At 39.6% G+C, this 57,671-nt stretch carries 46 protein-coding genes (2 of these 46 only partly in view); 22 read left to right on the forward strand and 24 right to left on the reverse strand.

Annotated elements, in window-relative coordinates; all coding sequences use genetic code 11:
• Nucleotides 1–1,957 carry the 5' portion of a GTP diphosphokinase gene (relA, locus tag CWB62_RS01460; protein WP_138528808.1) on the reverse strand. It extends 200 nt beyond the left edge of the window, so only the first 1,957 of its 2,157 coding nucleotides appear in the window; it begins with the start codon at nucleotides 1,955–1,957; its stop codon lies beyond the left edge, outside the window.
• An 8-nt stretch (nucleotides 1,958–1,965) separates the two neighbouring features.
• On the reverse strand, nucleotides 1,966–3,291 hold the full coding sequence (gene rlmD, locus CWB62_RS01465; RefSeq protein WP_138528810.1) for a 23S rRNA (uracil(1939)-C(5))-methyltransferase RlmD: 1,326 nt from the start codon (nucleotides 3,289–3,291) through the stop codon (nucleotides 1,966–1,968).
• Between the two features lie 125 nt (nucleotides 3,292–3,416).
• On the opposite strand from rlmD, the gene barA reads away from it, so the two are divergent.
• Entirely contained in the window at nucleotides 3,417–6,203 is a 2,787-nt protein-coding gene (gene barA, locus CWB62_RS01470) for a two-component sensor histidine kinase BarA (protein ID WP_138528812.1), read from the forward strand.
• Between the two features lie 75 nt (nucleotides 6,204–6,278).
• Here barA and pdxJ read toward each other — a convergent pair whose 3' ends face one another.
• The 10 genes from pdxJ to rpoE all read right to left on the reverse strand — a co-directional run bounded on the left by pdxJ (nucleotide 6,279) and on the right by rpoE (nucleotide 14,958).
• On the reverse strand, nucleotides 6,279–7,010 hold the full coding sequence (gene pdxJ / locus CWB62_RS01475; protein ID WP_138528814.1) for a pyridoxine 5'-phosphate synthase: 732 nt from the start codon (nucleotides 7,008–7,010) through the stop codon (nucleotides 6,279–6,281).
• A 22-nt stretch (nucleotides 7,011–7,032) separates the two neighbouring features.
• Nucleotides 7,033–7,725: a DNA repair protein RecO gene (gene recO / locus CWB62_RS01480; RefSeq protein ID WP_058550913.1), complete on the reverse strand. Its 693-nt coding sequence runs from the start codon at nucleotides 7,723–7,725 to the stop codon at nucleotides 7,033–7,035.
• 20 nt (nucleotides 7,726–7,745) lie between these two features.
• The gene (gene era, locus CWB62_RS01485) at nucleotides 7,746–8,678 is read right to left on the reverse strand and encodes a GTPase Era (protein WP_058402986.1); all 933 of its coding nucleotides are present in this window, start codon (nucleotides 8,676–8,678) and stop codon (nucleotides 7,746–7,748) included.
• Complete coding sequence (gene rnc / locus CWB62_RS01490) at nucleotides 8,668–9,345, reverse strand: ribonuclease III (RefSeq protein ID WP_006794149.1); 678 nt, start codon at nucleotides 9,343–9,345, stop codon at nucleotides 8,668–8,670. Before rnc ends, era begins: the two co-directional genes overlap by 11 nt.
• Before the next feature lie 2 nt (nucleotides 9,346–9,347).
• A complete protein-coding gene (gene lepB / locus CWB62_RS01495) occupies nucleotides 9,348–10,283 on the reverse strand; it encodes a signal peptidase I (protein WP_138528816.1) in 936 nt (311 codons plus the stop codon).
• 16 nt (nucleotides 10,284–10,299) lie between these two features.
• On the reverse strand, nucleotides 10,300–12,090 hold the full coding sequence (lepA, locus tag CWB62_RS01500) for a translation elongation factor 4 (RefSeq protein WP_138528818.1): 1,791 nt from the start codon (nucleotides 12,088–12,090) through the stop codon (nucleotides 10,300–10,302).
• Between the two features lie 249 nt (nucleotides 12,091–12,339).
• Nucleotides 12,340–12,789 (reverse strand): SoxR reducing system RseC family protein, encoded by a 450-nt coding sequence (locus CWB62_RS01505; protein ID WP_138528820.1) that lies wholly within the window; start codon nucleotides 12,787–12,789, stop codon nucleotides 12,340–12,342.
• Between the two features lie 19 nt (nucleotides 12,790–12,808).
• Entirely contained in the window at nucleotides 12,809–13,759 is a 951-nt protein-coding gene (locus CWB62_RS01510; RefSeq protein ID WP_058402990.1) for a MucB/RseB C-terminal domain-containing protein, read from the reverse strand.
• Nucleotides 13,760–13,763: 4 nt separating this feature from the next.
• On the reverse strand, nucleotides 13,764–14,375 hold the full coding sequence (locus CWB62_RS01515; RefSeq protein WP_138528822.1) for a sigma-E factor negative regulatory protein: 612 nt from the start codon (nucleotides 14,373–14,375) through the stop codon (nucleotides 13,764–13,766).
• A gap of 1 nt (nucleotide 14,376) precedes the next feature.
• On the reverse strand, nucleotides 14,377–14,958 hold the full coding sequence (gene rpoE / locus CWB62_RS01520; protein WP_006794143.1) for an RNA polymerase sigma factor RpoE: 582 nt from the start codon (nucleotides 14,956–14,958) through the stop codon (nucleotides 14,377–14,379).
• A gap of 246 nt (nucleotides 14,959–15,204) precedes the next feature.
• Here rpoE and nadB point away from each other — a divergent pair, with 246 nt between their 5' ends.
• Nucleotides 15,205–16,815: an L-aspartate oxidase gene (nadB, locus tag CWB62_RS01525; protein ID WP_058402992.1), complete on the forward strand. Its 1,611-nt coding sequence runs from the start codon at nucleotides 15,205–15,207 to the stop codon at nucleotides 16,813–16,815.
• Here nadB and CWB62_RS01530 read toward each other — a convergent pair.
• Nucleotides 16,790–17,146 (reverse strand): hypothetical protein, encoded by a 357-nt coding sequence (locus CWB62_RS01530; RefSeq protein ID WP_138528824.1) that lies wholly within the window; start codon nucleotides 17,144–17,146, stop codon nucleotides 16,790–16,792. The two genes, nadB and CWB62_RS01530, sit on opposite strands and share 26 nt — an antisense overlap.
• A 55-nt stretch (nucleotides 17,147–17,201) precedes the next feature.
• The gene (locus CWB62_RS01535) at nucleotides 17,202–17,453 is read right to left on the reverse strand and encodes an FAD assembly factor SdhE (RefSeq protein ID WP_138528826.1); all 252 of its coding nucleotides are present in this window, start codon (nucleotides 17,451–17,453) and stop codon (nucleotides 17,202–17,204) included.
• Nucleotides 17,454–17,614: 161 nt separating this feature from the next.
• Between CWB62_RS01535 and ygfZ the strand changes: the two genes are divergently transcribed.
• Nucleotides 17,615–18,526, forward strand: coding sequence for a tRNA-modifying protein YgfZ (ygfZ, locus tag CWB62_RS01540; protein ID WP_138528828.1), 912 nt, complete (start codon nucleotides 17,615–17,617; stop codon nucleotides 18,524–18,526).
• A 12-nt stretch (nucleotides 18,527–18,538) separates the two neighbouring features.
• Nucleotides 18,539–19,024, forward strand: coding sequence for an FKBP-type peptidyl-prolyl cis-trans isomerase (locus CWB62_RS01545; RefSeq protein ID WP_008132774.1), 486 nt, complete (start codon nucleotides 18,539–18,541; stop codon nucleotides 19,022–19,024).
• Nucleotides 19,025–19,062: 38 nt separating this feature from the next.
• Here CWB62_RS01545 and CWB62_RS01550 read toward each other — a convergent pair whose 3' ends face one another.
• From CWB62_RS01550 to CWB62_RS01560, 3 genes are read right to left on the reverse strand one after another with little or no spacing between them, the layout of a single operon-like run.
• A complete protein-coding gene (locus CWB62_RS01550; RefSeq protein ID WP_138528830.1) occupies nucleotides 19,063–19,551 on the reverse strand; it encodes a hypothetical protein in 489 nt (162 codons plus the stop codon).
• A gap of 25 nt (nucleotides 19,552–19,576) precedes the next feature.
• A complete protein-coding gene (locus CWB62_RS01555; RefSeq protein ID WP_058403321.1) occupies nucleotides 19,577–20,389 on the reverse strand; it encodes a DUF481 domain-containing protein in 813 nt (270 codons plus the stop codon).
• Between the two features lie 44 nt (nucleotides 20,390–20,433).
• The gene (locus tag CWB62_RS01560) at nucleotides 20,434–20,754 is read right to left on the reverse strand and encodes an HI1450 family dsDNA-mimic protein (RefSeq protein WP_006794135.1); all 321 of its coding nucleotides are present in this window, start codon (nucleotides 20,752–20,754) and stop codon (nucleotides 20,434–20,436) included.
• A gap of 243 nt (nucleotides 20,755–20,997) precedes the next feature.
• On the opposite strand from CWB62_RS01560, the gene CWB62_RS01565 reads away from it, so the two are divergent.
• From CWB62_RS01565 to pelG, 14 genes are all read left to right on the forward strand, one after another.
• A complete protein-coding gene (locus tag CWB62_RS01565) occupies nucleotides 20,998–21,789 on the forward strand; it encodes a crotonase/enoyl-CoA hydratase family protein (protein ID WP_138528832.1) in 792 nt (263 codons plus the stop codon).
• Between the two features lie 86 nt (nucleotides 21,790–21,875).
• Nucleotides 21,876–22,229 carry a CidA/LrgA family protein gene (locus CWB62_RS01570; protein ID WP_138528911.1) on the forward strand — a complete coding sequence of 118 codons (354 nt, stop codon included), beginning with the start codon at nucleotides 21,876–21,878 and terminating at the stop codon, nucleotides 22,227–22,229.
• Complete coding sequence (locus CWB62_RS01575) at nucleotides 22,222–22,941, forward strand: LrgB family protein (RefSeq protein ID WP_138528834.1); 720 nt, start codon at nucleotides 22,222–22,224, stop codon at nucleotides 22,939–22,941. The genes CWB62_RS01570 and CWB62_RS01575 overlap by 8 nt, the downstream gene beginning before the upstream one ends.
• Before the next feature lie 37 nt (nucleotides 22,942–22,978).
• Nucleotides 22,979–23,809, forward strand: coding sequence for a mechanosensitive ion channel family protein (locus tag CWB62_RS01580; protein ID WP_058403000.1), 831 nt, complete (start codon nucleotides 22,979–22,981; stop codon nucleotides 23,807–23,809).
• A gap of 157 nt (nucleotides 23,810–23,966) precedes the next feature.
• Nucleotides 23,967–27,218: an nSTAND1 domain-containing NTPase gene (locus tag CWB62_RS01585; RefSeq protein WP_138528836.1), complete on the forward strand. Its 3,252-nt coding sequence runs from the start codon at nucleotides 23,967–23,969 to the stop codon at nucleotides 27,216–27,218.
• 22 nt (nucleotides 27,219–27,240) lie between these two features.
• Nucleotides 27,241–27,624, forward strand: coding sequence for a DP-EP family protein (locus tag CWB62_RS01590; protein WP_058403002.1), 384 nt, complete (start codon nucleotides 27,241–27,243; stop codon nucleotides 27,622–27,624).
• Between the two features lie 240 nt (nucleotides 27,625–27,864).
• Nucleotides 27,865–28,854 (forward strand): sensor domain-containing diguanylate cyclase, encoded by a 990-nt coding sequence (locus CWB62_RS01595; protein ID WP_138528838.1) that lies wholly within the window; start codon nucleotides 27,865–27,867, stop codon nucleotides 28,852–28,854.
• A 336-nt stretch (nucleotides 28,855–29,190) separates the two neighbouring features.
• The gene (locus CWB62_RS01600) at nucleotides 29,191–31,902 is read left to right on the forward strand and encodes a bifunctional glycoside hydrolase/polysaccharide deacetylase family protein (protein ID WP_138528840.1); all 2,712 of its coding nucleotides are present in this window, start codon (nucleotides 29,191–29,193) and stop codon (nucleotides 31,900–31,902) included.
• A complete protein-coding gene (locus CWB62_RS01605) occupies nucleotides 31,902–35,183 on the forward strand; it encodes a tetratricopeptide repeat protein (protein ID WP_058403004.1) in 3,282 nt (1,093 codons plus the stop codon). The genes CWB62_RS01600 and CWB62_RS01605 overlap by 1 nt, the downstream gene beginning before the upstream one ends.
• Nucleotides 35,184–35,197: 14 nt before the next feature.
• Nucleotides 35,198–35,713, forward strand: a complete 516-nt coding sequence (locus CWB62_RS01610; RefSeq protein WP_138528842.1) for a protein PelC — start codon at nucleotides 35,198–35,200, stop codon at nucleotides 35,711–35,713.
• Nucleotides 35,710–37,011: a PelD GGDEF domain-containing protein gene (locus CWB62_RS01615; RefSeq protein WP_138528844.1), complete on the forward strand. Its 1,302-nt coding sequence runs from the start codon at nucleotides 35,710–35,712 to the stop codon at nucleotides 37,009–37,011. The genes CWB62_RS01610 and CWB62_RS01615 overlap by 4 nt, the downstream gene beginning before the upstream one ends.
• Entirely contained in the window at nucleotides 37,004–37,987 is a 984-nt protein-coding gene (locus CWB62_RS01620) for a tetratricopeptide repeat protein (RefSeq protein WP_138528846.1), read from the forward strand. Before CWB62_RS01615 ends, CWB62_RS01620 begins: the two co-directional genes overlap by 8 nt.
• Entirely contained in the window at nucleotides 37,980–39,497 is a 1,518-nt protein-coding gene (pelF, locus tag CWB62_RS01625) for a GT4 family glycosyltransferase PelF (protein ID WP_138528848.1), read from the forward strand. The genes CWB62_RS01620 and pelF overlap by 8 nt, the downstream gene beginning before the upstream one ends.
• Nucleotides 39,485–40,849, forward strand: coding sequence for an exopolysaccharide Pel transporter PelG (pelG, locus tag CWB62_RS01630; RefSeq protein WP_058403009.1), 1,365 nt, complete (start codon nucleotides 39,485–39,487; stop codon nucleotides 40,847–40,849). Before pelF ends, pelG begins: the two co-directional genes overlap by 13 nt.
• A 58-nt stretch (nucleotides 40,850–40,907) precedes the next feature.
• On the opposite strand, the gene CWB62_RS01635 is transcribed toward pelG, so the two are convergent.
• The 3 genes from CWB62_RS01635 to CWB62_RS01645 all read right to left on the reverse strand — a co-directional run bounded on the left by CWB62_RS01635 (nucleotide 40,908) and on the right by CWB62_RS01645 (nucleotide 44,429).
• On the reverse strand, nucleotides 40,908–41,906 hold the full coding sequence (locus CWB62_RS01635; protein WP_138528850.1) for a D-Ala-D-Ala carboxypeptidase family metallohydrolase: 999 nt from the start codon (nucleotides 41,904–41,906) through the stop codon (nucleotides 40,908–40,910).
• A gap of 11 nt (nucleotides 41,907–41,917) precedes the next feature.
• The gene (locus CWB62_RS01640) at nucleotides 41,918–43,174 is read right to left on the reverse strand and encodes a L,D-transpeptidase family protein (protein WP_249310712.1); all 1,257 of its coding nucleotides are present in this window, start codon (nucleotides 43,172–43,174) and stop codon (nucleotides 41,918–41,920) included.
• Between the two features lie 277 nt (nucleotides 43,175–43,451).
• On the reverse strand, nucleotides 43,452–44,429 hold the full coding sequence (locus CWB62_RS01645; RefSeq protein ID WP_138528854.1) for a DNA topoisomerase IB: 978 nt from the start codon (nucleotides 44,427–44,429) through the stop codon (nucleotides 43,452–43,454).
• 187 nt (nucleotides 44,430–44,616) lie between these two features.
• Between CWB62_RS01645 and CWB62_RS01650 the strand changes: the two genes are divergently transcribed.
• Together CWB62_RS01650 and purU are read left to right on the forward strand one after the other, a co-directional pair.
• Nucleotides 44,617–46,503 (forward strand): hypothetical protein, encoded by a 1,887-nt coding sequence (locus CWB62_RS01650; protein ID WP_058403012.1) that lies wholly within the window; start codon nucleotides 44,617–44,619, stop codon nucleotides 46,501–46,503.
• 197 nt (nucleotides 46,504–46,700) lie between these two features.
• Nucleotides 46,701–47,531 (forward strand): formyltetrahydrofolate deformylase, encoded by an 831-nt coding sequence (gene purU / locus CWB62_RS01655; protein WP_138528856.1) that lies wholly within the window; start codon nucleotides 46,701–46,703, stop codon nucleotides 47,529–47,531.
• An 88-nt stretch (nucleotides 47,532–47,619) separates the two neighbouring features.
• Here the strand turns inward: purU and CWB62_RS01660 are convergent, their stop codons facing one another.
• The 3 genes from CWB62_RS01660 to acs all read right to left on the reverse strand — a co-directional run bounded on the left by CWB62_RS01660 (nucleotide 47,620) and on the right by acs (nucleotide 52,215).
• Nucleotides 47,620–49,209, reverse strand: a complete 1,590-nt coding sequence (locus CWB62_RS01660; protein WP_058403014.1) for an AbgT family transporter — start codon at nucleotides 49,207–49,209, stop codon at nucleotides 47,620–47,622.
• 316 nt (nucleotides 49,210–49,525) lie between these two features.
• Nucleotides 49,526–50,179, reverse strand: a complete 654-nt coding sequence (locus CWB62_RS01665) for a response regulator transcription factor (RefSeq protein WP_058403015.1) — start codon at nucleotides 50,177–50,179, stop codon at nucleotides 49,526–49,528.
• 95 nt (nucleotides 50,180–50,274) lie between these two features.
• Nucleotides 50,275–52,215 (reverse strand): acetate--CoA ligase, encoded by a 1,941-nt coding sequence (acs, locus tag CWB62_RS01670; RefSeq protein WP_058403016.1) that lies wholly within the window; start codon nucleotides 52,213–52,215, stop codon nucleotides 50,275–50,277.
• 435 nt (nucleotides 52,216–52,650) lie between these two features.
• Between acs and CWB62_RS01675 the strand changes: the two genes are divergently transcribed.
• On the forward strand, nucleotides 52,651–53,820 hold the full coding sequence (locus CWB62_RS01675; RefSeq protein ID WP_138528858.1) for a DcaP family trimeric outer membrane transporter: 1,170 nt from the start codon (nucleotides 52,651–52,653) through the stop codon (nucleotides 53,818–53,820).
• A gap of 527 nt (nucleotides 53,821–54,347) precedes the next feature.
• Nucleotides 54,348–56,471, forward strand: coding sequence for a TonB-dependent siderophore receptor (locus CWB62_RS01680; protein WP_138528859.1), 2,124 nt, complete (start codon nucleotides 54,348–54,350; stop codon nucleotides 56,469–56,471).
• Between the two features lie 264 nt (nucleotides 56,472–56,735).
• On the opposite strand, the gene recA is transcribed toward CWB62_RS01680, so the two are convergent.
• Nucleotides 56,736–57,671, reverse strand: the 3' portion of a protein-coding gene (gene recA, locus CWB62_RS01685) for a recombinase RecA (protein WP_058403019.1). 108 nt of this gene lie beyond the right edge of the window; only the last 936 of its 1,044 coding nucleotides appear in the window; its start codon lies beyond the right edge, outside the window; it ends in the stop codon at nucleotides 56,736–56,738.

Genomic DNA, 57,671 nt, shown 5'->3' on the forward strand with positions numbered 1-57,671 from the left:
ATCTGTCGCTTGCTTCAATTTTTATACTGAGCGCGTATGATCCATTTATATCTTCAGACCAGCTAACTTCTACAACACGCTCTGGATGCTGTTTTTTCAAGTTATTAAATGCATCACAATCATCACGGTGAACGCCGATACCACGGCCTTGCGTAATATAACCAATAATTTCATCGCCTGGCACTGGTCGGCAACATTTAGCTACATGACTCATTAAACTGCCCACGCCATCAACCACTATGCCGTTTTTATCGCCCGTTACTTTGCTTGGTGCTTTAAATCGAATAACGGGTTCGTCTTCTGTGCGGTCAGTAACAAAATTAAGCATTTGGTTAAGGCGCACATCCCCCGCCCCTATCGCGACCATTAAGTCATCAAGCTCTTTAAAGTTAAATCGCTTAATTGCTGGAGCTAAATCTTTGTATGTTAAATCAAGCTTTTGTAGCTCATTATCAAGAATTTCTTTACCCGCACTTAAATTTTTATCACGATCAAGTTGCTTGAACCAATGGTGTATTTTGGCCCGCGCACGAGACGATTTAATGTAGCCCAATGACGGATTTAACCAATCTCTACTCGGGTTAGCCTGCTTTTGTGTGAGAATTTCGACCTGATCGCCTGTCGTTAATTGATGCGTAAACGGCACTATTTTGCCAAATACTTTTGCGCCAATACAACGGTGTCCCACATTAGAATGGATGTAGTACGCAAAATCGAGCGGCGTGGCCCCTAATGGTAGGTCAAAAATATCGCCACGCGGGGTGAATACATACACTCTGTCTTCAACAACTTGGTTTTTTAGCTCTTCAGCTAAATCGCCGCCATCCACCACTTCTTCTTGCCATTGCAGTAATTTACGTAGCCAGCTAATTTTTTGCTCGTAACCCGAACCACGTCCGGGTAAGGCCCCTTCTTTGTACATCCAATGCGCAGCTACGCCTAGTTCTGCATCCTGATGCATGTCTTGTGTACGAATTTGTATTTCTACGGTTTTACCCTCAGGGCCAAAAACAACGGTATGAATTGACTGGTAACCATTTTGCTTAGGCGTTGCAACATAATCATCAAATTCTTTATTTAAATGGCGCCAGTTGGTATGCACTATACCCAGCGCACCGTAGCAATCTTGCAAGCGGTCAACCACAATACGCATGGCGCGAATATCAAAAAGTTGATCAAACTCATAGTTTTTTTGCGCCATTTTTTTGTAAATACTGTAAATATGCTTAGGCCGGCCATATACCTCAGCTTCTATACCTGCTTCACTTAAACGGCTTTTAACTTGCTCTACCATGTCTTCCATGTAGGCTTCGCGGGCAAGTCGTTTATCATCAAGCTGCTTGGCTATTTTTTTGTAAGTGTCTGGGCGTAAATACCTGAACGATAAATCTTCAAGCTCCCACTTTAATTGGCCAATTCCAAGTCGGTTTGCTAAAGGAGCAAAAATATCCGCGGTTTCTTTGGCGGCAATAACCCGCTCCTCTTCACCGGCGTCTTTCACGTTTCGTAAATGACAAACCTGCTCGGCAAGCTTTATTACCACAGCCCGCACATCTTCAACCATGGTTAATAACATTTTACGAATATTATCAACTTGAACAGTGCCTTTGCCTTGATGCGACAAAGTACTGATAGTCGCCATTTGAGAAACGCCCGTTAACAGCAGCGATATATTACTACCGAGCTGCTCTTGAACGGTTTCAAGGGAGACAACGTCATTTAAAAAATAAGGCGTTAAGTAGGCCGTGGCTAACGATTCGGCATCAAGGTTTAGCTCGACTAAAATTTCTACCATTTCGATAGCTGTATTTTGCCAAGCTTGGTTATCACTTTTAACACAAAGCGCTTGCGCCTTATTAAGCAACTGAATCTTTTCTGTAGACAGATCGAGTGCTTTTAACCGTGTAAAAAGATCACCCGTTTCATCTTGTTGATGTGATTGACGTGTCGCTACCATAATGCGCTTTACCTCCGTTGAAATAACGCCATAGTTTCAATATGCCCAGTATGAGGGAACATATTCATTAGCCCAATTTTGTTGAGCTCAAAGCCTGCTTGCAAAATAATAGCGCTGTCACGGGCTAAGGTAACAGGGTCACAAGAGACGTATAAAATTGTTTTAAATTGCTTTAAAGGTAATTGCTCTAATATAGCCATTGCACCAGTACGTGAAGGATCGAGTACCAACACATCTAGGTTTTTATTAAACCATTGCGCATTTTGTATTTTTTGCGTTAAATCGTAACAATGAAACTGCGCATTACTGATAGAGTTAGTTTGCGCATTTTGCGCGGCCATTGCAACCGCAGAAGCAACCCCTTCTATACCAATTACCGTTTTTGCTTGTTTTGCCAGCACGAGCGAAAAGTTACCAATACCACAAAATAAATCTAATATATTTTCATCGCCACTTAAACCAAGCCAATCTACCGATTGTTTTAACATAGCTTGATTAACTTGCGCATTAACTTGAATAAAATTACCTAAACCGAACTCAAATTTTAGTTTAAATTCATCCAAGTAATAATACGGCATAGTAATATTATCGTGGTCGATCACTTCGCTTTCGCTTTGCCAAATAACTGAGTATTTGTAAGGCATACAGGCTTTTTTAACCACTGCCTTTACTTCATCATTAATTGCTTTAGTGTGACGAATAACCACAAAGTTATGCGTTTCACTTTGGCATAATTGCAGGTGGCTTATACTGTGTAATGACTTATTGTGATTAATTAATTCATCAAAAAGTGTAAAAACAGCTTCATAGGCATCAGTCAAAACTGCACACTTATTGATACTAACAACATTTTTGGAACCGCTCGCTCTATAACCTATACGCATTTTTTTAGCCGCTTTATCAAACATAACCGCTATTCGTGCACTTCGCCTATAATGTGTTGGTTTACTTAATAATGGAGTTTGCCAGTTTAAATTTGCTTGCTTGGCAAATTTTTCAAAAAGCTGCTCAACCGCGGTTTGCTTTTCAACTACTTGTTGATTCACATCTAAGTGCTGTAATTGACAGCCACCACAGTGATTATAATGCTCACAAAAAGGCGCGACTCTTGCTTTACTTTCTTTAATCACTTTGTGTGTAACAGCATTACTGTAACGCGCTTTATCATCAACAAGCGTTGCTTTTACTTGCTCGCCTGGTAATGCACCTGCAACAAAGCATACTTTATTGTTATATTTTGCTATGCCACGGCCTTGGTGATCCATATTTGTTATATCGAGCACCACTGACTTTTGTTGAAGAGGTTTTTTTTTCGCTTTAAAAATTTGTGCCATGTGGCATTACCTTACATTTATTTAGGTTAAAACTCGTTACTAATCACACCTAGGGGAAGCTTTGAGAATAAGCATCGAAACGTATATACTCAAAACATACTAATAATGATAATAATGCTCCCACTATGACCAAATTAGGCTTACGTGATTCTGTTTTAACTTTGACCCTGATCCCTACGGTGATCATTGGATTGCTGCTTGGTGGTTATTTTACAGTAAATCGTTACATTGAGCTTGATGAAATTTTATATCAACAAGGTGCAACTATTTCAGAGCCCTTAGCTATTGCCCTAGAGCAGCCACTTCTTGATAAAAATAAAGTATTACTTAATCGTTTAATCAGTTTTACACATAATCGCCACTCACCGTCTATTAAATCAATTGCTATATTTGACACTAACAACGAGCTGTTGATGACGAGTAATTACCACCGCTCATTTGATGAATTAATTAATCAAACGTCTCTTGAATCACTTAAAGTCACTAAAATAGAGTCCTCAAAAGATATCATCACGTTTTATACCCCCATTATTGGGCACTCTTCCCCTAACACTCAGTGGGATTCTTCTGCTTTTCAAACAACATTGGGCACGGTTATTTTACAGCTAAACAAAGATAAAGCCGTGATTGGTCAACAACGCGCCTTACTCGTTAGTGGCATTGTTATTATTTTATCTTTGGTATTGGCGGCAATTATGGCATTTAAACTTAGCCGTATGTTTATGACCCCTTTGAATAAGTTAGTACTTGCAACCGACAAGCTCGTTGAAGGAAAAAGAAGTACAGGCCTTACCGATACCATGTTAGGTGAATTTGATATTCTTCGTGAAGGGCTAAACACGATAGCCGATACCATGGTGATGCAAAAAGACGAAATGCAAAAAAATATTGACCAAGCAACCAGTGATTACCGTGAAACGCTTGAACAGTATGAAACGCAGAATATTCAGCTCACAATGGCAAAAAAAGAAGCGCAGGATGCTAACCGTGTTAAGTCTGACTTTTTAGCAAAAATGAGTCACGAGTTACGTACGCCACTCAATGGTGTAATGGGGTTTACTCGCCAGCTTTATAAAACACCACTGAACAAGCACCAAAAAGATTACCTCGATACAATCATGTTGTCGGCTAATAGCTTAATGACCATTATCAGCGATATTTTAGATTTTTCTAAACTAGAAGCTGGTGCGATGGAACTTGAGTCTATTCAATTTCAATTGCGCGATGCTGTAAACGAAGTCATGACACTGCTTGCTCCAAGCGCCCATGAAAAACAGCTTGAGCTCTCTATTTATATAAACCCGCAAGTCCCTGACGATTTAACCGGGGATCCCACTCGCTTTAAACAAGTACTTATTAATTTACTAAGTAACGCAATTAAATTTACCGAACAAGGTTCTATAAAAGTAGATATTAGCTACCGCTTACTTGATGAAGAAAGTGCCTCTGTTTTAGTGTCGGTAACAGACACTGGTGTGGGTATACCAATGGATAAACAAGATTCATTGTTTACCCCTTTTGGCCAAGCAGATTCGAGCATTACGCGTAAATTTGGGGGTACCGGCCTCGGCCTGATTATCACCAAACATATTGTTGAAGCGATGAATGGTCGAATATCGTTAAACTCAGCGCCTGGTAACGGAACATGTTTTACATTTAATAGCGTTTTTAGACTCCCTAATCACGTATTTACCAACGATCTGCCAAGTAAATCACTCATTGGTAAACGTATTTTATACTTAGAGCCACACGAGCATACTCATCATGCAGTACTGTCGTTGTTGACAGAGTGGCAAGCAAACGTAACGCCATGCTTTAACGAAGCCAGCTTTTTGTCAGCCATAGAAAATACCCAAACTAAATTTGATATTTGTTTAATAGGTCACATGGCATCGGTTGATCATATGCAACTATTAAAAGGCTATGTAAAAACAGTAAGAGACTCGACCGATTATTTATATTTAATGCTTAATACCGTTTCACATAATATGCGTGAGGCGTTTATTGGCAGCGGTGCAGATGCCTGTTTAAGTAAGCCGCTTAATCATCGTAAGCTATGCGAGGTGCTTGCTGCGCCATATAGGCTCGATCACCCTGTCCATAATATAGAGCAAAGCGAACAAAAGTTATTGCCACTCAAAGTGTTAGTTGTTGATGATAACGACGCTAATTTAAAACTGATATGTACACTGCTTGATGAGCAAGTTGAGGTCATTGATACCGCTCATAATGGTTCACAGGCTTATAGTTTAAGTAAAAGCCATAAGTACGATGTTATTTTTATGGACATTCAAATGCCAATAATGGACGGCATAACCGCGTGTAAACTTATTCAAGAGTCGTCGCTTAATGAAGACACGCCTATTATTGCGGTAACCGCACATGCATTGCATAGCGAAAAAGAACAACTACTGAAAGATGGCTTTAAAGGGTATTTAACCAAACCTATTGACGAAGATACGCTTAAACAAATTATTAGCGACCACAGCCCGCAAACGCCAATAAACCGTGACAAAAGCAAAAATGAAATACCCCAAAGCCCAGCGCCTTTTGAGAGTAGCCGAATAGATTGGCCGCTCGCATTACAACGGGCTGGTGGAAAAAACGAATTGGCGCTTGAGATGCTCAATATGCTGCTTTTAAGCGTACCAGAAACGCTGAATTTACTTACTAAAGCTATTGATGATGAAGATTGTGAACAAGTACTCAGCATTGTGCATAAATTCCATGGTGCGTGCTGCTACACTGGTGTACCAAAATTAAAATCGTTAGCTGAAACTATTGAAACTTCACTTAAAAATGAGTGCGTGCTCGAAAATATAGAGCCTGAACTTTTTGAGCTACAAGATGAGCTTGAAAACCTATTGGTTGACGCAAAAATGAATGGTAAAAATAAAAAAGACGCATTGTAATCGCGTCTTTTTTATTTTTGAATACTGACTCAAAATCAGCTAGTGTCAGCTTCGTCTTAAAAGTAAAGTTTGCTATTAAACACGCGCTTCAAGCATCAAGCGCTTCATATCTCGTACTGCTTTATCTAAGCCGTCAATGGCGGCACGCGCAATAATAGCGTGGCCTATATTTAACTCATAAATTTCTGGCATTGCGGCTATTGGTTTTACATTATGGTAGTTTAAACCATGCCCTGCGTTCACAATTAGACCTAAACTTGCTGCGTATTGTACACCTTGACGAATGTGCTCAAGCTCTTTGCTTAAGTCACTATCGTTTGTAGCATCTGCGTAAGCACCGGTGTGTATTTCTACATAAGGTGCGCCACAGGCTTTTGCAGCATCTAATTGTGCAGTATCCGCGTCAATGAATAATGAGACTTTGATGCCTGCATCGGTAAGGGTTTTAGTTGCCGCTTTTATTTTGTCTATGTTACCCGCAACGTCTAAACCGCCTTCTGTAGTTAATTCCTCACGTTTTTCTGGTACCAAACAAACATACTCAGGCATTACCTCAAGAGCAATAGCAATCATTTCATCAGTTACTGCTGTTTCGAGGTTCATACGCGTTTGAATTGTTTTTGCCATTACATATACGTCACGATCTTGAATGTGACGGCGGTCTTCACGTAAATGAATGGTAATGCCATCTGCACCGGCGTGCTCAGCAACGCTCGCTGCATGCGCTGGGTCGGGATAAGTTGTGCCTCGTGCTTGGCGAAGCGTTGCAATATGATCAACGTTTACACCCAAAAGAATATCTTTCATTATTTTACCTGTAAAATTACGTTTATTGAGAGGCCGTAAATAATTCACGACTTTTTAATGGCTTATTACCTAGTAAAGGTTTTAGTAAATAGCGACTTAACTGTTTTGCCATATATAACACATCTTTTCGACTAAAGTCATGATTTGCTATTGCTTGGAGCTGTTCACCGCTAAAGCCTGAGCGGGTATCTTCTTGAATAACAAACCCAAGCTCAGGAAAATAACTATACGTAAGCGCTTCATCTATTGGCTCACCATTGGTATCAAAACTAAAATCAACACCGTAACCCAATAATTCGAGTAATTGAAATTCGTAAGAACGCAAAACAGATTGCAAATCGGCACCACTGTTTAAGTTTTCTAAATGAGATTTATAAAGCTCATAAGCTTGTTCTATTGGCTCATTAACAGGCACTATTCTGTTTGTTAACTCGTTTAAATAAAAACCACAATAAAGCTCATCACCTGATAGAAAAAGCGGTGCGCCGTGCAGCTCAAATTTATTAATGTATTTTAAATCGTACTTACCACTGTAGTGAACAAGTAGAGGTTGAAAAGGCTGTAATTGCGCTTTATGTTTAGTGGCCTGGCGGCCACTAATTCTTGCGATCATTCTAAGCTGACCGACTCCTTCTACTAGCATATCAAGCATTACTTGTGAGTCACTATAAGGACGTCGGTGTAATAAGTATGCGGTATAGAAGTCACTATCCATAAAGTAGGCTACTTATTGTCTTAGTCTTCACCGTAGCCTAGGCTTCTAAGGGCACGTTCATCATCAGCCCAGCCAGATTTAACCTTTACCCAAAGCTCTAAAAATACTTTGTTATCAAGCATTTCTTCTAGATCTTTTCGAGCTTCACGGCCAATCACTTTTAGCTTTTCGCCTTTGTTACCAATAACCATGCGCTTTTGTGTTTCACGTTCAACTAAAATTAACCCGTTGATATGCCAAACACCGTTTTCTTGCCATTTAAACTGTTCTATTTCAACAGTGACCGAGTAAGGTAGTTCTTCACCCATAAAACGCATTAGCTTTTCACGGATCACTTCGGCAGCCATAAAACGCATCGAGCGATCGGTTACGTAGTCATCTGGAAAATAAAACTCACATGGCGGAAGACGCTTTGTTACTTCATCTTTAATAAGGTCGATATTTTTACCTTGCTTTGCCGAAACCGGCATAATGCTTACAAAGTCAAACTTATCGCCTAATAACTTCATATGAGGAAGCACTAAATCACGGTCTTTTACTTGGTCAATTTTATTAATGACCAACATCACTGGTTTACCGCTTTGCGATACTTTATTTAGTACCATTTCATCATCAGCAGTCCAGTGCGTTCCTTCAACCACAAAAATAATCAGTTCTACGTCACCAATTGAACTAGATGCAGCACGGTTCATTAAACGGTTAATTGCGCGCTTTTCTTCTATGTGAAGTCCCGGCGTATCAACATAAACAGCTTGATACTTACCTTCTGTATGAATACCCATAATACGGTGGCGCGTTGTTTGCGGCTTACGAGAGGTAATACTTACTTTTTGCTCAATAATCTCATTGAGTAAAGTCGATTTACCTACGTTAGGACGTCCTACAATGGCAATCATGCCACAAAATGTATCAACATCGCCTTCATGAGGTTGTATTAGGGTATCAAGATTCATTTTTAATTATCTTCAATGCTTTTTCAGCAGCTTTTTGTTCAGCCTTACGGCGTGAGCTACCAACAGAAATTATGCTATCCATTCCATCAACAATACATTCAACCGTGAATGTTTGATTGTGCGCTTGGCCTTTTGTATCAACCACAGTGTAACCTGGTAAAGGCAGTTTGCGACCTTGTAGATGCTCTTGCAGCAGGGTCTTCGGATCTTTTTGGTTAAGCCCTGGTGAAATAGCATCTAAGCGTGATTCGTACCACGATAAAATAAGCTCGCTGCATCGCTCAATACCTGAATCTAAAAACGCAGCACCAATGATGGCTTCTACTGCATCGGCAAGTGTTGATTCGCGGCGGAACCCACCACTTTTTAGCTCACCGGGACCTAAACGTAAGTAATCACCTAAACCAAATTCAACACCAAACTCAGCAAGTGTTTGACCACGTACCAGTGTTGAACGCATGCGGCTTAAGTCGCCTTCTCGTGCCTTTGGAAATTTGGCATAAAGTGCATTGGCAATAACAAAACTCAAAATTGAGTCGCCTAAAAACTCTAAGCGCTCATTATGTTGACCTTTGTGGCTACGGTGTGTCATTGCCTGTTCAAGTAAACCTTGATCAGAAAACTCGTAGCCGATTTTGTTGTATAACTCTGTTACATTTTTTTTCATTGTTACTGAATATTACCTAGGCGTTCAAAGCGAACACCAGTTGGAACCCATCCTGGTAAAACATCATCAGGGCCATTCTCAAATTCAAAACTCATCCATATAAAGACAGCTTTCCCCACCAAGTTTTCTTTTGGTACAAATCCCCAGAATCGACCATCTTCACTATTATCTCGGTTGTCACCCATCATAAAATAGTGGTCTGCGGGTACAATCCACTCATCGGTGCGAGTACCAGCTTGTCTGAAGTAGCGACCTTTTTTCTCTGGAACCTCAGGGTAAATTAAAATATCGTGACCATCTTCTGTGAGCGATTCATTTATTCGAACCGATTCCATGCCTTTTAGCATAAATTCGCCTCTATCTTTCACTTCCATGTCAATCTTGTTGTACTCACCACATTGTAAGTTACTGCGGCTTACTTCACCTTCAGCACACTTTGGCTGAATGTATAGGTGTTTATCGCGGTATACAACCTTATCGCCAGGTAGCCCTATTGTTCTTTTAATGTAGTCAATTGTTTCATTACCAGGAAACTTAAAAACAACAATATCACCACGTTCAGGCTCGTCCATCTCAACTAATTGAGTGCGCCAAACAGGGTCTTTTATACCGTATGAATACTTTTGTACTAAAATAAAATCGCCCACCAATAGTGTTGGCATCATCGAACCTGACGGAATTTGAAAAGGTTCAAATATAAACGATCTGAAAATAGTAATAGCAGCAATCATCGGAAAAATCGATTTTGCAGTTTCAGTTAATACTGGCTCTGGTGCAATTAATGCTGCTGTTTCATCATCTAACTTTGCGCCAGCAGACGTTTGCGCTAACGCTAAACGCTCTTGCCTTTTTGGTGCATACAGTAAGTGGTCTATTAACCATATTAAGCCTGAGCCTAAGGTTAACAGCACCAATAAAATTGAAAAGTAACCAGCCATTTATAATCCTTTGTTGTTATTTGCCAACTTTCAGAATAGCTAAAAACGCCTCTTGAGGTACTTCAACATTACCTACTTGTTTCATGCGTTTTTTACCATCTTTTTGTTTTTTGAGTAGCTTTTTCTTACGACTCACATCACCACCGTAACATTTAGCAATTACGTTTTTACGTAGTTGTTTTACAGTTGTACGCGCAATAACATGCTGACCAATCGCGGCTTGAATTGCGATATCAAACATTTGACGCGGAATAAGCTCTTTAAGCGCATCAGCAAGCTGACGACCACGTGATTGCGCACTGTCTCTGTGTGCAATAATTGCTAGCGCATCAACACGTTCACCATTAATTAAAATGTCAACGCGAACCATGTCTGATGTTTGAAAGTGCTTAAAGTTATAATCAAGTGATGCAAAACCACGGCTAGTAGATTTAAGCTTATCAAAGAAATCCATTACCACTTCAGCCATTGGTAACTCATACGTTACTGCAACTTGCTTACCATGATAAGTCATTTTAGTTTGACTACCGCGCTTTTCTATACATAGAGTAATGACATTACCTAAGTATTCTTGCGGCACTAATATATTTGCCTCAACAATCGGCTCACGAATTTCTACAATGTCATTAACTGCAGGTAAATCAGACGGATTATCGATTTGGAAAGTGCGCTCGTCTTTCGTTACTATTTCGTAAATTACCGTTGGAGCAGTTGTAATCAAGTCAATATCGTATTCACGCTCTAAACGCTCTTGAATAATTTCCATATGGAGCATACCCAAAAAGCCACAACGAAAACCAAAGCCAAGTGCCGTTGAGTTTTCTGGCTCAAAGAATAACGACGCATCGTTCAAGCTTAGCTTGTTAAGGGCATCGCGGAATGATTCATACTCGTCAGACGCTATTGGGAACATACCTGCATAAACTTGCGGTTTAATTTTTTGAAAGCCAGGTAAACGCTGTGGCGCTGCGTTTCTTTGATGCGTAATCGTATCACCAACTGGTGCACCGTGAATTTCTTTAATGCCCGCAATAACAAAGCCTACTTCACCGGTACGTAAAATCCCTGTATTGGTTTGCTTAGGTGTAAATATACCCACTTGATCGGCTGTATGAATGTGCTCGTTAGACATGATTTTAATTTTGTCGCCCGTACGTAGCTCACCGTGCTTAATGCGCACAAGCGATACAACACCTTGGTATGGGTCAAACCATGAATCAATAATTAGCGCTTGAAGAGGCTCGTCTTTTTCGCCGACTGGTGGCGGAATGTCCTTAACGATCATTTCGAGCACTTCGGCAATACCAACCCCGGTTTTAGCACTACACTGAACAGCGTCTAGGGCATCAATACCAATAATTTCTTCAATTTCTTCAGCAACACGCAGTGGATCTGCTTGCGGTAAATCAATTTTGTTTAATACTGGAATTACTTCCAAGTCCATTTCTATCGCGGTGTAACAGTTTGCTAAAGTTTGCGCTTCAACGCCTTGTCCTGCATCAACAACTAATAATGCGCCTTCACATGCAGCTAAAGAACGCGATACTTCATAGGTAAAGTCAACGTGTCCTGGTGTATCAATGAAATTAAGTTGGTATGTTTCGCCGTCATTTGCTTTGTAGTTCAACGTTACACTTTGCGCTTTAATGGTAATACCACGTTCGCGCTCAATATCCATTGAATCTAAAACTTGTTTTTGCATTTCACGGTCGGTTAAACCGCCACAAACTTGAATCAAACGATCTGAAAGGGTCGATTTACCGTGGTCAATATGGGCGATTATCGAAAAATTACGGATATGCTTCATAAACTGAGTTCAATACTTCTTAATTAAAGGACTAAATATGGATACCTAAGTGACTTGCAAATACTTGCTTTAGCATGTTTTTGTTAATTAATTTAACAACATACATAATGACGAAAAATGATACAAACAATCAATAACTGATAACACAACAACTGCTCTGGTTAACTTTTATTACACTGCTTTAAATCACGACTTCCTGTATTTCCAAGTTACTTGGGTATAAAGCGCCAATTTTACATTTAATTGGCGTCAATCACCATCTATTTGAGTTAAAGGGATACTAATTGGATGAATTTTTACTACTTTTATATCGTGTTTCAGCGATTTAACCCGTGTTTTAGCAATATAAAACCCCAAAAGCCCCCCCAAAACAGCTGCTAGTATTTGCCAACCTTCGCCCATTATTAATAACTCAGACGTTACAAGTGCAAAAATAAGACTTAAAAACAGCGGCAACATATAAACAGCAAACGCATGTTTTACCATATGGCTATCATCAAGGGATAAAGTGACCTTCTGCCCTATTTCGACAGGAGACTCAAATTTATAAGGAAGTGTTTTTTTTGCAGTACCAAATAATTTACTAAATACCTGAGAGCCACAACGACCGTTGCAGCCAGCGCAAGCTTGCTTTTGCTCGGCTTCTAAATGCGCTGTGTGGCCACTAAGGGCCACAACAGTAAGAGTTTGTTCAATCATAACAATCCTTGCGAATCGTTTATAATGCGCGCGTAACAGATTCGGCTATAGCCTTAGCGGTTAAACTTGGCACATTACCAACAACCGATACATCAAAATTACCGCCATTATGCACATAAACCGTAGTGGCGCCAGAGGTGAGTGCACCACTTAAGCGCTTGCCTGGTAGTGGTCGCTGAATAAACACAGATATCTCAACAAACCCATCTGAATAAAGGTAGTAATCCGTTAACTCATTGTTTAAATCGAGTTTATGCCTGTCAGACTTAAGTAATTCAAAACCAGCTGGTAACCAGCTTATCTCCCAATTAGTTGAAGAACTATCAACTCCTTCCAATTCGTTTTCAGGTAGTGGTGTAGGGAAGTTTCGATTTAATACTTCAAGTAGCATTGGTGCTGGTTGCTCAGTCACACTAATATGGGTTAATTGAAGCTGTTCAAGTGCTTCACCCTGATGGTTAACATACGCAGCTTTTAATAGCAGCGCAGACTCCATATCAAGCCAAATCCAGTAGTTATACTTGTGCTCGTCTTTTGACTCTATGCGCACTAACTGCGCTGCCCTACCTGCAATACGGCCTTTTCCGCCTAATACAAAATCATAGTGTTCACTTAATTGCTGTATATCTTTAAAAAGAACTTCAGGGATAGGGCCTGCAATTGAATCTGTTTTAAGCGAGTAAGGCTCAGACTGTGGCTCAAAATAAGTTACCTGGTCGTTAACTCTAATCATTTCAAGGCCAGCGCCATTGAGCAAACTTAAGTGTTCGAGTTCAGTTTCACCTTGTTTGGCGTGCACCCATCGGTAGGGTTCCATTGATTTACCTTTAACAACAACAAATGAGGCGTCAAAGTTACGATTATGGACAGCATTGGCCATTTCTAATAATAGCGTTTTGGCAGGGTTTGTGTCGTTGGCAACGGCAGTAAAGCTTAGTACCAACGACAGAACAAAAGTAATTACTTTCATTTAATTAGTTTTTTTCCTCTTGCGCTTTTGTTTCATTTTGCGCTGTTTGAAGAGAGTTAGCAACACGTGCTTGACGCTGATGCTCTAACACTAACGCACCAATGCGTTGTTGTTGTAACTCACGCAAACCTTGCTCTGCGTTATCAAGGGCTGGCGCTGATGAGTAGCTCACTGGTGACGCCATGCCTGTTAACGGTGTGGTTTGAAGTAATGGAATTTCATTTTGCTGTGGATCACTTTGCGGCAAAGTACTCACTCCCACAATCGCAAACATTGCCACGCTTGCAGCTATTGCAAGCTGCGCAACAGGTTTACGCCAGTTAAATGACACTACGTTATTTTGTTCTTTTTTATCAGCTACTTGAGACTGCCCTTTTGACTGAGTAAAGTCAGCGTAAACAGGCTCGCTTTCTAGTGCTAATGCAACGCGTTCGCTAATATCAATATGGATGTCGTGGTTATTTTTTTGAGCACGCATTGCATCACCAATTAACGCATAACGACCAAACGTAGAAACATCTTGCTCTGCAATTTTTGCATCAGCTAGGTGCTGCTCGCCATCAAGTAATGCAGATAACGATTCGTTATCTAACTTGTTAAGGTGTGCTTTTGTCATACTAAGACTCGCCTATTAATGGGTTTAATTTGTTATCAATTGCTTCACGGGCACGAAATATACGCGAACGTACTGTACCTACAGGGCAATCCATTACCACAGCTATTTCCTCATAGCTCATACCCTCAATTTCTCTGAGAGTTATTGCGGTTTTAAGGTCTTCAGGCAAACTATCAATTGTATTAAAAATTACAGCGCGAACCTCTTCACTCAATAAAAGGTTCTCAGGTGATGCGTTTGAACGCATGGAGTCACCACAATCATAAAATTCAGCTTCTTCGGCGTCAATATCATTGGCTGGCGGCTTACGCCCCTGCGCAACTAGATAATTTTTAGCACAATTAACGGCAATACGGTATAACCAAGTATAGAAAGCGCTATCGCCTCTAAAGTTGGGAAGTGCACGGTAAGCTTTTATAAAAGCCTCTTGCGCTACATCAGCAATATCACCTTGGTTTGATACATAACGAGAAATCAAACCTGCAATTTTGTTTTGATACTTCTTTACTAATAGATTGAAGGCATTTTTATCGCCCTGCTGCACTCTTCTTACTAGCACTAAATCCAATTCCTGCTCGCTCATTCGAGCCGGTACTCCTATGTCTGATTTTTGCTTGTTATTCATATTATCGCCATTGTTCACAAATACTCTGACCCCGACATGAATAAAAAGTTCTGCTTAATATTATTTTTATATAAAATAGTTCATAAATAACGGCGCTAAGCCATTAAAATCACTACGTAGTGGTATGACAAATATGATACAACTACTGATATTAAAAACAAATACTGCTTTATTTAAGCATTGTAACCGCAAAGTACCCCTGACATGAACCAAAATAAACATCACATCGCAGATGTCGCTATTATCGGAAGCGGCGCGGCTGGCTTATCTCTTGCCTTATCTTTAGCTAACTATTGTAACGTGACCGTTATTAGTAAAGGTGCGCTTACCGAAGGCTCTACACTTTATGCACAAGGTGGCATAGCCGCAGTATTTGATAAACAAAATGACAGTATTGAATCGCATGTCGAAGATACCCTCGATGCTGGCGGCGGCCTATGTGACCGTAAAGCAGTTCATTATACAGCGAGTAATGCACACGATTGCCTACAATGGCTAATTGACCAAGGCGTGCCTTTTGACATGGAGTTTGACAGCAAAGGCAAAGAACGTTTTCACTTAACGCGCGAGGGCGGACATAGCCATCGTCGAATTTTACATGCAGCCGATGCTACAGGTAAAGCCGTTCAAACAACGTTAATAAGCCAAGTAAAATTACATAAAAATATCACCCTACTTGAGCAATATAATGCAATTGATTTAATCACTGATAAAAATACAGGCCGAACAGGTACACACGTAGAGGGTATGTATGTGTGGAACAAAAAAGCTAAAAAAGTCGAAACTATATCAGCTAAATTTGTAGCGCTTGCCACCGGTGGAGCAAGTAAGGTGTACTTATATACATCTAACCCTGATGTATCGAGCGGTGATGGTATTGCGATGGCTTGGCGAGCTGGCTGTAAAGTGGCTAATATGGAGTTTAACCAATTTCACCCCACCAGCTTATATCATCCAGAATTACAAAACTTTTTAATTACCGAAGCAATGCGCGGTGAAGGCGCTTATTTAAAACGCCCCGACGGTACCCGCTTTATGAAAGACTTTGACGAGCGCGAAGAGTTAGCTCCTCGTGACATAGTGGCTCGTGCAATTGATTTTGAAATGAAACGCTTAGGTGCAAATTGTGTTTATTTAGATATTAGTCACAAAGATAAAGAGTTTATTATTGAGCACTTCCCTACCATTTATGCAAAATGCTTAAGTGTTGGGTTAGATATCACAAAAGAAGCGATTCCGGTTGTCCCTGCCGCACACTATACTTGCGGTGGTGTAATGACCGACTTCAACGGTAAAACAGATTTAGATAATCTTTATGCCGTGGGTGAAGTTGCCTACACCGGTTTGCACGGTGCAAACCGAATGGCAAGCAACTCATTGTTAGAATGCATTGTGTTTGCCCATGCCGCAGCAAAAGATATTTTAAGCAAAATTGAACATGCGCCAGAGCCAATGACCTTGCCACAATGGGATGAAAGCCGCGTAACTAACTCTGACGAAGAAATAGTCATCACTCATAATTGGCATGAGCTACGTCTGTTTATGTGGGATTATGTTGGTATTGTTCGTTCAACTAAACGCTTAGAGCGCGCATTGCATCGCGTTGAGCTGCTGCAACAAGAAATACACGATTATTATGCTAACTTTAGAGTAAGTAACAACTTGCTAGAACTACGTAATTTAGTACAAGTGGCAGAGTTAATAATTAGAAGTGCCATGCAAAGAAAAGAAAGTAGAGGGCTTCATTACACAATTGATTACCCTGATCAAAACGAAAACCCAACTCCTACTATTTTGACTCCTGAGCGCCATTAACAGCGCTCAAAACAGCTCGTTTTAATCGGGCATAACTTTGCTTATCAACACCATTGGCTGAAATAATAAGCCAATGGTTGCTACTAAATCCTTTTATAAATAGCCAAACACTGCCCGTTAACACTCTGCTTTTGGTACTTATTTGCCCTTCTACTTTATAAGCGTGATTTTCGAATCTAAACAAGTTGGGCTCTAAAATAATCACGCCCATGTGCGGTTGGCATACAGTTATTTTACGCTCTACTAAAATCCCAGCGATTAGATTGGCAATCACACAAATTATAATAGACAGAACAGAATTTAAAAATAAGCACATTATTAATGTAAGCACACAAAAAAAGACCACAATGGGTTTGTGGTCTGCTTTATTATTTTTTACTGTGAACCTATACACGAACTCTGTTTAATATAAGTTGAACCATGCTATTGAGCTGCTCGTCTTCACATTTTTCATGCCCCATAAACCATGCAAATAAATCTGGGTCTTCTTGTGTTAGCAAGCGCTGAAATGTAGCTTGTTGCTCTGCATTTAAAGAGTCGTATGCTTCTTCTACAAACGGCATAAACAAAACATCTAGCTCTAACATACCACGACGACAAGCCCAACGAATACGTGCTTTACTATGAATTTCAACCATTTTAAACCTCATACTGAATTGACTCGAGTTTAACAAACACAAGCCGGTTTAGCAGCTATTAATCAACTATAAAATAAATACACCCCTGCGGGTGCTTGTCTGTACCATACGTAACAACTGCGTTATTATGTCACTTCATTTGTATTGCAAAGAAGGTTTTTATGTCTAGCGTTTACGCATGTCCGTTATCTCACCAACTTATTAGCCTTACAGGTGCTGATAAATTATCTTATCTGCACGGGCAAATTACTCAAGATCTAAATAAATTAACCACCAGCAATTTTTTATGGACCGGTCACTGCAGTGCCAAAGGAAAACTTTGGGGTGTATTTAAGCTCTTTTCTCACCAAGACAGTTATTACTTATCTGGCAGCAGTGCCGAGGTAGAGCAATCATTAGTTGAGCTAAAAAAATACGCTGTATTTGCAAAAGTAGACATAGGCGCGTCTTCAAAACGCCTCATTGGTCTTATTGGTGATGACTTATCCGCTACATTAGATGAGCTAAATATTACCTTTAACGAAAGCACTTCAGCATGCGATTTTGCAAGCGGTAAGGCATTAAAACTGGCTAATAACCGAGTTCTGCTTATGGTCGATAACCAGTTTGCAGTACCTGACACTGTTTCTACGCTCGATAATGATACCCCATGGCAACAAGCAGCAATTTTAGCTGGCGAACCACAACTCAACAGTGATGCAATTGGTGAATATGTGCCGCAAATGGTTAATTTACAAGCCATTGGTGGAATCAGCTTTAAAAAAGGCTGCTATACAGGGCAAGAAACTGTAGCCCGTATGAAATACCTTGGTAAAAATAAGCGAGCCATGTATATCGTATCAGGCCAAAGTGAAAGTATGCTGGACGAACCCGAACTTGAAGTACAACTGGGTGAAAACTGGCGTCGTGCTGGTAAGCTTATTGCGCAAAGCTTTGATGAAAAAACAAAGATCTTAACTGGCCTTGTTGTGTTGCCAAACGATACTGAAACAACGCAAGTACTTCGTGCAAAACACGCGCCTCAGGTAGAGCTAAACATTCTGCCTCTGCCCTACTCTTTAGATGATGAATAAATAGGAATGACTATGATCGTTGCGGCAAACAAAGTGGTAAAAATGCATTATTCAGTGATGGATAATGATGGTAACAGCATTGATAACTCGTTCGGTGGTGAGCCGCTACATTTTATTGTGGGTACTGGTTATCTAATTTCAGGCCTTGAAAACGCACTACTAGGTAAGCAACCTGGTGACACGCTAAGCGTAAAAGTAGAACCTGAAGATGGTTACGGTGAACGCCATGACAACCTAATGCAAGCTGTACCAAAGTCGATGTTCGATGGTATGGAAATTGAAGTGGGTATGCAATTTCGTGCATCAACAGATGATGGCGACCAATCAGTAATGATTATTGATATCCAAGATGAAGAGGTCATTGTTGATGGCAATAACCCGCTTGCAGGTATTACACTAAACTTCGATGTTGAAATACTTGAAGTACGAGATGCAACAGCTGATGAGCTTACCCATGGCCATGTACATGGCGAAGGTGGTTGTGGTCACGACCACTAATAAAACCTCTTATAAAAAAAGCGCCTAAGGCGCTTTTTTTATATCATATTATTACGTTTAACCACCTTGGGGTCACTTTGTTGCTTTTTAGGCTGTGCCACTGGTACGTTCTGTTTTTTAAGTGCGTCTAGTAACCCTTGTTGGTCGTTTGTACCCACTCTATACAAGGTGCCATCGTTAAGCGTTAGCTGAACAGCACTAAATCCAGACACAGTATAAACCCACCCATCGTGAGTTATACGAATACCAATACCATGCCTGTAAGAGTTTTGAACTGCTTTCGCCTCAGAAATATCGCTAAGCGTAATTTGCTGGCCTGCAACACCAGGGCCAAATCCCCAGCTAATTGTTTTATCGTTTACTTTAACTGTTAAGCCATGAAACAAAAAGCCCACCAGTATCAATACACCTGCAAAAATAATTAACGGCCAATCTGCCCCAATTAAATTCCACGCTAAAGCAACAAAGCCACCAATCCAGGTCAAAACAAAAAAGATAAACACCGCATACTGTTTATGCTGATACATATTATTCTCTAATTAAATAAAATACTTAAAAGCTATACACCAAAGTAGCACTGAGCTCAGAATCAAACTTAAGTTTATCATCTTCTGGTTTTGAATTATAACGATACATATAAGCAAACTTAAGAGACACCGCCCCTATAACCTGGCTAATCAGCGCAGTTTCAGATTTTAATCGTGAATTTAACCCTGACAATGACTGCTCTATACTCACATCTTGATTAAAACGTGTTCGTTTTGAAACCAGTCGCTCCCATTGCATAGCAACACGAAGTAAGTAACCGGTTTTATTTTCTTCGCTTTCACTTACCGTTGAGTCTTCATCAGCTACCGAACGGTACAAACCAGGCCCTATATCAATATCTACTTTGTTCTTGGTGCCCTGATAAACACGCGCACCATACCCTGTTGCAATGGTGCTTTTAAATTTAAGGCCACTAAACTGATCTTCCTCGTAATCGCCATAAATAAAAAACGATGAATTTTTAACGCCTACTTTGTAGTTACCTTGTGCAGATACAAACACACGGTTTGCAGTTACGTCGCTGTCTCCAGTGTCGTCATTTTCGTCGCGCTTATAAAGGGAGTCAATTTTGAATTGGTTTCGCCACTTTTCAAAATCTTGGTAAAGGTTACCTTTGAGCTTAAAGCTGGTTGAATTGATATTACCCCTAGACAAAATAAACCCAAACTCAGTATCGCCATAAAGCATTTCGCCTTTGTGTAAATCATGAATTTCTTCGTCAGAAAGCTGCCCATACTCATGAAAATCTTCAAATGGATCAACAGCCCAGCAAGAGCCACTAATTAAAATAAAAATTAAAAATAAATACTTACGCAAAATTCTATCTCGCCACTTAATCAAAAATAAACAAACAGCAGGGCTTATTCACTTTCTTTCCATAAAATATGGCAAAACGGGGCGTCTTTATCACGGCTAATTAAAATTTTTGCAAATAGCACATCTTCATTATCAAACTCTAAACCCACTAGCACTTGAATAAAGTGTTCTGGCTCAATTTCAAGCGCAACAAAATCTTGCCACTGGTCGTCCGGTTCATCTTCTTCAATAAAGCCAAGATCTTCTCGGTACTCATTAAAGTTTTCAACGTCATCATCACTTAAGTTACTCGGTGCTAACTCTAAAAAAATATCATAAGCTTGATGTGTTGCTTCTTCGATTGTAAATAAACGTGGACCCGACATATCTGCGTAACCTTAACCTTAATAATTGCCGCTATGTTATCAAATCTGATTACCTATTTGATAAAAAAGCGTTTAAAAACCTGACTTTTTTAACCTCAAATCACACTTTATGTATTATCAAAATAAAACCAAGTAATTCAGACTGCCCATTTGCAAATAAATTCAATCTATTTTAAAAACCACATCACTTTACTTCCCTTTTGTAACCGCATAAGCTCAAGCAACAGGTCAGAGGAGTTGATAATGATAAAACTAGAAAAACAAGACGGTATTGCAACGGTTACCTTGAGTCGTGCCGACAAACAAAATGCATTAAACTTTGCCATGTTTGTGTCGTTAAATAACACGATTAAAAACATAAAAAAGGATCGTACTATTCGTGCAGTGATTATAAAAGGTGATGGCGAACATTTTTGTTCAGGGCTTGATATTACCGCGGTTATGGCCTCACCTGTAAATATAATAAAATTACTGTTTAAATGGTTACCCGGCAACCAAAACTTAGCGCAAAAAGTTGTACTAGGGTGGCAATCGTTAAGCGTACCTGTTATTGCACAAATCAATGGCAACTGCTTAGGGGGTGGGTTACAAATAGCGTTAGGAGCAGATTACAGAATTGTACACAATGACGCCAAGCTAGCCATCATGGAAGCTCGCTGGGGGCTTTGCCCTGACATGGGGGCAAATGTAATAATGGGCGGACTAGTTAAACGCGACCAAGCACTTTTTCTTGCAAGCCATGCAACCCCTATAACCGCAGAGCAAGCAAACGAGCTAGGGCTCGTCACACAGCTAACAAACAACACAGAACTTGCTACCCAAACACTGCTAAGTACATTACTTGAACGCTCACCTGATACCCTAGCTGCTATTAAGCGTATTACTCAATTAAGCTATCAGTCACAGCAACGAAAAATACTCGCAAAAGAAACTAGGAGTCAAATTCGTTTACTAACAAACCCAAATACAAAAAAAGCCATCGCAAAAGCAAAGGGTAAATCCGATATAAAATACAACAACGCTAAGCGGTGGTAATTAAATCGGCGTTAATACTAAGGGACAATGTACACATTGTTATTGGTTGTTAAACTAAAAGCCCTCTATAAAATTGAGTAATAATGATGAAATACCTGTTAAGTAGCGCAATCATTTTGCTGTGTTTAGCCTGTGCTAAACTTATTATGCATATTACAGGAGGCAGCTTCCCTGCCCCTTTACTCGCTATGGTTATTTTATTAGTGTTACTGCTAGCAGGTATAGTAAAAGAGGAATATTTAAAACCCTGCGCCTCTCCAATTTTAAATGTGATGCCTATTTTTTTTATTCCCGCTGGCGTTGGCTTTATTGAACATCTAAACCTTATAAAATCTAACTGGCCTTTTTTAATGTCTGTTATTTTTATTGTGCCAGCAAGTACATTATTGTTAGTTAGCTCAGTAATGGTTTTTTTCAAAAGTAGAAAAAACAATGACTGAATTAAAACCTGACCTTTGGTGGTTGTGTGTGCCTATCATTATTGCTTTGTTTTTACTGCTTAGGGCGTTTAATACACGCATGGAAAACAGTGCTTTAAAGTCAATTACAAACCCTGTTTTTTTAAGTATTGCCGTTATTGCTTTGCTATTGATTAACTTTAACCTACCTTATTCTGAATTTGCCCATCATAGCCAACTACTAAGCTGGCTTTTAGAACCCGCCATAGTGGCTTTAGCACTGCCTTTATATCAGCAATTTATTCATGTTCGTAAAAATCTATTACTCATATTAGGCACTTGCAGTTTAGGTATAGTAAATGCCACCTTTGTGGCTTTTTTATTAAGTGTATTTTTTAAGGTCCCTTCAGAGCTTAGTGCCTCAGTAGCAGCGCTTAGCGTTACCACGCCTATTTCGTTAATTGTTACGGATTCACTGGGAGGGATCAGCTCTTTAGCCGCCGCTATGGTTATTTTTATTGGCTTACTAGGGGCATTATTTGGTTTCATGCTGTTTAGACTGGTAAAAATAGGCAGTCATGAATCCCAAGGTGTTGCAATGGGTACGGCCTGTCACGCTATTGGTACAGCAGCGGCGCTTGCTGAACACGCTAAAGTAGGCGCATTTTCATCGGTCGCTATGGCACTCAGTGCGTTATTAACTGCCATAATAGTCCCACTTCTCTATCCTTTTTTAGTAAACAGTTTGCTATAGTTTACAAAAATTTAATTACACGAGCTAAAAGCCCATAATGATCAGTTCTGAAATCGAACAATTTGAAAAATATTACACCATGCTCACTGAGTATTTAGTTACCTACAGCATGCAAATTGTAGGAGCTGTTTTTATATTGTTGGTAGGCCTGTGGGTAGCACAAAAGCTATCTAAAATAGTCGCCAACATAATGACACGCCACAACATAGACATAACACTAACAAACTTTGTCAGCAGCGTTGTAAAAGTACTGCTTATTGTGATGGTAATTGTTATTGTGCTCGGCAAAATAGGCATTAGTGTAACGCCATTTGTTGCCGCCATTGGTGCTGCCTCTTTGGGCGCGGGCTTAGCACTACAAGGCATGCTATCAAACTACGGGGCTGGCCTTGCAATTATAGCCACTCGCCCATTTGTGGTTGGTGACACCATTGAAGTAAAAGGCGTCAGCGGGCAAGTAAAAACAATAGAGCTTGGTTACACCATACTCATCAACGAAGAGAAAGTTGAAATAACAATCCCAAACAAACACATTGTGGGTGAAATTATTCATAACTCATTTAGTTATTCTTTAGTAAAAGGTGAGATTGATATTGCCTATAGCGCCTGTTCAAATACCGCTATTAGCCTAATAGAAGGTGTTTTAAATGCACACGAAGGCGTTGCTAAAAACCCCACATCGCAAATAGGTATTGAGCAATTTGCCGATAGCGGCGTTACCATTAGTTACCGATACTGGGTACCTACTACGAAAATTATAGAAACAAAGTTAGCTATAAACGGCGGTGTATACAAAGCCATTAACGACGCTAATATCGAAATACCTTTCCCGCAACGTGTTGTTACTATAAATAAAAACGACTCATAACTTTAAATATAACGCTGGTCTAGCCAAGGGCTGGCGTTAAAATAACTCAACACCACTGACTAAAAGTCATATTGGTTTGTTATTTTTTCTGTACTATTAAGTTACAGCTTAAAAAGCCGATACATTTTTAGAACCACAAAAACAATAATGAGTCACTATGAACCTCAGCCCATTTTATTTAGGCGATTGGCAGGTAAGCCCCCTATCAAACAGCATTCAACATGCTGGTAAAAACAAGCAGCTAGAACCAAAAGCCATGGATGTTTTAATCTATTTATGCTTAAAAAAAGGGGAGCTTGTTAGCAGTGACGAACTACTTAACCACTGTTGGAAAAATATTGAAGTAGGCGATAACCCGCTACATAAAATAATTACACAGTTGCGCAAAGCTCTTGGCGATAAAGCAAGTGCACCACAATACATAGAAACAATAAGAAAACGTGGCTACCGTATTATTGCAAAGTTAGACTTTCCTTTAAGTGAAGAAGCCCCCAAAGTAACAAGCTGGCAAGGTGGATCGCCCTTTTTAGGATTAAGCGCTTATAATACAACCGATAACCACCTGTTTTTTGGCCGAAATCAGGCTATTGCCACTTTATTGGAAAGAGTGGCTAGCCAAGTGCATTTTGGTCGCGCTTTTTGCTTAATTTTAGGCCCAAGTGGTACAGGTAAATCATCCTTAGTGAACGCGGGCATTTTGCCTAAATTGCTTGATAAACGCGGCTACAATGGGATTGGTGTGGTTTCGTATACTCAACTAGATTTCGCAGATATTGACCACAGTCGGCTTTATTTAGATTTAGCGTCAGCCATGCTTGATTGGGATATAAATAACCTGCCTGTCTTTGATGGTTTGAGTGCCGAAACACTTGCCCAGCAATTAACGCAGAACACCAATAATGTTATCCATACTTTAACTAATGCACTAAATCAATCAGTACCAACACTTAACAAACCGCAATTATTTTTGTTCATAGATCGCTTAGAAGTACTTCTTTCATCACCTTTGTTTGATGATGAAACACGTAGCCAATTTTTATCAGTTATTGAGCGCTTAGCAACGTCTAAAGCGGTGATTGTATTTAGTGCGTGCAGAAACGATTTTTACCCTTTAGTGGTTGAGCAACCAAGTCTTATGGTGGGCAAGGCTCATGGCGCGCATTACGATTTAACCCCGCCAAATCGCCATGAACTACAACAAATTATTCGCTTGCCAGCGTTAACCGCTAATTTAACGTTTTCACATGACCCGCAAACCCAAACACCTCTTGATGAAATACTTTGCGCCGATACCGCCAATAATCCAGATGCACTGCCCATGCTGCAATACACACTGCAAGAGCTGTATTTACAGCGCAGTGATAATAATGAGTTGTTACACAGTGTGTATAAAAAACTTGGCGGTATTGAGGGCGCCATAGGCAAAAAGGCAGAAGATGTATTTATTGGCCTTAGCAACAAACAACAACTGCAACTAAAAAGCGTGTTATCACAATTAATAACGCTAAACCCTGATGGTAAAACTATTACTAGCCGCGCAGCCCGCTTGCAAGCGTTAACCAACACCAGCCAAATAGAACTTGTACAAGCCATGGTCGATAGCCGCTTATTTGTATCGCACTTACAAAATGGCGAAGCCTGTTTTAGCCTTGCGCACGAAGCATTATTGCGTCAATGGCCGCGCGCAAAACAGTGGATAAGCGATCACAAAGATGCATTAGCAATAAAAAGCCGTTTACAACACCAAGCACAAAATTGGATAGATGAAGGCAAAAGTAATGCTTACCTCCTTGCGACAGGAAAACCGCTGCAAGAGGCCGTTACCTTATTAAACGACAACACATTCGAACTAGGCGATGACGAACACGCCCTTATAACCAGCTCTCTTAAGCATAGTAAGACAAAAGCCACCCTGAAACGTGGCACCGTCGCTCTGCTTTGTTTACTTACCTGTGTTGCCTTATTTATGAGTGTTACCAGCTTCCAAGCGCAGCAACTTGCACAGCAGAAACGCCAAGAGGCCGAAAGCTTACTAGGGTTTATGGTAGGTGATTTTGCCGATAAATTACGCAGCGTAAAGCGTATGGACTTACTTGATGGCATTAGTAATAAAGCACTTGAGTATTTTACCAATCAAGTCGAGGAGCCAAGCTCGATATTTAACTTTAGCAGTCAACAAGCCGAGTTTAAAAGTCGCTTTCAGTTCGCACAAACTCTGGAAGCCATGGGGGAAGTGGCCTATTCCCGCGGGAAAACCATTGAGGCCTTCACCGCCTTTGAAAACGCCCGCATTCGCCTTGAAACATTATTAAAAATTCAGCCAAGCAACTTAGAGTTACTAGCGCTTGCCGGTGTCAATGCTTTTTGGCTCGGCCAGCTTCATTACGATAAAAGCGATTACGCAGCCACTGAGCCTTTCTTAAAAAAATATCATATCTACAGTAAAAAAATGTATTCATTAGCACCGAATGATTTTAATGCCATTATGGAGTTATCATATTCACACAATTCGCTGGGGTCTTTATATTTACAGCGATTTAACTACACTGGCGCTAAACAGCGCTTTGCAGAGTCGCTCGCCCTTAAAAATGAAGCGCTTGAGCTTAAACCCAATAATAAAAACCTATTACGCGATAAAGCCGACACTATCAGCTGGCTTGCTAAAACAGAAGAAAGATTGGGTGATTTTAACGCAGCATTAACCATGTATGCAAATGCTTCAAATGAGTTAAAAAGTTTATTAATTGAATACCCAGATGATGCAAGTTTAGCAAGCAGTTTAGCTTATACTTATATTCAACAAAGCTATCTATTAAGCTATTTATCTAATAAAAAGCTAGCCTACAAAAAAGCACAGCAAGCTACAAAAACAGTTAATAGCGCACGATTGCAAGATCCAAAAAGTAAAGAAATTCAACATTCTTATTATCGTTTTTTGGCCCACCAGTTAGTGCTTTCACCTAATAAAAAAGTTGATAAGCGAATTACCAAAATTATCAAATTTATGAAAGATCAAGGCTTTATAAATAACCTTACTGTTAATACACAATTGAGCCTTATACAGTACTTTATTGATAAACAGTCACCGCTTAAAGCACAAGAGTTATTGACGGCACTTGAAAGTGATAAAAACTATAAACAGCATAGAGGCAATCTAATAGCAAGTGGCGATAATTTAGCGCCCACACGAATAAATTTACTTAAAGCTAAGTTAACTTCAACCAGCAAGCAGCGAGAACAATTTTGCTTAAATGCGCTTCAAGCCATTGCTAAAACAGCAGAAACAAATCAAAGTGTTCGCATTACGTACCCGCTAGTACAGGCTTACACCTGCTTAAACCGAGCTAACGAAATCCCAAAAATAAAAGCAAGCCTAGTAAAGCTTGGTATTACTGACTTTAAACTATAACTATGAATACAAAGGAAATAATATGAATAGCACTCAAGAACAAATTCACTTTACAGTTAACATTGTACTGGGCAGTGACGACGAGGCTAACTTTACATACTCTATAGATGGTAAAGAAGTGACAGGCGGCGGAGTTGTAAGAACCGAAACCGCGGGCATTTATAGTTTAGATGAAGCCACACTTGCTAAAGGCTTTTTATTCACCGGCGCTACTATTACTGATGTAGATAAAGAAACGCCTTGCGCCCAAGACTTTAGCTTTAAAGTAAGCGATAACGGCCGCACAATTACTATTATCGATACCGATGAAAACCCAGGTACTGCCTGTTTAGTATTTAACGTTGAGTGCAATGGCAAAGCGTATAAAAGTGCCGATCCACAAATTGAAAATAAAGAAGAAAAGTAATTAACAACGGTTAATTACTAAATTGCACAGGGCTGGTTTATTCCTGTGCAACATTTGATACTTTAGGCACCTTCCCAACTACTCTGAAAACTAAGAAGCCAAACTATTAGCACCTAAAAAAGAAAACAAGCAAATAAAAATCAATAAGTTAAACCAGAAGGTTACCGAAAGGTTTAAAAACCATAAATTGAATAAACTGCTAGACATCAAGTTTCATTAACAATAAAAATGAGCAACACCATGTCTAACAATAATGAAAATAGCAGAGCAAATAACACCGACAACTCTGTATCTGCATTAATGAGCAGCATTTCTAATACCGTTAACAATGAAAAAATAAGCGCGATTATTAATGTTACTAATGTGATGGCCGATGCTATTTTTATTGTAAATGCACACGGTGTGTTTGAATCGGTAAACCCAGTAGCTGCACGATTTTTTAATGTTCCTTCAGATATACTAATTGGTAAAAAGTGGCAGCATTTTTTACAAGAGCAATACCGTAACGATTATGAATACATGTTTGAAAGTTGGAAAAACAATTATCAAACGCCCCTTAATCATGGCCCCAAAGAAGTAAAAATAATTAAAGCCAATGGTAATTTTTTAGATGTAGAACTGTCGGTTTCGTGCATTCCACCAGCCACAACCAATAATACTCCTTTATTTATTTGCATCATGCATGACATTTCTAAACATATAAAAAAGTATAAAGTACTCGAAAAACTTTCAAAGCTCGATCACCTAACGGGTATTGCAAATCGTGGCACGCTAGAAAAAACAATCCACAAAGATTGGCAAACATGCCTAATGAACAAGCAGCCATTAAGTTTTATATTGATTGATATTGATTATTTTAAACTATTTAACGATAACTTTGGGCATGTAAAAGGTGACAAGTGTTTACAAAAAGTAGCAAAAACAATTGAAGAATGCCTACCGTCAAAAGACAGCTTAGTTGCCCGATACGGTGGAGAAGAGTTTGCCGTGATATTACCACGGTCTCATATTTCGAACGCTGAAATGATAGCAAAGCGTATCCAAGATAGAATTTTAAATTTAAATTTTAGAGAAATAGGCCTACCTGACAACGTTAAAATTAGCGTTAGCCAAGGCTTAGCGTGTGAATACAATAACCAATATAGAACATCTGAAGCATTAATGTGTGCGGCCGATAGCGCTTTGTATAGAGCTAAGTCGGAAGGAAGAAACATGATTTGTATCAGGTAATGATTACTATTAAAACAATGAACTTTATAAAAGCCATTTTATAAGTGAAGTGGCTTTTAAATTTATCCATAACCGACAATAAATATTTACATTTCTTTACAAATTCCGTTTAAAACCCAAGCCTTTATTAACGGTTTTATTTATTTAAATTCATAAACTTGCAATAATAACACCGCCTAAATAACAAGTTAAGTTAGTATGAATTTAAAACAACATGATAGACCTTTTATTTTTGTTAACATATAATAATACTTAATAATTAATACAAAATAACTAGAATAGCCTCGGAACGCCTTCCTTTGAGCAATAGTTTAAAATTAATATAACGAATCATTAATGAAATATATTTTATGGCTTTTGCTTTTAGTATCAGCGCAGTTACTAGCAAAACCCGTTAATAACAGCATCGCATTTTACTACTCAGCCCCAATGCCCCTAGCCGAAATGACTTTTTACTCGCGCGTTGTTGTGCAACCTGAGTTAGTGACTGAGCACGAATTAAATTGGTTTAAAGAACGTAATATTTCAGTTTATGCTTATTTGAGCATTGGCGAATCATACAATGAAAGTGATTATTCACTCACCACAAACCCTAATTGGAATAGCTATATTTCCGATTTAACTTCAACACAATGGCAACAACAATTAAATAGCTCGGCTGTTACGTTAAAAAAACGTGGCTTTAGTGGGTTGTTTTTAGACACCCTTGATAGCTATCAATTATTAGACAACGCACGCTACAACAAATCAGCGCAGCAGGCTGGATTAGTTTCAATAATAAAAGATCTTTCTTTAGTATTTAACAAGCAATTAGTGCTCAATCGTGGCTTTGAGTTACTTCCTAGCCTACAAAACCTTGCAACCGATTTAGTCGCTGAGGGGTTATTTAGCCATTTTAATCCGCTTGATAATAGCTACAAATTTACCACTGAGAGCGATCAAGCATGGTTAGCTGCCCAACTTAAAAAAGCGCAAAGTTTAGGCTTTAACGTGCAAGTTATTGATTATGCAAAACCTGATAAACGTCTTGTAATGGCTGAAAAAATTATTGCTTCAGGGTTTAATGCTTGGGTGACCGATGGGCATTTACAAACCTGGGGAACATCAGCTATTAGCCCCGTACCTAGGCGTGTGCTTATTCCGTACAATAGTGACTTAAAACCTCTAATTTATTCTACGGTTCACTTAAAGCTGGCCACTCTGATTGAGTATCTAGGTTATATTCCTGACTATATTGATATGGCCAAGCGAGATCTGCCATTAGTTGACCCAAGTTTACATGCTGGAATTATTTCGTGGACCAACATGGCCGGCTTCTACTCTGCGACGGTTATAAACTGGCTTGAGAGCAACTTAGGCGTTGTGCCTCAATTAATTGTTGGTGAGCTACCACAATCAGCTAAATTATTAGCAGCATTAGGCGTGCAAACGCTGAACAGCTCCCCCCCTGGCCCTTATAAACTTAACTATTTAACACCATGGTTAGAAGGTGAGTCAGGTTCTTCGCCTGCCATTACCAAACCTTATTTATTAAAATTAGCGCCAGAAGCCACCACCCTTATTGATATAACAGCAACTGATGGCAGCACAATTGTACAAAGTGCCAAAACCAAATATGGTGCAGTTATTGTCGCCCCATGGCTAATTGATACGCTACCAATGGAAGGCAGTAACTGGGTTGTTGACCCACTTACACTGCTTACAAAAGCAATGGGATTACCCGCTATACTAGCACCCGATACAACGACCGAAAGTGGCAGACGAATGCTTACTATGCATATAGATGGTGATGGCTTTACCAGCATTGCACACTTTGAAGGAAGTCCTTATGCCGCAGAGGTCATTCGCGATGATATTATTAAACCTTATAAACTTCCCATAACATCTTCCATTATTCAGGCTGATATTGAGCCTGGAGGAATTCATGCTAAACACAGTAATAAACTAGAAAAAATTGCGCGCAGTATTTTTGAACTTCCCTATGTAGAAGTGGCTTCGCATACTTATAGTCACCCTTACTTTTGGACCGCGCTTTCGGGCCGAAAAGAGATTGACGAAGAAGATACAGACTATGGGTTTCATTTAGATGTACCTGGCTATGACACAATTAGCTTAGAAAAAGAAATTACCGGCACCATTAATTACATTAACGAAAGGCTAGTACCTAAAGGAAAAAAAACAGTACTTATGTTGTGGTCGGGCGATGCTACACCCGGTCCAGACGCATTAAAAATAGCGCGTAATGCTGGTGTACTAAATGTAAATGGCGGCAATACTGATGTAAATAGTGATAACCCTAGCCTTTCACATATATCGCCGATTGCGCGCCCTGAGGGTGATTTACTGTATCAAATTTACGCGCCAATACTGAACGAAAACGTATACACTAATTTATGGCATGGTCCGTATTACGGATTTAAGCGACTAACAGAAACCTTTGAAATAACCGAAAAGCCATACAGGTTAAAGCCCTATACTATTTACTATCATTTTTATTCTGGCGAAGTTCCTGCAGGGCTTGACGCCCTAAAGCATAATATTGACTATGCATTAGAAAGACCTAATACACCGGTGTACTTAAGCCATTATGCAAAAATTGCGAAAGATTTTTACTTTTCTGCTTTAGCTAAAAATAGTAAAGGCGACTGGTTGTTTAGTTCAAAAAACATTCGCACCCTTCGCATACCCAGCGACTTTGATATTGCAAACATATCACAAAGCGATGGGCTGCTAGGGGTAACGCAACAAGGCAACTACGTACACACTATTGAGGGTATCTCGCGTATTAGTTTTGACCACAGCAAAAAAAATAATACCCCTTATTTAGCCTCTGCCAATGTAGTAATAGATACATGGCAAGTAAATGGTGCGGTTAGTTTTAAAGCGTGGATACCTGCAACACTTGATTTAGTGAATGCCCGCTCATGCCAATTTATATCTCACATGGGAAAAAGGTATAAAGGTATCACTCGCGGAAAAATAACCCACTTTAAACTGCCTGCAGGTGATTTTTTTGGTTATTTGAACTGCACAGGGGTTGCTAAGTAATGAATACCAAAAAGCGCCCTCATTTAGTTTCAATAAAAACAATTTTAACAATACTCGCTGTTAGCTGTTTTTCGTTGTATGCGCTATTTCCGCACACCTTATTTTTTGAAGACGATGCACTTTCACAAGACTACACATTCGAAAAGTCATACTTACACGCTGCACTTAATACTGACCCAAACAATGAAAAACTGCGCGCTAAATTAGTTGAACTGCATATTGCATTGAGTGAATATTCAAACGCAACTAGTGAGCTAGAAAGACTAACAAAAAGTCGGCGTAAAACAGAACTTGAAATAAAATTACTTTACTCATTATGGCTTGCAAGTGGTGCCAATGAAGATGATCGATTTGAAGAGCTTTCATTAAAGGTTAGTGCCTATAAACCATGGAACGAAGACGTTCTTAGCATCGCTAAGGCACTCGGTTTGAATGTTAAGCTTGCACATTATTATCAAACACACAAAAAGCCGTTAATTGCCGCTGATTATTGGCTAACCGCAGGCGAGCCTGCAAAAGCGCTGCTGCTTTACAAAAATAACATGAGCGAAACAATAGCTGAAAAAGCCATTGAAACCGCTCTCGGGGCAAACGAAGCGGTGCAAGCTTATGCGTGGTGGAAGCAATATGGGGATCAATCAAACATAAAGCGCACACTTTATCTCGCTGACTTAGCAGGCAATAAAGAAGATGCAATTACTGCAGCTACAAAACTGCTGCGCGAAGAACCTAACAATAATAAATACTTAACACAGTCAATGCAGCTTCACTTAGCTAATGGCGATGCTAATGGCGCTGAAATATTGCTTTCAAAACTACTAAAACAAAAGCCTAACGATAAAGAGCTTCATTTACTTAACTGGAAAGTAAAGCGCTGGCTTAATAAGCCAAAAGAAGCACTTAAAGAATTTAAATGGTTAATGATAAATAAAGCTGTTACCGCATCAATGCTTACAGACAGTATTAACGATGCAACGGCTTTATACTTGTACCAAGACGCTAACGACATTTACGCTTATAAAGCTAAAAATAGGCAACTAAAAGGCAATGGCTTTACTAAATGGATGCAAACTAACGAATTTATTGGCGATGCCAAACAAGAGCTCAGACACATAGAGCGTTTTGAAAGCATAAACGGTAAAAGCGTATTATCGCAATATTGGAAAGCAAAAGTATTACATGACACAGGCAACTTAAACGGTTTACGTAATTTGTGGCCTATTTATCAGGGTCCCAAAAACGAAGAAGATTTAATGTGGCTAGCTCGCGCGTTTTGGTTAAAAAACGACTTTAACACGGCACTAACTATTTTAAAGCAAAAGCAGCAAAGTACCGATGACGAGTTTTGGAGTGCCCGCGTTGACATGGCGCTCAGGGTAAAAAATAAAAAAGAACAGCTTCATGCCCTTGAGCAACTCAAAGCACTGGGTAAATTAGGCGCAGGCGATTTATTGCAGTACCAGCAACTTAGATTTGAAGGCAACCCACATGAATTATTGACGTATTTGTGGCAGCAACCTTCACTGAGCGAAAGTCAGCTAATTGACATTGCTAACTTAAGTACGCAAATAAACGATTCAAACGCCGTTGAACGAATCCACAATGAACTAAACAAGCAGCGCTACAACAAGGCGCTCTACCCTGCTTGGTTAATTATTTCTAACTGGTATCAAAATCAAAGCGATTTGAATTCAGCTTATACAACACTTAACCGTGCCGCAAAACTGAGCGAATACAGCCCCGATGTGGTGCTTACACAAGGCTGGTTAGCACTGCAAATGCATGACAGTATTATGATTTCACGTATTTTAAATAACTATGCAGACAACGACCCAACGTATGCGTGGGGTCAGCTTTTGGCAAGTTTATCAATTTATGAAAAGTCATATAACAGTGCTTATTTTTACCTACGAAAACTAGCGATAGCTGAGCCCAGTGACTTAACCACATTAGTAAATTTAGCCGATGTAATGAGACAACTTGGCTATTACGCTAACGCCACAGAGCTTAATCATTATCTTCTTCAGCATTTACCGAAAGATAAATACGCATACCGAGGACTTATGTTTCGCTGGGCTGGCGCTATGGCTATGCCTCATTTAATGCAGCTAAACACACTCGATGAGTTAGCCCCTGAAACCATAGGCACAGCACAAGCAAATTGGTGGTTATCGCGCCGTGCGGCGCAAAAACTTGAGCCTTGGCAAACACTCCAGTTGTACATGACCCAAGGTGAATTTATTAAAATTAAACAATTAGTTGACACAAATACGCTTAGCGAAAACGATCAATTAAGCGCGCTTTTATACCTAAATCAACCTTATGCAACTATGCAACGTTGGTATGAAGAGCTAATTAACGAACCAAACGAAGCTCAACTAGGCTTTTTAAGAAACACGCGAACAGCTTATTTTCGCGCACTTGAAGTAAACCTATCACCGCAAGCTGGGCTCAATAGTACGCAATACGACATAAATGTGTATTTCCCTTATGCAAAAGGTCAGTGGAAACTTAGCCTTAGCGATCAGCAAAACCTTGGGAATAACGGACTGCTATTCGCAATAGAAAATACCATGACGTTTGGCCGTTGGGCTTTAAATGCAAAAGTTGATACGCATCAGGGCGATATTGTTAGCCGACAAGGCTTGAGTTTAGATTCTCGTTATCAGTGGGATGCGCGTACTCAAGTTGGCGTAAACTTACACTACAACGCCGAAAACCGCCAATCTGAAGTGTTACTCAGCTATGCGCAACTTAATAAAGCCACGGCTTATATAAATTATAATATTGATAACAGACAAAGCATGCAGCTATCAGCAGCTGCTATGTCGTTCACGCGTAGAGACAACAACAGCACACTCGTTAATGGACAAGAGTATAACGCACGCTACCAATACAGTATTTTAAAAGATCGCCCTATTTGGAACGCCTACTTTAGTGCGCAATGGCAAGACTTTGAACGAGTAAATACTGCGATTAATACAGACAGAAGACCCAGACGAATAGTTATTGAGCCGTTTAGGCGCTTTGCCCTAGGTACTTCATTTGCATCAACAGGCTCATTAACGCCCCCATACTTGGGTGCCAGCCCGTCTTGGCTATTTGACATAAGTACAGGCTATCAAACACTGAACGATACAATAGATGTGTCTGTTTCCAGTGGGGCCGGGTGGTCTGTCCTTGGTGATGATTTATTTAAATTACAGCTCGGTTACCAAAGTAGTAATAAAGTCGGTAACTCAGATACACAGTTACAATTAGGATATTACATACATTTTTAATGTTAGGAGAGAATATGTTTCGCTTAGTTTTACTTAGTTTAGTTTTGCTCTTATCAGCTTGTACAACAAGCCGAATTGCTGATGACATCGAAATTAGCCCATCAACAACCGTGGCTTTTTTACCGCTTGTTAATCATGCACAAACACCACTGGCAGGTGAACGCGCTGAAGATATTTTAGCGAGTATTTGGCAACAAAATAAGCTACCTAAGTTACTTCGTGCGCCAAGAAATAGCAGTAAAGACCTCCCACCTTTAGACGATCAATACCGTTTAAACAATGCAATGCAATGGCTCAATACTCAACAAGCTGACTATGTACTTAGTGGCAGTATTGAAGAATGGCGTTATAAAGCAGGTCTTGATGGAGAACCGGTGGTTGCACTTACTTTATCGCTTACAAAAAACGGGGAAACAACACCAATTTGGACCGGCACCATTGCAAAGAGCGGTTGGGGACGCGATAGCATTGCAGCAACGGCGCAAGATGTCATTGCCGATTTAGTGTCTTACATTGAGGTTAGTGAGTGAAAACACATTTCTTACGCCCAAGAGACGTTCCTGAGCTACAGATATGGGCTGAGGTATGTTTTTTTACCGCTTTAGCTTTAGGGCTGCCTGTTCTATTTAACGCTGAGGATCCCTATTGGACGCAAGGAGGGTTTTCTTGGCCGGTATTAGGACCGCTACTTGTGGCTCTTCGCTATGGGTTCTCAAAAGGTTTTATTAGTATTTTAACCTTACTCGTAGGGCAATTATTGCTAATACAAAGCACTATATTAGACCCTCAAAGTGAGTTTAATATTAACGCTATGATTGGCTACATTATTGTGGTTATGGTGGCAGGTGAATTTAGAGATGTATGGGAGCGCACTAATCAACAGCAAAGTATTCAACTTGCATATGTATCTGATCGACTTGAAAAATTTACGCGCCAATATCATTTAATTAGCTCATCACATGACCGCATTGAACAAATGCTTGCTGGACATACGCTTAGTTTACGTGAGTCATTACAAGCCGTACGCGAATCAATTGGAAAGTTAAAAGAAAGGCGCTTAGACAGTGCCGCAGAGGTTATTTTAAATTTATTTATAGAATATGGTTCGATTGAAAAAGCAGGCTTGTATAAAGTAGAAAACAATAAAATACGAGAGCCTGCACTAGCTTCTATAGGTAAAATGAGCGAGCCATCTAATTCAGACCCGTTAATAGCTGCCATGTTTGACGAAAAAGAACTGGTGTCACTTAAAAACCCAAAAGCTTCATCGGGTGATAGCAAGTATCATATTGCCATTCCATTGATTGATGTTAACGACACAATTTATGGGGCTATTTTAGTTGAAAAAGTGAAGTTTTTTGCTCTCAAAGAAAACACCCTTACTTTACTTGCAGTCATGGCCGGACACATTGGTGATTTATTGCGTCACGAAATCACTAACCCAATAATGACACGTGAAGAGTCGCCCTACTTTAAGCGCCAAGTTAAACACGCAAACAAGGAAGCAAAGCGTTATAAAATACCTTCATACTTTTTAAAGGTAAATGCGCTAAGTATTAACGATGAATCTCGAAGGCTAATGGAGTATTTAACCGAAGCTCGCCGAGGGTTAGACATTTATTTATACGATAATGAAAAACAAGTTTTATTAATACTGATGCCGCTTGCCGATGAACTTGAAAAAGACGGTTTTGTAATGCGAATGAACAGCTGGTGTAAAGAGCGTACCGGTAAAACCTTAACAGAACTCGATATTATTATTGAGAAAGAAGTCGCATTTCCGGTCAATAAAGACGAACTATCAAAACTGGTAACCCTACATGATTAAAGTAGTGATAGCCGCCTTAGTTGCATTTTTATGTGAATATTTTGCACTGCGAGAGATTCTAGACACACCAAACTGGCTTATTGTTATTTTACTGCATTGCATTGCAAGCATACTTTTTACTTTTGTAAGCTACGTTTTTATTCCTAAAAAATATAAAACAACGCTTATAAATGGCTCGCTATTATTCTTCTTGTTACTGTTTAGCCTACCTGTTTTTGGTATTTTAGGTGTCGTGCTGGCGCTTACGTTCGCGCTATGTAAGCCACTTAAAAATGACGATACTGAAATAATAGAACATGAAATTCCAGAGCTCCCCTTTGAAGTTCGCGATATTTCAATAAACCCTACTTATTCAATTGGTGGCGTAAAAGCTATTTTAAAGTATGCAACAGAGCCCAATAAACGCTTAACCGCGGTAATGGCTGCTCGGCACATGCGCGACAGCCAAGCAATCCCAATTTTAAAACTAGCCCTCAAAGATTTAGAAGACGATATACGCTTACTGGCTTACTCAACACTTGACGCTAAAGAAACAAAATTAAACGAAAAAATTAGTGTTTATCAGCAACAAATAGCCAGCACCACAAAACAACCTGAGCTGAGTAATTTACAGCAACAATTAGCCCAAGTGTATTGGGAGCTTAGTTATTTAGGGCTTGCACAAGGCGCTCTAAAAACATATGTATTAGAAAAAGCTGAAGCGCTCAGTTTACAAAGTATTGAGTACGCGCAAAAACCAGCTAATTATGTATTTTTAGGGCGTGTTTATTTAGCGCTGGGTCATTACGAACATGCGCTTGATTTTCTTGTACAAGCAACTGAATTAGGTATGGCGCGTCGCCATGTTTTACCCTACAAAGCCGAAGTTGCCTTTTGTATGAATAAATATGATGACTGTAAACGCTACTTAAGTGAGCTACCTGAACAACCTAAAGGAAGCGAGCTTCGCCAATTACAGGAGTATTGGAATGCCTAAACCCAATGCTGATATATTATTATTGTTAGAAGGTACTTATCCCTATGTGCGTGGGGGCGTATCAAGTTGGGTTCATCAAATTATTGAAGGGCTACCTCATTATAACTTTGAGCTTATTTTTTTAGGCGGTGCTTCTGAGCATTATGGCGACATTAAATATACACTTCCAAAAAATGTCACAAAATTGCATGTTCACTATTTAGTAGAGCAAAATAATACTGATATAAAAGCAAAGCACGGCGTTAAATATAAAAAAGAGTTATTTGAATTTTGGCAGCAACTACAACGTTACTTTAGGGACTCAAAAGAGCCTATTCCTACTGAATTACTTAAATTTGCATTTGAACAACTTGGGCAAAAAAACGGCATAAACGAGGCTGATTTTTTATATAGTGAGTCATCTTGGCAAGTATTAGCAGATTACTATTTAACATTTTGCGACGAATCATCTTTTATTGATTTTTTTTGGTCGTATCGTAACTTGTATAAACCTTTGTTTAAAATTGCAGATATTGCCCGCCAATTACCAAAAGTTAAACTCATACACTCTATTTCGACAGGTTATGCCGGTTTTTTAGGTGCTGGTGCAAGTGTAATTAATAACACGCCTTACCTCTTAACTGAGCATGGTATTTATACAAAAGAGCGAAAAATAGACTTAATTCAAGCCGATTGGATAAAAGAGTCTGAAGCAATTTTAGGTAAAAATTTAAATACCGAAATGGGCTTTATTCGCCGAATGTGGATCACTTTCTTTGAACAAGTAGGCCGCACAAGTTATCACCAAGCCGATAAAATCATTTCACTTTACGAAGGCAATAGGCAACGCCAAATTAAAGATGGAGCCTGTGAGGAGCGTGCGTTAGTCGTACCTAACGGTATTAAAACCGCTCATTATGCTAAAGCACTAGCTGCGCGTTCTAAAACTATTCCATTAACCGTCGGATTAATTGGCCGCATAGTACCAATAAAAGACATTAAAACCTTTATTCGTGCCATCAAAGAAGTGCAATCAAGCATGCCCACAATAGAGGGGTGGATCATAGGCCCTTTTGAAGAAGACCCTAAATACTACAAGGAGTGTCAATTATTGGTGGGAAGCCTTGATTTAGAACACCATGTTAAATTTTTAGGTATGCAAAATATTGCCGAAATACTCCCTAAATTAGGCCTTGTTGCTTTAACATCTATTTCTGAAGCGCAACCCTTAGTATTACTAGAAGCAATGGCAGCAGGCGTTCCTGTACTGGCCAGTGATGTGGGTTCATGCCGAGAAATTATTGAAGGAGCAACAGATCAAGACAAAGCACTGGGTAAAGCTGGTGAAGTCGTCTCAATTGCATCTCCTAGCGAAACTGCATTGCAAATAGCAAACATACTAAAGAACAATGAAAAATGGCATGAGTATCAAACCAGTGGTTTAAAACGTGTAAAAACGTTTTATGACGAAAGCCACATGTTTGCCCGATACAACAAGCTGTATAAGGATACAATGTCATGGCCGGAATAGGTTTTGAGATTCGAAAAATTCTCAAAAAAAACACGCTTCTTTCTGTATTTGAAGCCTATAGCTATGCAGGTTTAATTGGCTCGGGCCCTTGGTTATTATCAATTATTGCACTGATGCTGATTGGTATTTTAAGCCTTGGGATTGTACTCCCTAAATTACTGATTATTCAATTTTTAACGCTTATCACTTACATGATGGCGGCCTCGTTAATATTAACTGGCGGCTTACAGCTAATGCTTACGCGGTTTGTTGCTGATTTATTTTTTACAAAAGATGATGACTCGGTACTACCCAATTTACTAGGTGCGCAACTTATTACAACGATAGGTGCATTACTGGTTGGGTTTGCTGTGTGGCCATTTCTGCCTTTACCCGTTGTAACTAAAATTATTATTTTAGGTGGTTTTGTTAGTCTATGTAATCAATGGCTAGGTGCTATATTTTTATCGGGTATGAAGGAGTACCGCCTTATATTAATTACCATGCTCAGCGGCTACGCGTTCATGGTACTACTCGCATTTTTACTACGAGATTGGCAGCTAGATGGACTATTTTTTGCTTTTTTTGCTGGTGAAGCGCTGCTGTTTTTTAGTTTTTTATTCATGATTATTCGCCGCTACCCTGGCAATAAGCTAATCAGCTTTGACTTTCTTAGTCGAAAAAAAGTCTATTACATGCTGTTTTTTTGCGGGTTATTTTACAATATTGGCGTGTGGGCTGACAAAATTTTGTTTTGGTTTTCACCAAGCACATCTATTCATATCATAGGTCCCCTGAGGGCTAGCCCAATTTACGATCTTCCCATATTTCTGGCTTATTTATCGATTATCCCCGGGATGGCTGTATTTTTAGTAAGAATGGAAACCGACTTTGTAGAGCAATATGACCGTTTTTATTCTGCAATTAGGGGGGGCTCCTCACTCGAAGAGATATACTTTTTAAAAGATAACATGATCACGACAGCGCGAGGCGGCTTGTACGACATATTTAAAATTCAAGGCATTACCGTTGCGTGTTTATTATTATGGGGCGAGCAAATCCTTACCTATATTGGCATTGATCCTAACTATAAAACACTCCTTTTTATTGATGTAGTGGGCGTAGGCGTGCAGGTAATATTTTTATCTATTCTCAATATATTGTTCTATCTTGATAAGCGCTTTACTGTGTTAGTGCTCTCGGGCCTATTTTTAGCATTAAACATTGTGCTTACGTATTTATCTATTGCACTTGGGCCACAGTTTTATGGCTACGGGTTTGCTCTCTCTACAATAATTACCTCTGTAGTTGGCTTGTTTTGGCTATCAAAGCAGTTTGAAGACCTAGAATACGAAACGTTTATGTTGCAATAAAGACGCTTACACCTGATAAAATGGCGTCAATATATTCCTTATTTATCAGGTGTAAACTTTATTTACTTACCCAGCGTGCTTTAAAGCCACGTGTATCTACATGAATAAATGCCCCTCGGTGCGCTTTAGGGCCATAAACTCCTAACCCGCCCAATAAACCTTTGAATGATTCACGTCTGGCTAACGACTCTACGACGTTGGCCATCATTTTCGCGTCTTCAATAGTATATTTGGCATCTTTATTTATATCATCCATACGGTAATTTCCATCGTTATCGATAAAAATATCCGCAGCGTCTCCAAACACATGACGGCTTAGTTTCACATTCCCAATGGCTCTATTGTAATAAGGTGTTCGGTAACCACTCATCACCACCATGTTACTAACTGGAATGCCTTCTAAAATTAGTTCCTTACGAATTATTTCTAGCTTAAGCAGCAGTTTGCTTTGCAAAAAAAGATACTTGGGATGATTACTTTTTTGCTTACTCGCAAATTCTTTTAAAGAAAAGTGAGGCGATAATTTGGTACTTTCATTCTCAGGAGTCACTTCAACAAATCCATCAGGAACAATATAATGTTTTGAATCTTTGATTTGCGATGGCTTCGGGTAGTGCCCTATTTGGTAATATTTTAACTTACCCCCCTCTACTTTATCGGCAGGTACTTTTACAAACACATTTATTACCATACGTTGTTTTTTATTTGGCGATTCAATTATTACCGATGTTAAACCGGGAGTATCCGGGGCCTGCCATTGCCAACGATTAGTATCAGTTAGCATGGACTTTTGATCGCTAATTAATGTGTAGGTGTCAGGTGATTGCGCATAGAGCACTTCAAATTCAACCTGCTCATTGGGCATTACAAACACCGAAAAAAGCGAGTATGGCATGACAATATCGTTAATTTTTAAACTAAATTCTGCGTCCTCAAAAGCAGGCCTGTTTTGTATATCAACAACCTGATGAGCCGTTTTAGCAGGCTGAGAGGCAAATAAATGCGTACTAAGCAGAGTAGCCAACATACTGATTAAAAAAAAACCGATTAATTTCATATTACCTCTCATTATTTACTTTCTAATAATGCCGCAATAACCGACTGGTTATCATTTTTAAGGCGTGCTTTTTGATCGCGATTGTAAATATCATCTCTAAAGTTAACGAGCTCATTTTCATCTACCCACGCAGTCCAATAAACTAAATGAATGGGTAATGGCTCGTCCAAGTAAAATGTTTGTGTGCTGTCTTCACTGCGTGCATCGTTAACTTGTGCCAATGCATGTTCTTCACCTTGGTGTTTAATTATTTCTTGTGCAAGTGAAAAAGGGTCTTCAATTCTTATACAGCCATGCGATAGCGCACGTCTTGTTTGGCTAAAGCGCTGCTTTGCAGGTGTATCATGTACATAAATTGCCTCAGGGTTAGGGAACAAATATTTTACTTCACCAAGGGGATTTTTTTCACCCGCACGTTTCACTAAAAAATGATCAAACTGATAAGGCTTAATTGAATCCCAATCAATATTACTGGGGTTAACTGTTTGTGAGTCTATGTAGCTGTTTTTTCTGATTTCAATATTGTTTTTAACAAGGTAATCAGGATCTTCTGCTACTTTAGGAGCTATTTCTCTAGTAGCAATTGAAATAGGTATGCGCCACTCAGGGTTAACTACAAATTTTTCTATTTCGTCACTAAACGACGGTGTTTCCCAACTAGGTTTACCAACAATCACGTTGTTTTGAAGCTTTACATCGCCTACCTTTACATAACGCAGTTGATACTCAGGAATGTTTACAAACACGTAGTGCTCATCGCTCGAACCGGCAAAGTTAGTAATTCTATAAAAGTTTAACTTTAATTTATTGAGCTTTTGCTCAGCTGAAATATTAAGCTTGGCAAACGTGTTCTGGCCTACTCGCCCATCAACGTTTAAGCCATGACGATATTGAAACTGTTTTACGGCGCGCTCAATATGTTTATCAAAAAGGCATGGCGATTCATCGCATACGTTAGTGTGTAAATCTTGTTCTTGAAATAAACGCATTGCTAATAAACTCACAGCTCTACTGTTACTGCCTAGTTCTAGCAACTCGCTGGCTGGTAAAGGAATAAACCCACCACGATTCACTATTTCTTGGTACCAATTAATCGCTTTTTCAGTACGCTTTATTAATTGGGCTGAATATTGATCAAAGTAATAACTATCACTTGTTTGCGTGTAATGCTGTGAGCTGTATGTGGTCAGTGAAGTGCTGGCAAGTAAAGCACCGTCTAGATCATCACTCGCTAGTATGGGTGAAGCAAACATACTTACTAAACTCACAAGCAAAGCCCCCTTCAAAGTAGCTTTGTTTGTTTTAGTAAAACATTTTTTTATAAATAGTCCCTTCACGTTGTACCCCTCGCTAAATAGTGTTGATAAATAAATTTGTACTTGCCGTTAATTTATCAACTAAGGGTGCAACGTCAGTGCCAATAACAAAAAATACAGTAAACCGCTGATATTACTTAATTTTAAAAATAAAATTTAATTCATCTAAGTTATAATACAACCTGTTTGTGTAATTAATATACTCAAGTGTGTAAAGTTGCTATCCCGATTAATCATTTAAAAATGCTAAAAAACCACGTTCGTAACGGCTTAAATATTTTGTCTTTCGAGGTAAAGTAAGTGACTCACGCCACGCATTTTGTGCTGCTTCATCTTTTTTACATAGGGTAATTAAAGCCGGATGAACGTAAGATTTGCGCGCTATTGCTGGGGTATTGCCTAATTGTTGAGACACACAATCGAGCATGCTTTTTAAGGTAAGTGCGCCTTTGGCCTTAGCGAGCTGCTTAAATGCAATTACGCTTGCTCGCCAAGTTCTAAAATGTTTTGCACTAAACTCCTCTCCCACTATTCGCTGTATGTATTGGTTTATTTCGCTCGATGTTACGTTAGTACGCTCACCTTCACTTATGTACTGAAATAAATGCTGGCCAGGCAAATCTTGTAAGTCTTTAATTACATGGCTTAGCACTCTGTCAGTAATATTAACCTCACGTTCTTTTCCCGATTTTGCCCGGTATTTTAACTGAATATTTTTACCTGTCAGTTTTGCGTGTCGTGTGCGTAACGTTGTAGCGCCAAAGCTTTTATTTTGTTTTACGTTTCGCTCATTGCCAACTCTTAGCGCTCCTAAATCCATAAGCCTAACTACCGCAGCTAATGTTCGCTCTATATTTAGCTCGCTACCTTGTAAATCTGATTCTAAACGGGCTCTCAATAAAGGAAGTTTGTGGCCAAACACACCACAAGCTTGGTATTTTTTAGCCTCTTGCTGTGCTCTAAACTCTGGGTGGTATCGGTATTGTTTTCTTCCTTTACTATCAAAACCTGTGGCTAAAATATGTCCGTTTTCCTCGGGGCAAAACCATGCACTTTTGTAAGCAGGCGGAAATGCTAAGCCATTCAAACGCTCAATAACCGCTTCATCTTTTATTAATTTGCCAATGGGATCGAAATACTGCCATTGCTTATTTTTAAGCTTTCGAGTGATACCAGGTAAATTATCATCCACATAGATTAACTTCATAAGCACTGCACTCCGATTTGATCATGACAACCATAAAAGATTTAAACTAACATATTCAAATAACCTTAAACTGAACAATATTATTGATATACAATCAAAAATTAAGCAATAATGTTTAAAGTGCATACGTTATTGTAACTCTGCTGATATTCCCTTTTTAGGGTATGCTATTTATAAGGAGCATTTAATGGCTTTTGATTACGGATCAATCGATCTTGGACTAAAGAACCCTTTTAAACTGGAGGGAAAAGTAAAGGCCGTAAGAGGACTTATTGAGTCTATTGTTGGTGTCGGCCTTTTGGTCACCGCATCTGGCTCAGTAAAAGAAGATGCAACCGCAGGTTGGATTTTAATGATATTTGGCATGCTGATACTCGCACTCGGTATTCGTACCTTATCGGGCGGCATTTACGCCACACTTAAGTACTTTGTAGGCAGGAACCACCCTACATCGCTGGCATTTAACTTTAGTAAATCACAAACATCGACTGCACAAGAAGAAAAAAACGAAGTAGCCTACACGGCACAAACACTAGAAGAAATGCTTGTTGGGCGCAAAAACAGTACCTTCAAAGAGCCAAATGGCTTTTTATCTCGCTTACTGCACAGCTTAATACCAAAACTATTATTTTTGCCCTATCCAATACGTAATGTTGCACAACGTTTATTTGGCTCATGGGTTAGTACGCTGGTTGCACTTATTGCTTATGCATTAGTTGCGTTTGTGTCATTATCAGGCTTTACAGGCGAAGCAGGAGAACTCGCTTTTCCAATATATAGCGCTATTTTGATGTTTTATGTGCTGTTTTCTTGGCGTTCGTCTGGCAAACCTATTTCTCGTAATGCAGAAAAAAACATTGAAGCATTGGGCACGGGTGCGCTTGCTAAGATCATTTCTTTATCGTTTATATTACCCATTGCTATAGGCCTTTCTATGTCGTGGCTAATGCAGGAGCAACGCATTAGTAAACAACAAATAGACAACTGGCTAGAACAATTACCCAGCCTCAATGCAGGGCTGTATTTAACAGCCATTATTATACTAGCCGCACTGAGTTGTGCTCTTGTATTTGTAATGATTAAAGCACGTTTAAACGTAGTGACCCCCAGTGCAGAAGTATCAGAACTTCGAGAAAACTGGCAAGAGTCTGTTCACCCAGACGAAATTTTTATAAACCTTGATAATTTAGTGATGGCAAACCGTCGTTACAAAGAAGTGCCGAATAGGGTTTACCGTGAATTAGACCCTAAGCTACAAGAGCAAATTGAAGGTAAAGGCGGATTTAAAGGTGAAATGATTCAAGAAATTCAACCTAAACTGCACACTATGGATTTAGGTAGACAGTTTAGCCTTTCGCGTTTAATTGCGTTAATTAGCGGTAACTTGCTCTACATTGCAGCGCTTAGCTTTACCGTATTACTTGCTTATTCATTTATTAATATTTACCACTATATTGAAGCTGCAAATATAAACACCATTGAACAAGCGTTTAATAATCAAAATATTATAGAGTTTAGTGAGCTATTAATGGCAAGTGTTCACTTATTACTGATTGGTGTATTAATTAAAGCCTTTGCACAGCTGTTAAGTAACAGTGCCCATTTGTTTTTTGCCGAAATGCAATTTGAATCATTACTGGTGTATTTTAAATGTGAAGGCACATTTACAGAGTCCAAAATATCAACAGGTACAGGGATTCACGACAGTACACGCTCTGAAAACACCCTAGTACGCAGCAGCATAACGCCTTGGGTTATTGTTTCACGTATTGTTTCGACAACCTTTGCCGCAACAGGTATGAAAAACCTTGAACATCCTCGCCATATTATGGAAATGCACAAAGATGAAGGTCAATTACAAGCAATCAAAAAAGATGTAATCGCCTTTTTGAAAGACCGCGAATCAATTGCGTCAATAACGAGTGAACGCGATTTAGGTAATGCCTCTCAACTGCATCAGCTAAATCAACAAACTCGCGCAATGCCTATGCAACCTGCTTTAACTAAAGACGATGAAGAAGCCGCTGGCTTTTTACGCCAAGAGGACGACTTGGCATCTAAGCCAAAAACCTAGCATTTTTAAATAAGTGCCACCTGTGTATTTGGGTGGCATTTTTTATTTAGATCAATATGTCCCACCGCTATGTAACGTCTAAATTAAACTAAAAGCTTGCAATAACATGATTAATATTTGATTAGCCCACAAAGCCCTTGCTTTATGTGTTAAAACACAAATAATGAAACATTAATCACAGGGTAAGAATGAGGAAAATGAGTTACATACTAACCACCCAATGTGCCGATGATGTGGGCTTAATTGCTAAAATTACCGGGCTTTGTCATAAAAATAACTTGAACATTACACGTAATAACGAATTTGTAGATAAAGACGCGAAACGTTTTTTTATGCGCACTGAACTGACGGGGCAACCACAAAGTGACTTTTTAGAGCAGCTACGCGCTTTATTACCTGAAGGCGCCAAGCTTGCACTGCACGACGATGCAAAAACTAAAGTAGTGTTGCTTGCCACCAAAGAAGCACACTGCTTAGGTGGTATGCTATTAAAACAGTTTGAACAAACACTTAATATTGAAGTACTCGCTGTTATTGCTAACTACCCTGATTTAGAACCACTTGCGAAAGGATTTGGTGTGCCATTTCATGTGGTATCGCATGTTGGGCTAAGCCGAAGTGAACATGACCAACAAGTAGGTGATTTAATTGCTAGTTATAACCCAGATATAATTGGTTTAGCCAAATATATGCGTATTTTAAGCCCTGAATTTGTCGGCCGGTTTGACGGTAAAATCATTAATATACACCACTCTTTTTTACCTGCATTTATTGGTGCAAAGCCGTACCACCAGGCATTTGAGCGTGGCGTAAAAATTATTGGTGCAACGGCTCACTTTGTAAATAATGAATTAGATGAAGGCCCAATTATTTTACAAGACGTGACAAGTGTGACTCACGCTAACACAGCTGAAATGATGGCAAAAATGGGTAAAGACGTTGAAAAAACAGTTTTTTGTAAAGCGTTGCAACTTGCTTCAGAGCACAAGCTATTTATAAATGGTAATAAAACCGTGGTGTTTAGCTAACGCGTATAAGCCTTTATAGTTACCCTGCGTTAATTTTATAAAAAAAGCCAGCTTAGCTGGCTTTTTATTGTTCGCATATAATAATTAATTATGGCGTGTAATATGTTGGAGACTCAGGCCCTACCGGCATGCCAAGTAAAAATACCCACACATAAAACAAAATGACCCACCCAATAAAAAATATAATGCTGTATGGCAGCATGGTGGCAACCAGAGTACCTATCCCCATATCTTTTTTGTACTTAACAGCCACAGCAAGGATTAAACCAAAGTAACTCATCATCGGGGTTATTAAGTTTGTTACCGAGTCACCAATACGGTAAGCCGCTTGAATAGTTTCTGGCGCGTAACCGATTAGCATAAGCATAGGAACAAAAATAGGCGCTGTAATCGCCCATTGCGCTGACGACGAGCCTAAGCTTAGGTTTACTAATGCACACATTAAAATAAACAATACAAATACTTCAGGGCCTGTTAGGTTTAAAGCTTGTAAAAGCGCCGCACCATTTATAGCTAAAATAGTGCCTAAATTAGTCCACTTGAAGAATGCTACAAACTGAGCCGCAAAAAATACCAAAACAATATATAACCCCATTGAGCTCATACTTTTACTCATGGCGTTAATAACATCCTTATCGTTTTTCATAGTGCCAACAACACGACCATATACAAAACCTGGAATACTAAATGTCACAAAAATAATAACCACAATCCCTTTTAAAAAAGGAGAGCCCGCGACTTCACCCGTTGCAGGATTTCGTAAAATGCCATCGTCAGGAACTATGGTCCATGCAAGTAATAAAGAAACTGCGAGTAAAGAAATGCCAGCCCACTTTAAACCTGACTTTTCTTTTTGGGTAAGGGTATCGATGCTGTTTTGCGACAGGTCAATACTGGCTTCATCTGGATTATATTTGCCTAGGCGTGGCTCAACTATTTTTTCAGTTACTAAAGTACCCAGCACTGAAATTAAAAGCACCGATATCATCATGAAATACCAGTTTGCCTCTGCGCCAACAACATAGGTTGGATCGATCATTTGAGCTGCAGGAGTTGTAATACCTGCAAGGAGCGGATCAATAGTCCCTAATAATAAGTTAGCACTATAGCCCCCCGACACACCTGCAAATGCAGCGGCTAGGCCAGCTAATGGATGACGCCCTAAGCTATGAAAAATCATCGCTGCGAGCGGAATTAAAACCACATAGCCAAGCTCTGAAGCCGTATTTGACATAATAGCGGCAAACACGACCATAAACGTAACTAAACGTTTAGAGGCGCCCATTACCATGCCTCGCATAGCCGCAGAGAGCAAACCCGAGTGCTCAGCAACGCTCACACCCAATAATGCAACCAACACGGTACCTAGGGGAGCAAATCCTGTGAAATTGGTAACAAGCCCAGCCATAATGCGTTGTAAACCTTCAGCGCTTAACAAGCTTACGACTTCAATAACGCCGTCAGCGGCGCGCCCTGGAGCGCCTACCGGGCGAGGGTCTATTGCACTTAATCCAAACCAATCTGCAATGCCGCTAAACACAACAATCGCTACTGCAAATATTGCAAATAGTGTAATTGGATGAGGCAGCATATTGCCTAAAAATTCGACGGTGGCTAAAAACCGATTAAATAATCCCTTATTTGGATTGTTGCTAGGTGAGTGTGTGGAGTCTGTCATACCCTGCTCTTAAAGTTATAAAATTGCCGTAACCTAGCATTATTTGTAATTTAGATCATGTTTAAAAGGTGAATGGTTTCTGAGTAAAGTCAAATAACACAAAAGGAGGAATAGGTATTAAGCGTGTTTTTTCATCAGTAAAAGATAAAAAAACATTAATACTAAGCAGACGCTGCCTAGAGGAGTTAACCTACGCCTGCTCTAAATTTAGCGAGTTTCAAAACATAACCGTCAATATGCGCTTGCGCAAAAATACCAATTCAAAATAGCGGGTAAAATATAACGGTAATAAATCGCTTCAAAACCCTTAAAACTATTATTGAGCTGGCTCAATAGGCTCTAGTTGTAATTTAGCAGCGATAAGTACGGCTTGAGTGCGGTTATATACACCGAGTTTTCTAAAAATTGCGGTAATGTGTGCTTTTACTGTTGCTTCTGAAATATGCAACTCATAAGCAATTTGTTTATTGAGTAGTCCTTCATGTAAATACTGTAAAACGCGGTATTGCTGAGGTGTAAGCGAAGCGACTTGCGCTGCAATTTCTCTGTCTTCACCTTCAATCTCGGCTACTTTATTTTTAAGCTCTTTCGGCAGCCACGTATCGCCTTCAAGTATTTGGTTTATAGCACTGGCAATATCGTCAGATGGTGATGATTTGGGAATAAATCCCATAGCGCCATAACCCATTACTTTAGAAACAATATTAACGTCTTCACTGCCTGAAACCACAGCAATGGGTAAACTTGGGTGCTCTTCTCGGATACGAATAAGACCATACAAATCACCATTTCCTGGCATATGAAGGTCTAGCAGTAATATATCAAGATCTTCTTGTTCGCTTAACACCTGCAATGTACTGTCAAAATCTGACGACTCGAAAACTTCAAGCCCTTCAAATTTAGAGCTCAATGCCCCCTTTAGTGCTTCACGAAATAACGGATGATCGTCCGCTATTAAAAACTGACTCATGGTTCACTCCTAAATATTCGGCTGATACTTATTCCTAAGTAACAGCCGATATACTACGTTTAGAATTAACTTGTAATCAAGCTTTTAACGCGTATTTAACGATTTAATCGATTTTCAATAAGCTCATCCACAACTGACGGATCGGCAAGTGTTGACGTATCACCTAGCTGCTGGTGCTCATTAGCAGCAATTTTACGCAATATACGACGCATTATTTTACCTGAGCGTGTTTTAGGCAAACCCGGCGACCATTGAATCATATCTGGTGAGGCTATTGGGCTAAGTTCTTTACGAACCCAATTACGAACCTCTTTTGTAAGCTCGTCACTCACCGTGACCCCTTCGTTAGGCGTAATGTAAACATAAATACCCTGGCCTTTAATATTATGTGGATAACCGACTACGGCGGCTTCGGCTACAGCTTCGTGCGCAACTAAGGCGCTTTCAATTTCGGCAGTACCCAAGCGATGCCCAGATACATTGAGCACATCATCAACACGCCCTGTGATCCAGTAATAGTCATCTTCATCACGACGACAGCCATCACCTGTAAAGTAGACACCAGGGTATGCGCTAAAGTAAGTTTGCTCAAAACGCTCATGATCGCCATAAACAGTTCGCGCTTGTGATGGCCAGCTATCTAAAATAACCAAATTACCGTCAACCGCACCTTCTAGTGTATTTCCTTCAGCATCATAAAGTGCCGGTGCAATTCCAAAAAACGGATGTGTTGCAGAACCGGGTTTTGTATCTGTTGCACCCGGTAATGGCGTGATCATAATACCGCCCGTTTCTGTTTGCCACCAAGTATCGACAATTGGGCAATTAGACTTTCCTATGCTTTCGTAATACCAGTTCCATGCCTCTGGGTTGATTGGTTCTCCTACAGAACCTAAAATGCGTAAACTATCGCGGTTTGAAGTTGCTGTGGGTTCATCACCTTTAGCCATTAATGCTCTAATCGCAGTAGGCGCGGTATATAAAATAGTGACGCCATGTTTATCGACCACTTCACCCATTCTTCCTGCCGTTGGGTATGTTGGTACGCCTTCAAATACAACTTGTGTACAACCGTTGACTAGCGGTCCATATGCAATATAACTGTGCCCTGTGATCCAACCTACATCGGCGCTACACCAATATACATCGTCGTCTTGCAAATCAAACACGTACTCATGGGTCATTGACGCATAAACTAAGTAACCACCCGTTGTGTGAACAACCCCCTTAGGTTGGCCTGTTGAACCTGATGTATACAAAATAAATAGCGGATCTTCTGCATTCATTGGCTCCGGTTCACACTGTGCTGGTAAGTCAGCAACTAATTCGTGCCACCAAATATCGTGATCATGCCAATCAACTTCCCCTTTGGTCAGCTGGTGGACAATCACATGCTCAATAGTGGTTACAGAATCTTGTAACACAGCTTCATCAACATTCGCTTTTAATGGCACGCAGTTACCTGCACGTCGACCTTCGTCTGACGTTATTACCACTTTTGCGCCTGAATCTTTTATGCGATCTGCAATTGCTGATGGTGAGAAACCACCAAAAACAACCGAGTGAATGGCACCAATTCGTGCACACGCTTGCATGGCATAAATAGCCTGTGGAGTCATAGGCATATAAATAGCAACTCGGTCACCTTTTTTCACGCCTAGCTTTTTTAAACCATTAGCAAATTTGGCAACTTCGTCATGTAATTGTTGGTATGTGATGTTTTCACTTTGTGACGGATCATCCCCTTCCCAAATAAGCGCGACTTTATCGGCTTTGGTTTTTAAATGGCGATCGATACAGTTGTAAGATGCATTTAAATAACCATCTTCATACCATTTTATACTGATGTGGCCCTTATCGAACGATGTATTTTTTACAATTGAATAAGGAGTAGACCAGTCGAGGCGTTGCCCATGCTCTTTCCAAAAGCTTTCAGGGTCGTTAATTGACTGCTGGTACATCGAATTATATTTATTTTTATCAACAAGTGTTGTGTCTTTTATATGCTTAGGAACTGGATAGATACTTTGCGACATCTTAGTCTCCGTTTTAATTACTTGCCTTGGGCTCTTAACAAGGATTACTCAGCAGTGCTTTATTAAGTATTAGACCTTAGTTGTACTCACCTACTTATCGCGTGTTTGTACTATATAATTAATAAACTTAAATATTTTTACGTAAACAATACAGAGTGTTAAATAAAGGTAATAAGAAGCGACCTAATTGTTAAACCTTAGTCTTATAGACCAATAGGTAATTGAGTAAACACTACACATAACTAAAGTATTTGTGGTGAACAATTAAGCAAAAAAACCTATTGCATGCATTGTTTAAAAATTACAAAAATATTTATAAACACGAAACACACTGACAACATTTATTTTTATTCGTAATTTGTACTTGTAGCAAATATTGAGCAAAAACGAGTGAAAAATAATAAACAACAAGTAGCCTAAACAAGGGATACCAGTATGAAATTTACTCTATTAAAAACACTCGCAGCAAGCGCTGTTTTATGTGCACTATCAAGCACTTCTTATGCAGCGACGGCTGCAAAAATCGGTGACACTGAGTTCACTTACGGCGGATATATTAAACTCGACACAATGTGGAGTGATTATTCAGCGGGTGCCTCTGCTGGTACAAGTGTTGGTCGTGATTTTTATGTGCCAAGCACACTAACAGTAGGTGATGATGACAGCTCGGATGCAGTATTTGATATGCATGCACGTCAATCGCGTTTTAATTTTGGTACGTCGACTTTACTCGATAACGGCAAAAAAATTAACAGCAAAATTGAAATCGATTTTCTTGCATCAGCAGCGGGTGGTAATGAACGCGTATCAAACTCCTTCGCACCACGTATTCGCCATGCTTTTATCACCTATGACGGATGGTTATTTGGTCAAACATGGTCAAACTTTCAAAACGTGGGTGCCCTTCCTGAAACGCTAGACTTTGTAGGCCCTGCTGAAGGAACTGTATTCGTCCGCCAAGCTCAAATTAAGTACACAACTGGCGCATGGTCTTTTTCATTAGAAAACCCTGAAAGCACGATTACAACAGCAGGTGGATCACGTGTTGCAACAGATGATGCGTCACTTCCTGACTTTACTGCACGATATACCCACAAAGCGGATTGGGGTAACCTTGTTGTTACCGCGCTAGCTCGCCAATTAACATATAAAGTAGGTAGTATTGATGCCGATGAAACGTCATTTGGTATTAGTGCATCGGGTATGTTTAAAGTAGGCGACGACAACATTAAATTTATGCTTACACAAGGTAAAGGGTTAGGTCGGTATGTGGGTTTAAATGTTGCTCATGGGGCCGTACTCAATGGGGATGAACTAGACGCCATTGACTCAACATCAGGCTTTGTGGCTTATCAGCATAAATGGAACAGCCAATGGCGCTCAACATTCCTTTATTCATTCTTTTCTGCAGATAATAACACCGACTTGCTGAGTGTTTCTGGAGATCCAACCGAATCGACTCAAAGTTACAGCGCTAATATCTTATACTCGCCAGTTAAACGCCTAACGTTTGGTGCAGAGTTAAAACATGCTGAACGAGAAACCCAAAGTGGTGTTGATGGTAATTTAGACCGCCTGCAATTCTCTGTTAAATACGCTTTTTAACTTTAAAGTTTATTCAATAAATTAAGCGGCCTAGGCCGCTTTTTTATGTATTTAACCTACGTCTTTATAGCAAGCGTCTACATAACAGTTTAAGTGATTTATAAAGGGTTAAAGCGATTACAGCCTATTTATTTTTAAGGATTAGCATCCTTATTTACTCATATACCAAACAGGCTGCTGTAAATTAAACCTCAAAGCATAAGCCCCCCGCCTGGTTAAATAAAATTGAACTTGTACCAACCCGCAATACGAGTTAATCACTTTAAAGGGCTAAACGTGTCGCTACCTAGATTAATAAATTTTCATTTACGACTGCATGAATGCAGAAGGTAGAGCAATACAGGAGCAATTACCGAGCAACTAAATAGCGAGTTTTTTGCCGAGCTATCTAGCATATCTCTCCCCCTCGCTCAAAATAGCCACTAAATTAAGTAAATTAGTATCAATAAAAAATAGCAATTAACGTAATTGCAAATCAATATCATTTAGATTAACATGAATTCCAATTTAAACTCACTGGAACCACTATGTCGTCCCCTACTATTTTACGTTTGTCAAAATTAAGCCTTGTTTCCTCTTTAATTTTATCTGGTTATACATTTGCTGATGAAGAAAATACAAAAGGTGACCCGCTAGAAAAGATAGCTGTATACGGTCAACATCATAAAAATTACATTACCGAAGAAGCACAGTCTGCAACAAAATTAGGCCTTTCAATCAAAGAAACACCACAAAGCATATCTGTTGTATCACGTGCATTAATGGACGACTTTTCACTAGACAACATTAACGCTGTGCTTGAAAGTACACCGGGTGTCACAGTAGAACAAATAGAAACAGACCGAACTTACTTCAAAGCTCGTGGTTTTGAAATAACTAACTTTCAGGTAGATGGTTTAGGTATTCCACAAAGCTCAGGTTCAATTCAAGGGACTTTAGATACGTCTATATACGACCGTGTAGAAATAGTTCGTGGTGCCAACGGCTTAATGACGGGAGCAGGAAACCCGTCCGCAACCGTTAATATGGTACTTAAAAAGCCAACTTACATAACACAAGCTCATGCATCTGCATCTTATGGTTCTTGGAATAACAAGCGTTTAGAGCTTGATGTTTCATCACCTATAAACGATGAGCACGCTGTACGCGCTGTATTTACTAAGCAACAAGCCGAGTCATACTTAGATCGTTACGAAACAGATAAAACAATTGGTTATTTAGCCTACGAAGGCAAAATAACAAATGACACAACGCTTAGCCTTAACTACGTTAATCAACAAAAAGATGCCGACAGCCCACTTTGGGGAGCATTACCACTTTATTATACTGATGGCTCAGCCACAGATTACGATTCATCTACCAGCACCGCTTCTGACTGGTCATACTGGGACAATAGCGCTGAGCAAGTTTATGTAACCCTTGAACAAAATTTGTCGACTACATGGGTTGCAACTGCTCGTTATGCACACATTAAAAACGAGCAGGACTCAGAGCTTTTTTATGTATACGGTACACCAGATAAAGAAACAGGACTTGGCTTAACGGGTTACGCTAGTCGTTATGATTACGAAGATAAACACGATCTGTTTGATTTATACGCCAGTGGTAAGTTTGATTTATTTGGCTTAGAGCACGACCTATCGTTTGGGGTAAGCCAAGCCAATATGGATTATACCGAACAGTCACTCTACGATTATACTACAGGCAATGGCTTTCCTGCCATGCCGTCACTTGATTCATGGGATGGAGTAGCCCCAGAGGCAACACTTGCAGACGGTTTAAACGGTAGTGACATTGAAAACAAACAACAATCAGCTTATGTCTCAACTCGTATAAAACTAAGTGCACCACTAAGTATACTTGCGGGCGTTCGTTATACAGACTGGGAAACAAAAGGCACAGCATATGGTGTAGCGCAAACACGTGATGACAGCGAAGTAATCCCTTATGTTGGTGCTGTTTACGACTTTACTGAGTCACTTTCGGCTTATGCAAGCTACACCGAAACGTTCGTGCCACAAAACGAACTTGATATAAACGCAGAACAACTTGCGCCAATTACAGGTAAAAGTAGTGAAATAGGTTTAAAAGCACAGCTTTTAGACGATCAAGTGTTTTTAACTTTAGCGTATTTTGATGCTAAGCAAGAAGGGCTTGCAGTCGCACTTCCTGATTCACTACCAAGTGATACACGCTACTACGGTGCCGAAGGTATTAACAGCGACGGCTTTGAAATAGAACTAAGTGGGAAACTTACCGAAGACTTAAGTGCAAGCATAAGCTTTAGTAACCTGAGTATTGAAGGTGATGATCTAGTAAAAGACTACACCCCAGAGAACCAATTAAAGGTGGCCGCTACTTACCAAGTACCGCTTGTTGAGGGTTTAACATTTGGCGCAAACTACCGCTGGCAAGATTCCGTTAGCCGAGTGCAAGTATCAGATCCAACGGGGGCAGCGCTTGTAACAACAAACCAAGGTGCTTACGGTATTCTTGATTTAATGGCTAACTACAAAATCACTCAAAACGTAGGGATTACTTTTAACATTAATAACACCACTGACGAAAAATACTTACATAGCCTATATTGGGCGCAAGGTTACTATGGCGCGCCACGCAACTACGCCCTATCGGTTAATTGGCAGTTATAAAGCAAATTAAACGTCTTTTTATAACTTAATTTAAACGACACATACTCTGTGTCGTTTTTTTTAATTTGTAATAGCACCCGCAATAATAATTTAAGAAATCAACCTGATGCTATTTGGACTTCCTTTCACAAACATAGCTCAGCTAGTTAAACGAATCGTTATTATTCATTTAATAGATGTTTAAACATAAAAAAACGCTAACCATTACTGGTTAGCGTTTTTATAAAGCTCGGGTCAAATCAAGCTTAGAGAACATTGTAAAGCTTAAAGGTCGCCTTCATCACCTAGCACATCTTCACCGTCTTCTGGCTCAATTGTCGCTTTAAGCAATAACATATCGCGTAGTTTGCCTTCAATTTCGTTCGCAATTTCTACATTTTCTTTTAGGAATTTGATCGAATTATTTTTACCTTGGCCTACCTTGTTGCCATTGTAACTGTACCAAGCACCTGCTTTCTCAACAATTTTGTGCTTAACACCTAAATCAATTAGTTCACCTTGCTTAGAAATACCTTCACCATACATGATGATAAATTCGGCTTGTTTAAACGGAGGCGCTACCTTATTTTTAACAATTTTAACACGCGTTTCATTACCAACAACTTCATCGCCTTCCTTTACAGAACCAATTCTGCGTATATCAATACGAACTGACGCGTAAAACTTAAGTGCGTTACCACCGGTTGTTGTTTCAGGGTTACCGAACATTACACCAATTTTCATACGAATTTGGTTGATGAAAATACATAACGTATTAGAACGTTTAATGTTACCCGTAAGCTTACGTAATGCTTGCGACATTAAACGTGCTTGTAAGCCCATGTGCGAGTCGCCCATGTCGCCTTCAATTTCAGCTTTTGGTGTAAGTGCAGCAACAGAATCGACAATAACCACGTCAACCGCACTTGAACGTACTAACATGTCACAAATTTCTAGCGCTTGCTCACCCGTATCTGGTTGAGATACTAAAAGCTCATCAATGTTAACACCTAGTTTTTGTGCATATACTGGATCTAGAGCATGCTCAGCATCAACAAAGGCACATGTTTTGCCTTCTTTTTGAGCCTGTGCGATAACTTGCAAAGTCAGCGTAGTTTTACCTGATGATTCAGGACCGTACACTTCTACAATACGACCCATTGGTAAACCGCCTATGCCTAAAGCAATGTCGATCCCTAGTGAACCTGTAGATACGGCGTC

Origin of the sequence: Pseudoalteromonas sp. S408 (assembly GCF_005886645.1) — a bacterium.
Lineage (GTDB): Bacteria > Pseudomonadota > Gammaproteobacteria > Enterobacterales > Alteromonadaceae > Pseudoalteromonas.

Coding starts and splice junctions, on each gene's coding strand:
- CWB62_RS01535 (WP_138528826.1), bottom strand. CDS start 17,453: ATGGTTGAAATTCATAGTAAAGCACGTATTCGTTGGGCTTGTCGTCGT.
- rpoE (WP_006794143.1), bottom strand. CDS start 14,958: ATGAGCGAGCAGGAATTGGATTTAGTGCTAGTAAGAAGAGTGCAGCAG.
- acs (WP_058403016.1), bottom strand. CDS start 52,215: ATGTCGCAAAGTATCTATCCAGTTCCTAAGCATATAAAAGACACAACA.
- pelF (WP_138528848.1), top strand. CDS start 37,980: ATGCCTAAACCCAATGCTGATATATTATTATTGTTAGAAGGTACTTAT.
- CWB62_RS01620 (WP_138528846.1), top strand. CDS start 37,004: ATGATTAAAGTAGTGATAGCCGCCTTAGTTGCATTTTTATGTGAATAT.
- purU (WP_138528856.1), top strand. CDS start 46,701: ATGAGTTACATACTAACCACCCAATGTGCCGATGATGTGGGCTTAATT.
- CWB62_RS01510 (WP_058402990.1), bottom strand. CDS start 13,759: ATGAAAGTAATTACTTTTGTTCTGTCGTTGGTACTAAGCTTTACTGCC.
- CWB62_RS01575 (WP_138528834.1), top strand. CDS start 22,222: ATGACTGAATTAAAACCTGACCTTTGGTGGTTGTGTGTGCCTATCATT.
- lepB (WP_138528816.1), bottom strand. CDS start 10,283: ATGGCTGGTTACTTTTCAATTTTATTGGTGCTGTTAACCTTAGGCTCA.
- CWB62_RS01635 (WP_138528850.1), bottom strand. CDS start 41,906: ATGAAATTAATCGGTTTTTTTTTAATCAGTATGTTGGCTACTCTGCTT.
- rnc (WP_006794149.1), bottom strand. CDS start 9,345: ATGAAAAAAAATGTAACAGAGTTATACAACAAAATCGGCTACGAGTTT.
- CWB62_RS01660 (WP_058403014.1), bottom strand. CDS start 49,209: ATGACAGACTCCACACACTCACCTAGCAACAATCCAAATAAGGGATTA.
- recO (WP_058550913.1), bottom strand. CDS start 7,725: ATGGATAGTGACTTCTATACCGCATACTTATTACACCGACGTCCTTAT.
- CWB62_RS01680 (WP_138528859.1), top strand. CDS start 54,348: ATGTCGTCCCCTACTATTTTACGTTTGTCAAAATTAAGCCTTGTTTCC.
- CWB62_RS01550 (WP_138528830.1), bottom strand. CDS start 19,551: ATGTATCAGCATAAACAGTATGCGGTGTTTATCTTTTTTGTTTTGACC.
- CWB62_RS01545 (WP_008132774.1), top strand. CDS start 18,539: ATGATCGTTGCGGCAAACAAAGTGGTAAAAATGCATTATTCAGTGATG.
- CWB62_RS01580 (WP_058403000.1), top strand. CDS start 22,979: ATGATCAGTTCTGAAATCGAACAATTTGAAAAATATTACACCATGCTC.
- CWB62_RS01650 (WP_058403012.1), top strand. CDS start 44,617: ATGGCTTTTGATTACGGATCAATCGATCTTGGACTAAAGAACCCTTTT.
- CWB62_RS01515 (WP_138528822.1), bottom strand. CDS start 14,375: ATGACAAAAGCACACCTTAACAAGTTAGATAACGAATCGTTATCTGCA.
- CWB62_RS01505 (WP_138528820.1), bottom strand. CDS start 12,789: ATGATTGAACAAACTCTTACTGTTGTGGCCCTTAGTGGCCACACAGCG.
- CWB62_RS01565 (WP_138528832.1), top strand. CDS start 20,998: ATGATAAAACTAGAAAAACAAGACGGTATTGCAACGGTTACCTTGAGT.
- lepA (WP_138528818.1), bottom strand. CDS start 12,090: ATGAAGCATATCCGTAATTTTTCGATAATCGCCCATATTGACCACGGT.
- pelG (WP_058403009.1), top strand. CDS start 39,485: ATGGCCGGAATAGGTTTTGAGATTCGAAAAATTCTCAAAAAAAACACG.
- barA (WP_138528812.1), top strand. CDS start 3,417: ATGACCAAATTAGGCTTACGTGATTCTGTTTTAACTTTGACCCTGATC.
- CWB62_RS01590 (WP_058403002.1), top strand. CDS start 27,241: ATGAATAGCACTCAAGAACAAATTCACTTTACAGTTAACATTGTACTG.
- CWB62_RS01570 (WP_138528911.1), top strand. CDS start 21,876: ATGAAATACCTGTTAAGTAGCGCAATCATTTTGCTGTGTTTAGCCTGT.
- CWB62_RS01645 (WP_138528854.1), bottom strand. CDS start 44,429: ATGAAGTTAATCTATGTGGATGATAATTTACCTGGTATCACTCGAAAG.
- nadB (WP_058402992.1), top strand. CDS start 15,205: ATGAACCAAAATAAACATCACATCGCAGATGTCGCTATTATCGGAAGC.
- CWB62_RS01560 (WP_006794135.1), bottom strand. CDS start 20,754: ATGTCGGGTCCACGTTTATTTACAATCGAAGAAGCAACACATCAAGCT.
- ygfZ (WP_138528828.1), top strand. CDS start 17,615: ATGTCTAGCGTTTACGCATGTCCGTTATCTCACCAACTTATTAGCCTT.
- CWB62_RS01675 (WP_138528858.1), top strand. CDS start 52,651: ATGAAATTTACTCTATTAAAAACACTCGCAGCAAGCGCTGTTTTATGT.
- CWB62_RS01585 (WP_138528836.1), top strand. CDS start 23,967: ATGAACCTCAGCCCATTTTATTTAGGCGATTGGCAGGTAAGCCCCCTA.
- pdxJ (WP_138528814.1), bottom strand. CDS start 7,010: ATGAAAGATATTCTTTTGGGTGTAAACGTTGATCATATTGCAACGCTT.
- CWB62_RS01595 (WP_138528838.1), top strand. CDS start 27,865: ATGTCTAACAATAATGAAAATAGCAGAGCAAATAACACCGACAACTCT.
- rlmD (WP_138528810.1), bottom strand. CDS start 3,291: ATGGCACAAATTTTTAAAGCGAAAAAAAAACCTCTTCAACAAAAGTCA.
- CWB62_RS01605 (WP_058403004.1), top strand. CDS start 31,902: ATGAATACCAAAAAGCGCCCTCATTTAGTTTCAATAAAAACAATTTTA.
- CWB62_RS01600 (WP_138528840.1), top strand. CDS start 29,191: ATGAAATATATTTTATGGCTTTTGCTTTTAGTATCAGCGCAGTTACTA.
- era (WP_058402986.1), bottom strand. CDS start 8,678: ATGAATCTTGATACCCTAATACAACCTCATGAAGGCGATGTTGATACA.
- CWB62_RS01665 (WP_058403015.1), bottom strand. CDS start 50,179: ATGAGTCAGTTTTTAATAGCGGACGATCATCCGTTATTTCGTGAAGCA.
- CWB62_RS01610 (WP_138528842.1), top strand. CDS start 35,198: ATGTTTCGCTTAGTTTTACTTAGTTTAGTTTTGCTCTTATCAGCTTGT.